38 protein-coding genes and 1 tRNA gene are annotated in these 45,124 nt (G+C 73.1%); 26 read left to right on the top strand and 13 right to left on the bottom strand.

The features are described 5' to 3' along the window. Complete coding sequence (locus tag RB150_03350) at positions 1–483, bottom strand: helix-turn-helix transcriptional regulator (GenBank protein MDQ7819577.1); 483 nt, start codon at positions 481–483, stop codon at positions 1–3. A 410-nt stretch (positions 484–893) separates the two neighbouring features. Between RB150_03350 and RB150_03345 the strand changes: the two genes are divergently transcribed. Beyond that, positions 894–1,688, top strand: coding sequence for an undecaprenyl-diphosphate phosphatase (locus RB150_03345; protein MDQ7819576.1), 795 nt, complete (start codon positions 894–896; stop codon positions 1,686–1,688). 1 nt (position 1,689) lies between these two features. After that, a complete protein-coding gene (locus RB150_03340) occupies positions 1,690–3,996 on the top strand; it encodes a DNA translocase FtsK (GenBank protein MDQ7819575.1) in 2,307 nt (768 codons plus the stop codon). Between the two features lie 16 nt (positions 3,997–4,012). Here the strand turns inward: RB150_03340 and RB150_03335 are convergent, their stop codons facing one another. The 4 genes from RB150_03335 to RB150_03320 form a co-directional block, all read right to left on the bottom strand. Continuing rightward, positions 4,013–4,990 carry an ABC transporter permease gene (locus RB150_03335; GenBank protein ID MDQ7819574.1) on the bottom strand — a complete coding sequence of 326 codons (978 nt, stop codon included), beginning with the start codon at positions 4,988–4,990 and terminating at the stop codon, positions 4,013–4,015. Beyond that, positions 4,987–6,027: an ABC transporter permease gene (locus tag RB150_03330; protein ID MDQ7819573.1), complete on the bottom strand. Its 1,041-nt coding sequence runs from the start codon at positions 6,025–6,027 to the stop codon at positions 4,987–4,989. Before RB150_03330 ends, RB150_03335 begins: the two co-directional genes overlap by 4 nt. Then, entirely contained in the window at positions 5,993–7,558 is a 1,566-nt protein-coding gene (locus RB150_03325; GenBank protein ID MDQ7819572.1) for an ABC transporter ATP-binding protein, read from the bottom strand. The genes RB150_03330 and RB150_03325 overlap by 35 nt, the downstream gene beginning before the upstream one ends. 106 nt (positions 7,559–7,664) lie before the next feature. Further along, entirely contained in the window at positions 7,665–8,999 is a 1,335-nt protein-coding gene (locus RB150_03320) for a BMP family ABC transporter substrate-binding protein (protein ID MDQ7819571.1), read from the bottom strand. A gap of 194 nt (positions 9,000–9,193) precedes the next feature. On the opposite strand from RB150_03320, the gene RB150_03315 reads away from it, so the two are divergent. The 19 genes from RB150_03315 (at position 9,194) to RB150_03225 (ending at position 30,423) form a co-directional block, all read left to right on the top strand. After that, positions 9,194–10,084 carry a PfkB family carbohydrate kinase gene (locus tag RB150_03315; protein MDQ7819570.1) on the top strand — a complete coding sequence of 297 codons (891 nt, stop codon included), beginning with the start codon at positions 9,194–9,196 and terminating at the stop codon, positions 10,082–10,084. Further along, a complete protein-coding gene (locus RB150_03310; protein MDQ7819569.1) occupies positions 10,059–10,973 on the top strand; it encodes a pseudouridine-5'-phosphate glycosidase in 915 nt (304 codons plus the stop codon). The genes RB150_03315 and RB150_03310 overlap by 26 nt, the downstream gene beginning before the upstream one ends. Before the next feature lie 26 nt (positions 10,974–10,999). Further along, complete coding sequence (locus RB150_03305) at positions 11,000–11,812, top strand: DUF4115 domain-containing protein (protein ID MDQ7819568.1); 813 nt, start codon at positions 11,000–11,002, stop codon at positions 11,810–11,812. A 66-nt stretch (positions 11,813–11,878) separates the two neighbouring features. After that, positions 11,879–13,117, top strand: coding sequence for a competence/damage-inducible protein A (locus RB150_03300; GenBank protein ID MDQ7819567.1), 1,239 nt, complete (start codon positions 11,879–11,881; stop codon positions 13,115–13,117). After that, on the top strand, positions 13,114–13,695 hold the full coding sequence (gene thpR / locus RB150_03295) for an RNA 2',3'-cyclic phosphodiesterase (GenBank protein ID MDQ7819566.1): 582 nt from the start codon (positions 13,114–13,116) through the stop codon (positions 13,693–13,695). Before RB150_03300 ends, thpR begins: the two co-directional genes overlap by 4 nt. 139 nt (positions 13,696–13,834) lie before the next feature. Beyond that, positions 13,835–14,887, top strand: a complete 1,053-nt coding sequence (recA, locus tag RB150_03290) for a recombinase RecA (GenBank protein ID MDQ7819565.1) — start codon at positions 13,835–13,837, stop codon at positions 14,885–14,887. 63 nt (positions 14,888–14,950) lie between these two features. Then, positions 14,951–15,550 (top strand): regulatory protein RecX, encoded by a 600-nt coding sequence (locus RB150_03285; protein MDQ7819564.1) that lies wholly within the window; start codon positions 14,951–14,953, stop codon positions 15,548–15,550. After that, on the top strand, positions 15,547–18,576 hold the full coding sequence (locus RB150_03280) for an ATP-dependent DNA helicase (protein ID MDQ7819563.1): 3,030 nt from the start codon (positions 15,547–15,549) through the stop codon (positions 18,574–18,576). The genes RB150_03285 and RB150_03280 overlap by 4 nt, the downstream gene beginning before the upstream one ends. Then, positions 18,573–19,691 carry a DNA repair exonuclease gene (locus tag RB150_03275; GenBank protein MDQ7819562.1) on the top strand — a complete coding sequence of 373 codons (1,119 nt, stop codon included), beginning with the start codon at positions 18,573–18,575 and terminating at the stop codon, positions 19,689–19,691. The genes RB150_03280 and RB150_03275 overlap by 4 nt, the downstream gene beginning before the upstream one ends. Then, positions 19,688–21,895: an AAA family ATPase gene (locus RB150_03270; GenBank protein MDQ7819561.1), complete on the top strand. Its 2,208-nt coding sequence runs from the start codon at positions 19,688–19,690 to the stop codon at positions 21,893–21,895. Before RB150_03275 ends, RB150_03270 begins: the two co-directional genes overlap by 4 nt. A 164-nt stretch (positions 21,896–22,059) precedes the next feature. After that, positions 22,060–23,583: a ribonuclease Y gene (gene rny / locus RB150_03265; GenBank protein MDQ7819560.1), complete on the top strand. Its 1,524-nt coding sequence runs from the start codon at positions 22,060–22,062 to the stop codon at positions 23,581–23,583. Between the two features lie 82 nt (positions 23,584–23,665). Continuing rightward, on the top strand, positions 23,666–24,460 hold the full coding sequence (locus RB150_03260) for a TIGR00282 family metallophosphoesterase (protein MDQ7819559.1): 795 nt from the start codon (positions 23,666–23,668) through the stop codon (positions 24,458–24,460). After that, the gene (locus RB150_03255) at positions 24,450–25,313 is read left to right on the top strand and encodes a PHP domain-containing protein (protein ID MDQ7819558.1); all 864 of its coding nucleotides are present in this window, start codon (positions 24,450–24,452) and stop codon (positions 25,311–25,313) included. Before RB150_03260 ends, RB150_03255 begins: the two co-directional genes overlap by 11 nt. Before the next feature lie 19 nt (positions 25,314–25,332). Next, a complete protein-coding gene (locus tag RB150_03250) occupies positions 25,333–25,545 on the top strand; it encodes a hypothetical protein (GenBank protein ID MDQ7819557.1) in 213 nt (70 codons plus the stop codon). Between the two features lie 53 nt (positions 25,546–25,598). Continuing rightward, positions 25,599–26,999: an L-seryl-tRNA(Sec) selenium transferase gene (gene selA, locus RB150_03245; GenBank protein MDQ7819556.1), complete on the top strand. Its 1,401-nt coding sequence runs from the start codon at positions 25,599–25,601 to the stop codon at positions 26,997–26,999. Positions 27,000–27,007: 8 nt separating this feature from the next. Further along, the gene (gene selB, locus RB150_03240; GenBank protein ID MDQ7819555.1) at positions 27,008–28,930 is read left to right on the top strand and encodes a selenocysteine-specific translation elongation factor; all 1,923 of its coding nucleotides are present in this window, start codon (positions 27,008–27,010) and stop codon (positions 28,928–28,930) included. 73 nt (positions 28,931–29,003) lie between these two features. Next, the gene (sfsA, locus tag RB150_03235; protein MDQ7819554.1) at positions 29,004–29,687 is read left to right on the top strand and encodes a DNA/RNA nuclease SfsA; all 684 of its coding nucleotides are present in this window, start codon (positions 29,004–29,006) and stop codon (positions 29,685–29,687) included. Positions 29,688–29,722: 35 nt separating this feature from the next. Next, positions 29,723–29,816, top strand: a tRNA-Sec gene (locus RB150_03230). 67 nt (positions 29,817–29,883) lie between these two features. After that, positions 29,884–30,423, top strand: a complete 540-nt coding sequence (locus tag RB150_03225; protein MDQ7819553.1) for an inorganic diphosphatase — start codon at positions 29,884–29,886, stop codon at positions 30,421–30,423. Positions 30,424–30,461: 38 nt separating this feature from the next. Here RB150_03225 and RB150_03220 read toward each other — a convergent pair whose 3' ends face one another. From RB150_03220 to RB150_03210, 3 genes are all read right to left on the bottom strand, one after another. Then, positions 30,462–30,884, bottom strand: coding sequence for a hypothetical protein (locus RB150_03220; protein MDQ7819552.1), 423 nt, complete (start codon positions 30,882–30,884; stop codon positions 30,462–30,464). A gap of 158 nt (positions 30,885–31,042) precedes the next feature. Continuing rightward, entirely contained in the window at positions 31,043–31,201 is a 159-nt protein-coding gene (locus RB150_03215) for a hypothetical protein (GenBank protein MDQ7819551.1), read from the bottom strand. 201 nt (positions 31,202–31,402) lie between these two features. Next, positions 31,403–32,479, bottom strand: a complete 1,077-nt coding sequence (locus RB150_03210; protein ID MDQ7819550.1) for a GGDEF domain-containing protein — start codon at positions 32,477–32,479, stop codon at positions 31,403–31,405. Between the two features lie 196 nt (positions 32,480–32,675). Between RB150_03210 and mutS the strand changes: the two genes are divergently transcribed. From mutS to hflX, 5 genes are read left to right on the top strand one after another with little or no spacing between them, the layout of a single operon-like run. Continuing rightward, positions 32,676–35,357: a DNA mismatch repair protein MutS gene (gene mutS / locus RB150_03205; GenBank protein MDQ7819549.1), complete on the top strand. Its 2,682-nt coding sequence runs from the start codon at positions 32,676–32,678 to the stop codon at positions 35,355–35,357. Further along, the gene (gene mutL, locus RB150_03200) at positions 35,354–37,084 is read left to right on the top strand and encodes a DNA mismatch repair endonuclease MutL (GenBank protein MDQ7819548.1); all 1,731 of its coding nucleotides are present in this window, start codon (positions 35,354–35,356) and stop codon (positions 37,082–37,084) included. The genes mutS and mutL overlap by 4 nt, the downstream gene beginning before the upstream one ends. 32 nt (positions 37,085–37,116) lie before the next feature. Further along, entirely contained in the window at positions 37,117–38,010 is an 894-nt protein-coding gene (miaA, locus tag RB150_03195; protein MDQ7819547.1) for a tRNA (adenosine(37)-N6)-dimethylallyltransferase MiaA, read from the top strand. A 46-nt stretch (positions 38,011–38,056) separates the two neighbouring features. Beyond that, positions 38,057–39,256: an LL-diaminopimelate aminotransferase gene (locus RB150_03190; GenBank protein MDQ7819546.1), complete on the top strand. Its 1,200-nt coding sequence runs from the start codon at positions 38,057–38,059 to the stop codon at positions 39,254–39,256. A 59-nt stretch (positions 39,257–39,315) separates the two neighbouring features. Beyond that, positions 39,316–40,542: a GTPase HflX gene (gene hflX, locus RB150_03185; protein MDQ7819545.1), complete on the top strand. Its 1,227-nt coding sequence runs from the start codon at positions 39,316–39,318 to the stop codon at positions 40,540–40,542. Positions 40,543–40,570: 28 nt separating this feature from the next. On the opposite strand, the gene lexA is transcribed toward hflX, so the two are convergent. The 5 genes from lexA to RB150_03160 all read right to left on the bottom strand — a co-directional run bounded on the left by lexA (position 40,571) and on the right by RB150_03160 (position 45,012). Beyond that, on the bottom strand, positions 40,571–41,185 hold the full coding sequence (lexA, locus tag RB150_03180; GenBank protein ID MDQ7819544.1) for a transcriptional repressor LexA: 615 nt from the start codon (positions 41,183–41,185) through the stop codon (positions 40,571–40,573). A gap of 164 nt (positions 41,186–41,349) precedes the next feature. Beyond that, entirely contained in the window at positions 41,350–43,026 is a 1,677-nt protein-coding gene (locus RB150_03175) for a glycerol-3-phosphate dehydrogenase/oxidase (protein ID MDQ7819543.1), read from the bottom strand. 104 nt (positions 43,027–43,130) lie between these two features. Next, positions 43,131–43,976, bottom strand: coding sequence for an HAD-IIA family hydrolase (locus RB150_03170; GenBank protein ID MDQ7819542.1), 846 nt, complete (start codon positions 43,974–43,976; stop codon positions 43,131–43,133). A 254-nt stretch (positions 43,977–44,230) separates the two neighbouring features. Further along, on the bottom strand, positions 44,231–44,446 hold the full coding sequence (locus tag RB150_03165; GenBank protein ID MDQ7819541.1) for a hypothetical protein: 216 nt from the start codon (positions 44,444–44,446) through the stop codon (positions 44,231–44,233). Between the two features lie 20 nt (positions 44,447–44,466). Next, a complete protein-coding gene (locus RB150_03160; GenBank protein ID MDQ7819540.1) occupies positions 44,467–45,012 on the bottom strand; it encodes a DinB family protein in 546 nt (181 codons plus the stop codon). Positions 45,013–45,124: the final 112 nt, after the last annotated feature.

Raw genomic sequence — 45,124 nt, 5'->3', positions numbered from 1 at the left:
TTAGCCCTTCTCCCGGGAGGACCGGAGGAGCAAGTGCCGCGCCAGAGCCAGCAGGGCCGCCCGGTCGGCGGGCGACAGCCGCCGTGCGATGACCAGCAGCTCGGCCACCACAAGCGCCTCCCGGTCCGGCGACCCGCTGTCCCGGCCACCGGAGCCTCCCGGCTCGAACAGCGGGAGCGGCCGCCCGCCGCGCAGGGGTAGCTGCACGGCGACCAGGCGGTCGTCGTCGGGCGGGGCGGAGATTTCCTCGACGTACTGCATGAGGGCGGCGCTTCCGACCCCCAGCGCCCGGGCCAGCCGGGCCAGGATGTCCGCCGACGGGCGCTTGAGGCCCCGCTCGACCTCGTGGAGATACGAGCGGGAGATGCGGGCCAGGCGTGCCAGCTCCTCCCGGGAGAGGCCGCGGGAAGTGCGCAGTGTCTCGATGGCCCGGCCGAAGTCCAGCCGGGAGCGGGAAGCGCGTCGCGGGGCGGTATCCGGCATCGGGGTAGGGACCAAATTCCACCAGTTCAGTTGGCCGCCCGATGGCCCGGTCCTGCCCCATCCGCAGGCTCCAGGGGCTTCTGCCTTCGCCGGCCTCGCCGTCCGACCCCGGCGTCCCCGCTCGTCCTCCGACCGCCGGACAGGCCGGCGCTGTCGCGCGAAAGCGAGCGTCGCTTGTGGCGCTTTCGCGCGACAGTACGACGGGCGGCATCGGGGGAGGAGCCCGACTGCTCACATTCGCGCGAACGTGAGCCCGCCAGTGTCGCGCGAAAGCGGGCTGGATGCCCCCCTTCCTCGGCGGAGATGACCCGTCGGGCAGGGGAGGAAGGCTGCGGTTCCGCACCGAACGTCCCCTCGAACACCAATTCGCCTGACGCCGTACCACTCGTCGGAGCGCGCACGTGCTGAACATGGTTGTCCTGGGCCTGGTCCAGGGCTTCACCGAGTTTCTCCCGGTCAGCAGCACCGCCCATCTGCTGTTTGCCGAAGCGCTGCTGGGAATCCGCCGGCCGGGCATCCTCCTGGAGGCGGTCCTGCACCTGGGTACCGCCGCCGCCGCGGCAATCCTGTTCTGGGGCGACGTCCGCCGCCTGGTGGCAGGGTGGGTATTGTCGGTGCAGCGGCGGTCGGACCCGGCCCTGGTAGCCTACGGGCGCGTGGCCTGGGTGATCATTCTGATCACCGCCATCACCGCCGCCCTCGGCCTCGCCTTCCGGGACCCGCTGGAGCGGATGTTCAGCTCGGTGCGCGGCACCGCCGTGCAGCTGATGGCCACGGGCCTCATCCTCCTGGTGGCGCGGGAGCGCAGCGGCCGCGCCTGGACTGACGCGACCGCCGCCGACGGGGTCGCCGTCGGGTTGGCCCAGGCCGCCTCCATCATCCCGGGCCTGTCGCGCTCGGGCACCACCATCGCCGCCGCCCTGTGGCGGGGGATGCGGCGTGATGACGCTGCCCGGCTGTCGTTCCTGGCGGCTATCCCGGCGGTGGCGGGGGCGGGTCTGGTGGGGCTGGCGGACCTTTCCCTGGGCGAGGCGATGGGCTATACTCCGGCGCAGTTGCTGGTCGGCTTTGCCGTCTCGCTGGCCAGCGGCGCGGCTGCCATCCGCTGGCTGCTGTGGGCGGTGCGCCGGGGCCAGCTGCGGTACTTCGGCATCTACTGCGTGGCCGCCGGCGCGGTGGTACTGGTCATCGGAGGAGGACGGTAGCGTGGCGCGCAGGAAACGGTCCCGCTCCCGCGCCCGGTCGGCGGGCGCGATCCTGCTGGTCGGGGGACTGGTGCTGGCGCTGTCCTTTGTGCCCGGGGCCACCGGGGTGGCCGAGGTCCTGGGACGAGTTCAGCGGCTGCTGCTGGGGCGCCTGGCCTGGCTGATTCCCGCCAGCCTGGCCGTAGGGGGGATCGCCCTCCTGGTCGCACCGGGCCGGTCCGGGACCGGCCTCCGGGCGGCCGGGGTGGCGCTGGTGGCGACCGCGGCGGCGGGGGCCATCCACGCACGCGTGCCGGCCGGGGCGGAACTGGCCGAAGGGCTGCGGGGTGGAGGGGCCGGCCTTGTGGGAGGGGCCCTCCTGTGGGGCCTGCGCCGCGCTCTGGGACATCTCGGCGCCTGGGTGGCCCTGTCCCTGCTGGCCGCATGGGGGGTCCTGTGGGCCGGTCGGTTCGACCTGGCCGTGGTCGTCGCAGGGGCGTGGGCCGCCCTGCGGTGGGCGGTCGGCGCGGCTCTGATGGGCCTGACGTCCGTCGTCCGAGGGGTGGTGGCAGCGACGGCGGCCCTGGGCGTGGCCGCGCGGGCGCTGGCGGCGGCCGTGGTTGACGGGGTGGTCGCCTCCGCCCGCCGGGTCGCGGACGCCGGACGTCGCGCGCGGGCGGTGGTGGCCGAGCGCGCGCGGGTCGTGGAATCGGCTCTGTCACATCCCGCGTCTCCGGCGCCCGCGTCCGCCACTCCCGCTCCAGCCCCGGAGGCTCCTCCCGTGGTCGGGCGGGCGACGGAGAACCTGGAGCCTCCGCCCGCACCGGCGCGGGCCCGGTCTGCCCGGAGGGGCCGCGGGTCCGGCCAGCCTCCGGCGCAGGCCCAGCAGGAGTCCCTGGACCTGCAGGTGCCCACCGGCGGCTACGCGCTGCCGCCGCTGTCGCTGCTGGCAGACCTGCCGGCGGCGTCTCGCGGCCGCAGCCGCTCCGACCCCGCCGAGACGGCGCGCCTGCTGGAGCAGACCCTGGCCAGCTTCGGGGTGGAGGTCAAGGTCGTGCGCTGGGAGCAGGGGCCGGTGGTGACCCGCTTTGAGGTCCAGCCGGCGCCGGGGGTGCGGGTGGGCAAGATCAGCAGCCTGGCTAACGACATCGCCCTCGCCCTGGCCAGCGGCAGCGTGCGCATCGAGGGTCCCATCCCGGGCCGGTCGGCGGTGGGCATCGAGGTCCCCAACCAGAAGACGGCCCTGGTGCACATCAAAGAGATCCTCGGCAGCGAGGAGTACCAGCGCGCCCAGGGTCCCCTGGTGGTGGCCCTGGGCAAGGACATCGCCGGCCATCCCATCGTCGCCGACCTGACCGAGATGCCCCACCTGCTGATTGCGGGCGCCACGGGGTCGGGCAAGTCGGTGATGCTCAACGCCATCATCGCCGGGCTGCTGTTCCGGTGCACGCCTTTGGACCTGCGGCTGCTGCTCATCGACCCCAAGCGGGTGGAGTTCGCCCACTATGCCAACATCCCGCACCTGCTGGCCCCGGTGGTGACCAACCCCCGGGCCGCCGCCGGCGCCCTGCGGGAGATGCTGCGGGAGATGGAAGAGCGCTTCGAGCGGTTTGCGGCCACCGGCACCCGCAACATCCAGACCTACAACCAGATCCCGGGCGGGGAACGGCTGCCCTACATCGTCATCGTGGTGGACGAGCTGGCCGACCTGATGATGGTGGCCCCCGCCGACTTCGAGGACGTCATCTGCCGGCTGGCCCAGATGACCCGGGCCACCGGCATCCACCTGGTGGTGGCCACCCAGCGGCCGTCGGTGGACGTGATCACGGGCCTCATCAAGGCCAACATCCCCTCCCGGATCGCTTTTGCCGTCAGCAGCCAGGTGGACAGCCGCACCATCCTGGACGCGCCGGGCGCCGAAAAACTGCTGGGCAAGGGGGACATGCTGTTTCTGCCCATCGGGGCGGCGCGGCCCACCCGCGCCCAGGGCGCGTTCATCGCCGACAGCGAGATCCAGGCGCTGGTCGCCTGGTGGAAGGCCCAGGGCCGCCCGGCGTTCGACCAGGACCTGCTGGCCGCCGAGCAGGCCACCGAGTCCGGCGACGGCGACGGGGACGCCCTGCTGGAGGAGGCCGCCCGCCTGGTGGTGCGGGCGGGGTACGGCTCGGTGTCGCTGCTGCAGCGCAAGATGAAGATCGGCTACGTGCGGGCGGCCCGCCTGGTGGACCAGCTGGAAGAACGCGGCATCGTCGGCCCCGCCCAGGGCAGCAACCCCCGGGAGGTCCTGGTGGGTCTGGACGAGCTGGAGCGGCTGCTCAAGAAGTCCTGACCGGCCCCGCCCACGCTCACTCGCGGGCGTAGGGCCGGCCCACGGTGCTGGGAAAGCGCCGGCGGCCGATCACCGCCGCCACCACCACCAGGGTGGTGAGATAGGGGATCATGCTCACGAAGTAAAAGGGGATCCGCTCCTTCACCCCCGGAGTGACAGCCACCGCCGAGGCGAAGCCGTCCGCCAGCCCGAACAGCAGCGCCGCCCCCAGGGCCAGCAGCGGCTCCAGCCCGGCAAAGACCACGCAGGCCAGGGCGATGAAGCCCCGCCCGGCCGAGATCTCCTTCACCAGCGCCCCGAACCAGCCCAGGGGCAGAAACGCCCCGCCCACCCCGGCCAGCGCGCCGCCCAGGGTGCTGGTCAGCACCCGCAGCCGGTCCACCCGCAGCCCCGCCACGTCCACCGCCTCCGGCCGCTCGCCCACCGCGGTGATCCGGAAGCCCAGGACCGTACGGTGCAGCAGATAGTGCGCGGCCACCGCCACCACCACGGCGGCCACGGTCACGGGGCTGATCTGGCCCAGGGGGGTCAGGATGCGGCGCACCATCAGCTCGTTGGGGAAGAGGTGGATGCCGGGAAACGCCCACAGGCTGATCAGCAGAAACGGCACAAAGCCCAGGGCGAAGATGTTCAACCCCATGCCCGCGATGATCTGGTCGGCGCGGCCGTACACGCTGACGGCCCCCAGGGCCCACCCCACCACCGCGCCGGTGACGCCGCCGCCGGCCAGGCCCATCACGCCGCTGTTGAAGACCTCGGCGGTCCACACCCCGGTGGTGGCGCTGATCATGAAGATGGCCTCCAGGCCGATGTTCACCACCCCGGCCTTTTCGTTCAGGCACTCGCCCACCGCCGCCAGCGCCAGGGGAGTCATGGCCAGCAGCCCCGCCTCCAGCAGCGACACCGGGGGCAGCCCCACCCGGTCCAGCAGCCCCCCGACCGCCGCCACCCCCGCCACGGCGGCCACGGCCAGCCCCAGCCGGCGGACGATCACCGCCGCCACCTCCGGCTCAGCAGCGCCCACAGTTCGGGGGCGGCCAGGGCGATCACGATCAGGCCGTTGATGGCCCGCACCAGTTCCGACAGGACGCCGGCCTCGTACTCCATCAGCCGGCCTCCGTGGGCCAGCGCGCCGAACAGCACCGCCGCCAGGATCGCCCCCAGGGGGTGATTGCGGCCCACCAGCGCCACCCCGATGCCGTCAAAGCCCAGGGTGGCCACGTTGCCCAGCGTCGCGTACAGCGACCACGCCGGCGGCCGCCCGATGATCTGGCTGGCGCCGGCCAGCCCGGCGGCCATCCCCCCGATGACGAAGCTGCCGACCACCACCCGCCCGGCGTGCACCCCCGCGTAGCGGGCGGCGTCGGGGTTTTCGCCGGCCAGGCGCAGCTCGTAGCCCTGACGGGTCCCCCACAGGTACAGGTACACCGCCACCGCCATCGCCACGGCCACGAAGATGACGGCAGTGAGGGTGCTGTCCTCGCTGAGGACCGGGTAGCGCGCCCCCGGCAGGGCCGGCACGGTCCGCTCGGCCCGGCCGGGTTCGCCCAGGAAGTTGATGGCCAGGTAGGTGGACAGGTGGAAGGCCACCCAGTTGGTCATGATGGTGGAGATGACCTCGTGGGCCCCCCGCCACACCTTCAGCACCCCCGGGATCAGGGCCCACAGGGCGCCGGCGGCCATCCCGGCGGCGGTGGCGCCGGCTGCGTGCAGCCCCGGGGGCAGGTGCAGCATCCCCGCCACGAAGGTGGCGCCGATCGCGCCCAGGTACATCTGGCCCTCGGCGCCGATGTTGAACAGACCCGCCCGCACGCCGACGGCGAACGTGAGGGCGGTCAGCATCAAGGGGGTGGCGAACGCCAGGGTTTCCAGGATGTCCGCGGTGCTGCCGAAGGCGCCGACCAGGAGCGCCCGGTAGGCGACCAGAGGGGAGTAGCCGAACGCCCGCATCAGGACCGCCCCGGCCAGCAGGCCGAGGGCGACGGTGGCGACGGCTTCACTCAGAGGGCGCGGCAGGCGCGGCCAGCTCATCGTGGCGGCGGGGCAGGACGCCCCCCATCATCAGACCGATCTCTTCGCGGGTGAACGCCTCCACCGGACCCTCGCCCAGGAAGCGCCCCTCGTACATGACGGCAATCCGGTCGGCCAGCTCCAGGACCTCGTCGAGGTCGGCCGAGACCAGCAGCACGCCTTTGCCCTCGTCCCGCATCCGCACCAGCACCTCGCGGATGGCCAGGGTGCTGGCGACGTCCAGCCCGCGGGTAGGGTGCATGGCCACGATCAGCCGGGGCTGCTTGCTGAGCTCCCGCCCCACCAGCAGCCGCTGCTGGTTGCCCCCGCTGAGGCTGCGCACCGGCGCGCGCAGGGACGGCGTCACCACCGCAAAGCGCTCGACCAGCTCCCGCACGTAGGACAGCACGGCGCGGCCGTTCAGCCGCCCGCCCGGGCCCTGAAACGCCGGCTCCCGCTGGCGGCTGAGGAGGGCGTTTTCGGTCACGTCGAAGTTCAGCGCCAGCCCGAAACGCGCCTTATCCTCGGGCACGTGGCCCAGACCCCGCCGGTACAGGGCCAGCGGCTGCAGCGCCGGCGCGGGCTCCCCTCCCAGCAGGATCTCCCCGGCGTGCGGGCGGCGCAGTCCCGTGAGAACCTGCACCAGCTCGCTCTGGCCGTTGCCCTCCACGCCGGCAATGCCGAAGATCTCCCCGCTGCGCACCACGAAGGAGAGGTCGCGCACCGCGACCGCGCCCTGGTCGTTGAGGACCACCAGGCCCCGTACCTCCAGCACCGGCTCCCCGGGCTGGCGCGGGCTGCGGCTCACCCGCGGGACGACCGCCCGGCCCACCATCAGCTCGGCCAGGCGCTCGGGGGTGGCCTGGGCGGTGGGCACCTCTCCGGCCACCCGTCCTAGGCGCAGCACCACCACCCGGTCGGAGATTTCCAGGGCTTCCCGGAGCTTGTGGGAGATGAAGACGATGGACCGGCCGGTCCGCCGCAGCCCCCGCAGGAAGCCGAACAGGTCGGCGACCTCCGCCGGGGTGAGGGCGGAGGTGGGCTCATCCAGGATCAGCACGCGGCTGCCCCGGTACAGGACCTTGAGGATCTCCACCCGCTGCTGGACCCCCACGGGCAGCGACTCGACCGGCACGTCCAGGGGCACGGTCAACCCCGTCTGCTCCATGAGGGCGGCCACCTGGGCCCGCGCGGCGTCGACGCGCAGGGGCGCCAGAGGGGCGGCTCCCTCCCGGCCGAGGATGATGTTCTCCAGCGCAGTGAAGGGGGGCACCAGGGTGAACGCCTGGTGGACCATGCCGATCCCCTCCCGCAGCGCGTCGGAGGGGTTGGCGAACTGCACCGGCCGCCCGTCCACCACGATCTGCCCGCGGGTGGGGCGCAGCAGGCCCGAGAGGATCTTCATCAGGGTGGTCTTGCCGGCCCCGTTCTCGCCGAGCAGGGCGACGATCTCCCCCGGCTCCAGGGTGAAGTCCACCCCCCGCAGAGCCACGGTCCCGTCGGGGTAGACCTTGTGGATGGCCCGCATCTCGATGCGGGGGGCCTGGTCCATCACCCCTCCGCGCCCCGCCCGCCCATCCCCACACACGGCGGGGCAGGCCGGTCCGGCAAACCGCCCGTCCGGCCTGCCCCGTGCGCCATCGGCCCGCGCGGATCGATCAGGGAGCGCCCACCGGGAGGCCCGCCGCCGGCCGGAAGAGGGGGGCGGACCCCAGCTCGTTGCGCCACTTCTCGATGTCGGGCTTGGTGACGACCAGCGGCACAGTCACCTCGCCATTGCGGACCTTGCGCTCCAGTTCGGCCACCGCGTTCCAGATCCACGCCGGCTGGGCGTCCCGCATGGCTTTGACCCGGGCCCGGATCTGGTCGGGCGGCGCCGGCAGGACCTTCTTGCCGGTCAGCTTCTCCGCCCGCACGCCCATCTGCACGAACTCGTCCAGATCATCGAGGGTGCTGATCGAGATCCCTTCGGTCAGCTCCCCGGCCACCTTGGTCCCGATGCCCAGGGTCAGCACGCCGTTGGTCTGCTTGACCAGATCCCGGAACCGCCCGTCCCGGACGAACTTGGTGGCGTAGTACACGCCCCGGTCCACGCGCTTCATCATGCTGGCGATGACGAAGCCGGGGTTGATCCAGTCCTGGTTGGCGTCCACGCCGATCCAGAACGGCGGCCCCATGCGCAGCCCCTGGGCCCGGGCGATCTCCTGCACGGCCTGGTTGATGCCCAGCCCCAGGGGGCCGGCAATGTTGTAGACCGCCACCGCGTCCTTGGCGTACATGGCCTTGGCGGCGGCGTAGCCCTTGGGGATGTCGCTGAAGGTGCCGGTGTAGGTCCACAGGACGAAGTCCTTGTGGTACTTGAAGACCTTGTCCGGCTTGCCCTTCTGCAGCCACAGGGCGGCCCACCGGGCGCCCCACTTGTAGCCGATCTCAAACTTCCACAGGACGGGGATCTCGATGCCGAAGACCCCGCCGATGTGCGGCTTGTTGTACTGGGCCGCCAGCAGCGCGCCCAGGGCTCCCACCAGCGCGCTGCCCTTGTGTTCCTCGTAGACGATGTCCATCAGGTTGGGCAGCGGGTACTGGGCGGGGAACTTCTCCTTGACGATGGACTGGGCGAACGTATCAATCCCCACGAAGTTCTTCTGGGGGAAGCGCCGGGCCACCTGGGCCAGAGCGTCGCTGAGCAGGAAGCCCACCCCCACGATCAGCTGAACCTGGGGGTCCCGGGCGGCGGTGGTGAGGTTGGGCACGTAATCGGCTTCCACCTTGCTGACCAGCTCCACCATCTGGACGCCAAAGTCCCGCTCGGCGTCCTCGCCTCCCTTGAAGGCCATATCGTTGAAGGAGAGGTCCCCGCGACCTCCCACGTCGGACACCACGGCGATCTTGAACGTCCGGGGCGCCGCCTGGGCCGCCCGGGGCGGCAGGGCCTGGGCGACCAGCGACGCACCCGCGAGCAGGAGGAGCAACAGCCACAGTCGTGACCTCATCGCGTCGTCCCTCCCGTGGGCAGTCCGGATTGGGGCAGCGGAGCTGCACCACCTCCCCACTACGGCGCGGGGATGCCCAATACCTGCGAGGGCGGATGGCGGGGAAGTCCGGACACCGCGCCGAATGACCCACGACGATGGATCCCCGCCCGTCCCGCCCGGATAGCAACCGGCGGAAGGGACATCCGCCGGCCGTGGTGGTCGTGGGCGGGTGCAACGCCGACGTGGTGGCGGCGGCCGACCCGTTGCCCGCAGGCGTGAGCACGCCGGGCCGCGTGCGCCTGGGAGCGGGAGGCGCCGCACGCAACGTGGCCGAGAACCTGGCGCGGCTGGGCGTGCCGGTCCGGCTGGTGGCGGGGGTGGGATCGGACCCGCTGTCCGACCAGGTGGTCGCGGCTACAGCCCGCGCCGGCGTGGACGTTTCCGGGGTGGTGGCCGTGGACGCCCGGCCCAACGCCTACGTGGCGGTGATGTCGGGCGGACGGGTACTGTACGCGGTGTCGCAGATGGTGGCGGCGGAAGCCCTCACTCCGGAGCACCTGCGTCCCCAGGCAGCCGCGGTGCGCACCGCCCGCGTTCTGGTCGCCGATGCCAACCTGTCGCCGCCGACGCTGGCGGCCGCCGTGGAACTGCCGCGGCGGGGGATGTTGTGCCTGCTGGCGGTCTCCCCCGCCAAGGCCGGGCGGCTGCTCCCGCACCTGTCCCGGGCGGATGCGCTGGTCTGCAGCGCCCGCGAGGCGGCGGTCCTGGCCGGGACCGAGGACGCCGCCCGGGCGGCGGCGGTCCTGCGGGAGCGCGGACCCCGCACCGTGGTGGTGACGGTGGGAGAAGACGGCGTGATGTGGGCCGGACAGGATGTCCACCGCGCGCCCGCGCCGCCCGTGACCGTCGCCGACCCCACCGGGGCGGGAGACGCGGTGGCCGCGGTCGTCGTCTACGCGCTGCTGTCTGGCCTGCCCGAGCGCGAGGCGGCGGCCCTGGCCGCTGCCGCCGGCGCGGTGACGGTGACCGTGGAAGGCAGCACCCATCCCGAACTCAACCTGGCCGCCCTGCGCGCCCATGCCGGACTGGCCGCCTCCCCTTGACGTCTCGGCCGATGTGGACCGGGCCCTGGCCGCCGGGCAGCCGGTGGTGGCCCTGGAGTCCGCGGTGATCTCCCACGGCCTGCCGGGCGACCTGGCGCTGCACTCCGCCGCCCGGATGCACCAGGCGGTACGGGACGGCGGCGCCGTCCCCGCGGTGATCGCGGTGGTGGACGGCCGGATCCGCGTGGGCGCCTCCGGGGAGGACCTCGCCCGGCTGCTGCGCCCCGGGGTGATGAAGGTCGCCGCCCGGGATCTGCCGGTGGCGGTGGCCCGGGAAGCCTGCGGTGGCACTACCGTCTCCGCCACCGTGATCGTGGCCGAGCGCGTGGGCATCCAGGTGGTAAGCACCGGCGGCATCGGCGGAGTGCACCTGGGTGCCGAGCGCACCGGGGACATCTCGGCTGACCTGGGGGCTCTGGCCGCGCACCCGGTGGTGGTGGTCTGCTCCGGGGCCAAGGCCATCTGCGACGTGGCCCGGACCCTGGAGTACCTGGACACCGCCGGTGTCACGGTGGTGGCCTACCGCACCGACCGGTTCCCCTACTTCTACGCTCCGGACAGCGGCCTGCCGGCGCCGGCCCGCATCGACTCGCCCGCGCAGGCCGCGGCCATCTGGCGGGCCCACCGCGCGCTGGGACGGCGCAGCGCCCTGGTGGTGGCCCAGCCCGTGCCCGCCCAGGACGCCCTGACATCCGAGGAGGTGGAGCAGGCGGTCGCGGCGGCCGTCCGGAAGGCGGAGGCCGCGGGCGTCCGCGGGGGCGACCTCACGCCCTTTCTCCTGGCGGCGCTGGCCGAGCTGACCGGCGGGAGGTCGCTGCGGGCGAACCTGGCGCTTCTGCGGGCCAACGCGGCGCTGGCCGCCGAGATCGCCACAGCCCTCGCCGGCTGACCGCCGATCGAGCGGCGGAGGAGAGGGTGGCGGGCCGGTGGAAGAGGGAGACCGTGCCCGAACCCGCCCCGTCCCCCCGCAAGCCGCTGGGGATCGGCGAGCGCCTGCGCGCCGCGCGCGAGGCGCGGGGCCTCTCGCTGGCCGCCGCCTCCGCCCAGACCCGCATCCGCGCCGGCTACCTGCAGGCTCTGGAAGAGGAGCAGTTCGACCGCCTGCCCGGCAGAGCGTACGCCCGCGGGTACCTGCGGGCCTACGCCCGCGCGCTGGGGCTGGATCCCGACGACCTGCTGGCGGAGACCGCGCAGGTGCTCGGCGGGCCGGCGCCTCCCCTGATCGGGCCGGTGCAGGCGGAAGTCCCCATCCGCCCGGCCACGCGGCCCTCGCGGCTGCGGCGGATCCTCCTGACGGCCTCTGTCATCGTGCTGACCGTCGTGGGCGTCCTCGCATACATCGGCTACCAGCAGCTGCGCCAGTTCCAGACCCCGGTCCCCGCGGCGGTGGGAGAGCCGCCCCGGCCCGCGCCGGAGCCTGCCCCCCGGCCACCGGCGCCCGCGCCGGCCGCACCCGAGCCCGCGCCGGTCATCCGCCCGCCGTCGTCCGGCGTGGAGGTGACGGTGCAGGCCGTGGGCCTGTCGTGGCTGCGGGTCCTGGCCGACGGCCGGGAAGTCTTCACCGGCTTCCTGCGCGCGGGCGATCGTCGCACCTGGACCGGCGAGCGCAGCCTCACGGTCCGGGTGGGCAACGCGCCGGCGGTGACGGTCCTGGTGGACGGCCGGCCCGTCCGGCCTCCCTCCGGCCGGCGGGTGTGGGAGCAGACGTTCACCGCGGAGGGCAGGTAGGTGGCGGCTCAGTCGCCGTACTCTCTGATCCCGGGTCTCTGATCCCGGATTCCGCAGGACCGACAGATGCGCGCAGAGATCATCTCCGTCGGCACCGAGCTGCTGCTGGGCCAGATCGTGGACACCAATGCCGCCTACCTGGGGCAGCGTCTGGCCGAAGTGGGCGTGGACGTGCACTGCCGCCAGACGGTGGGGGACAACCCTGCCCGGATCCGGGAGGCGCTGCGGCTGGCCCTGAGCCGGGCCGACCTCGTCGTGATGACGGGCGGCCTGGGGCCCACCGAAGACGACCTGACCGTCGAGGCCGTGGCCGCCGCCCTGGGGCGGGAGCTGGTCCGCGATCCCGAGGTGGCCGAACACATCCGCCGCTTCTTCGCCTCGCGCGGGCGCACCCCGCCCGAGACGGTGTACAAGCAGGCCCTGGTGCCCCGCGGCGCCCAGGTGATCCCCAACGCCCGCGGCACGGCGCCGGGCATTCACCTCCAGGACGACGGGCGCGACATCGTCATCATGCCGGGCGTCCCCTACGAGATGCAGGGCATGGTCGAGTCCTACCTGCTGCCCCTGCTGCGCCAGCGCACCGGCGGGATCGTCATCCGCTCCCGGGTACTGCGGGTCACCGGGGAAGGGGAGTCGGCGGTCGAGGCCCGCATCAAGGACCTGCTGTCCGCCACCCAGCCCACCATCGCGCCCTACGCCAAGCTCGGCGAGGTGCACCTGCGGCTGACCGCCAAGGGCCGCCCCGAGGATGTGGCCGCAGCCCTGGACCGTGGAGAGGCGCTGGTCCGCGAGCGCCTGGGCGACCTGGTCTACGGCACCGACGACCAGACGCTGGAAGCGGTCACCGCGTCGCTGCTGACCGCGCGGGGGGTCACGGTGGCCGTGGCGGAGTCCTGCACCGGCGGCCTGGTGAGCCAGAGGCTGACGTCGGTCCCCGGCAGCTCGGCCTATTTTCTGCTGGGCGTCGTGGCTTACAGCAACGACGCCAAGGTCCGCGACCTCGGAGTCGACCCCGGGATGCTCCGCCGGCATGGCGCGGTCAGCGCCGAGGTGGCGGAGGCCATGGCCTCCGCCGTGCGCGCGCGGGCGGGGGCCACCCTGGGCGTGGGACTGACGGGCATCGCCGGCCCCACCGGGGGCACCCCCGACAAGCCCGTGGGGCTGGTGTTCCTGTCCCTGGCCCACCCGGAGGGCGTGGACACGCGCCGGTTGCAGCTGGGAGCGGAAGCGGGTAGGGAGGGCATCCGCTTTCTCGCCTCCCAGGCCGCCCTCAACGCCCTGCGGCTCCATCTGCTGCGCCGATGACCCCCCGCCACCGCATCTTCATCGCCGTGGAGCTGGACCCCGCGCTGCATGACGCGGTGGTGGCCGCCCAGCGGGCCCTGGAGGACGCCGGCGCCCGGATCAGGTGGGTGAAGCCTGCCAGCCTGCACTTCACGCTGCGCTTTCTGGGCGAGATCACCCCCGCCCAGGTCGCGCTGGCCAAGATTGCCACCCGGGAGGCGGCCCGGGGAGTCGCGCCGTTTGCCATCACCCTGCGCCGCCTGGGAGCGTTTCCCAGCCTGCAGCGTCCGCAGGTGGTGTGGGTGGGAGTCGAGGACGGGGCCGAGCACCTGGACGCGCTGGCACGCCGGCTGGACGAGCGCCTGGCCCGGTACCACTTTCCCCCCGAGGACCGCCGCTTCCGGCCCCATCTGACCCTGGCGCGGGTGAGGGACGCCCGCCAGTGGGGGGACGTGGTCAGGGCCCTCACCCGCTACAGGGACGTCGAGATCGGGACCCAGACCGTCAGGACGATCTGCGTCATGGAGAGCACCCTGACCCCCCAGGGGCCTGTATACACACGGCTTGAGGAGGTCAGCCTGGAGACCCACGAGAACTAGTAGACGAGGTCGGCCCGGGGTGGCTATTGACAAGCGAACAAACGTTTGGTAGACTGCGCGCGAACTCGGGATCAGTAATCTCATGCGACCCGCGTCCCGGCCAGGGCCGGACCCAGAGGCGCGGGCGGGAGGCCGGCAGATGAACGAGAAGCAGCGGGCGCTGGATCTGGCCCTCACCCAGATCGAAAAGCAGTTCGGCAAGGGCTCCATCATGCGGCTGGGGGAGGCCACCAGCCGCCTGGCCGTGGACGTGATCCCCACCGGGGCCCTGGCCCTGGACGTCGCCCTGGGCGTCGGCGGCGTCCCCCGAGGACGGGTCGTGGAGGTCTACGGGCCGGAGTCCTCCGGCAAGACCACGCTGGGCTATCACATCATGGCCGAGGCGCAGCGGGAGGGCGGCGTGGCCGCCTTCATCGACGCCGAGCACGCCATGGATCCCAACTACGCCCGGGCCGTGGGGGTGGACGTGGACAGCCTGCTGATCTCCCAGCCGGACTCGGGCGAGCAGGCGCTGGAGATCGCCGAGATGCTGGTCCGCAGCGGGGCGGTGGACGTCATCGTGGTGGACTCGGTGGCCGCCCTGGTGCCCAAGGCCGAGCTGGAAGGCGACATGGGCGACGCCCACGTGGGCCTGCAGGCCCGCCTGATGTCCCAGGCCCTGCGCAAGCTGGTCGGCGCCATCAGCCGCTCCCGCACCACGGTGGTCTTCATCAACCAGATCCGCGAGAAGATCGGCGTCATGTTCGGCAACCCCGAGACCACCACCGGCGGGCGCGCCCTGAAGTTCTACGCGTCGGTGCGCATGGAGATCCGGCGGACCGAGAACATCAAGGTGGGCGAAGAGATCCGGGGGATGCGGGCCCGGATCAAGGTGGTCAAGAACAAGCTGGCCCCGCCGTTCCGCGAGGCCGAGGTGGACATCATCTACGGGCAGGGCATCTCCCGCGCCGCCAGCATCCTGGACGTCGCTACCGCCCACGGCATCGTCCAGCGCACCGGCACGTGGTTCGCCTTCGGCGAGATGAAGCTGGGCCAGGGGCGGGACAACGCCCGCGACTTCCTGGAGGCCAACCCGGAGGTGGCGCGCGAGATCGAGCGGAGGGTGCGGGCGCAGCTGGGGCTGCTCAAGCCCGCCCCCGCCGAGGTCCGGGACGCGCCGCCGGCCCGGGAGCCGGCTAAAGGCCGCACCTAACCCGTCCGGAGGGCACCCGTGAGGGTCAGGCAGGTCCGTCCGCTCCGGGGCCGCGGAGGGTCCGTGCGCGTGGACCTGGACACCGGGGCGACGTTCCGGCTGCGGGCCGACGATGTCGCCGCCCTGGACCTGCACCCCGGGGTGGAGATCGACGACGCGCTCCTGCGGGCGGTGCGGGAGCGGTCCCTCCACCTGGCCGCCTCCGAGGCCGCCCGGCGCCTGCTGGCGGTGCGCCCCCGCAGCGAACGGGAGCTGCGCGAGCGGCTGCTCCGGCGGGGGCTGCCCGACCCCACCGTCAGCGCCGTGATCGGGGAACTGCGCGCGCGGGGGCTGGTAGACGACCGGCGGTTTGCCGACGCCTGGGTCCGCGATCGGCTGGCCCTGCGCCCCTCGGGCCGCGTGCGCCTCCGGTACGAGCTCGCCACCCGGGGGGTGGCCCGGGACGTGGTGGAGGCGGTCCTGGCCCAGGCTCTGCCCGCCGGGGATGAGCTGACGCTGGCGCGCCACGTCGCCTCCGCGCGCCTGCGGCGGTACCGGGGATTGCCCGCAGAGGTGGCATCCCGGCGCCTGGCCGGCGTGCTGCTGCGCCGGGGATTCGCCACGAGCATCGTCGCCCGGGTGCTGCGGGACCTGTTCGGCCGTGCCCTCGAGCCGTCGCCATGACCGATCCCCGCCTGGCCGACCCGCCGTCGTCTGGCCAGCTGACGCTGGCCCTGGGGGAGGAACGGCCGGCGGAGGGACCGGTCGAGCGGATCCTGGCCGACCTCAACGACGAGCAGCGGCGGGCGGTCACCCACGAGACCGGCCCCCTGCTGATCGTGGCCGGGGCCGGCACCGGCAAGACCCAGGTCATCACCCGCCGCATCGCCTGGCTCATCGCCACTCGCCGGGCGCGGCCGTCGGAGATCCTGGCCCTCACCTTCACCGACAAGGCCGCCGCCGAGATGGAAGAGCGCGTGGACGTCCTGGTCCCCTACGGGTACACCGACGTGTGGATCAGCACCTTTCACGCCTTCGGGGACCGGGTCCTGCGGGAGCACGCCCTGGCTCTGGGCCTGCGTCCGGACTTCCGGGTGCTGACCCGCGCCGAGCAGGTGGTCTTCCTCCGCCAGCACCTGTTCGACCTGCCCCTGGACGTCTACCGCCCTCTGGGCGATCCCACCCGGCACCTGGAGGCCCTGCTGACACTGTTCTCCCGCGCCAAGGATGAGGACGTCAGCCCCGCCGAATACCGCGCCTTCGCCGAACGGGTGGCCGCATCGGCCGCGGCGGCTCCGCACGACCGGGAGCTGCAGGACCTGGCCCGCCAGCAGATGGAACTGGCCCTGGCCTACCAGCGCTACCAGGAGCTGCTGGCCCGGGAAGGGCTGGTGGACTTCGGTGATCTGATCACCCTGACCCTCCGGCTGTTCCGCGAACATCCCGCCGTTCTGCGGGCCTTCCGGGAGCGGTTCCGCTACATCCTGGTGGACGAATTCCAGGACACCAACTACGCCCAGTTCCAGCTGGTGCGCCTGCTGGCCGACGGCGGCCCCCAGAACATCACGGTGGTGGGCGACGACGACCAGTCCATCTACAAGTTCCGGGGTGCCGCCATCAGCAACATCCTCACCTTCCTGGACACCTACCCCCACGCCACCCAGGTGGTCCTCACCACCAACTACCGCTCCACCCAGCCGATCCTGGACGCCGCCTACCGGCTCATCCAGCACAATAACCCCGACCGCCTGGAGGTCCGCCACCGGCTGGACAAGCGCCTGCGGGCGGTCCGCCCCGGGGGGACGCCTCCCCGCCACGTGCACCTGGATACCCTCAGCAGCGAGGCCGACTGGGTGGCCCGCCAGATCGCCAGCCAGGTGGAGGCGGGAACCTGGCGGTACCGGGACGTCGCCATCCTGGTGCGCAGCAACGCCGACGCCGACCCGTTCTTGCGGGCGCTGAACATGCGGGGCATCCCGTACCGGTTCACCGGCAGCCGGGGGTTGTATGCCCGGGAGGAGATCCGCCTGGCGCTGGCCTTCCTGCGGGTCCTGGCCCGCCCGCAGGACAACCTCAGCCTGTTCTACCTGGGCGTGTCCCCCCTGTACCTGGTGGACGCCACCGACATGGCCCGGGCACTCAGCTACGCCGACCGCAAGAACCGGACCCTGGAGCACGTCTTCCGCCACCTGGACGCCGCCCCCGAGCTGGCCGAGGAACTCTCCCTGGAAAGCCGCGCCGCCATCGCCAAGCTGCTTGAGGACCTGGACGCGATGCGCCGGATGATGGTCGACCACCCCACCGGACGCGTCCTGTATGAATACCTGGTCAACCGCACCGGCTACATCCGGCGGCTGGCCGCCAGCGGCCTGCCCGACGACGAGGTCCGGGTAGCCAACCTGGCGCGCTTTTTCGACCTGGTGGCCCGCTACGGGGAGATCGCCGCCTACGACCGGGTGCCGGAGTTCGTCCAGCACATGGATGACCTCATCGAGGCCGGCGACGATCCCGCCGTGGCCGAGGCCGACCTGGACCAGGACGCGGTCAACGTCCTGACGGTGCACAAGGCCAAGGGGCTGGAGTTCCCGGTGGTGTTCCTGGTCAGCTGCGTGGCCGACCGCTTCCCCACCCGCCACCGGGGCGAGCCCATCCCGCTGCCCGACGCGCTGGTCAAGGATATCCTGCCTTCCGGCGACGCCCACCTGCAGGAGGAGCGGCGGCTGTTCTACGTCGGGATGACCCGCGCCCAGCGGGAACTGTTCCTGACCAGCGCCCGGGACTACGGCGGGGCGCGGCCCCGCAAGGTCAGCCGGTTCGTCCTGGAGGCTCTGGACCTGCCCCGGCCGGAGGGGGCGGCAATGACGGCCTCCCCCGCAGAGGCCATCCACCGCCACGCTCCGCCGGCGGCGGGCCAGCAGTCCCTGGAAGGAGTCCTTCCGCCCGACCAGCCGCTGCTGCTGTCCTACCGGCAGGTGGATGACTACGAACTGTGCCCCCTGAAGTACAAGTACACCCACATCCTGCGGGTGCCGCTGCTCCGCGATCACCGGGTGGTCTACGGCTCAGCCATCCACGAGGCGATCCGCGAGTATCACCGGCGCCGGGCGCGCCGCCAGCCGGTGACCCTGGAGGACGTGCTGGCCCACTTCGAGCGGGCGTGGGTCAGCGAGGGCTTCATCAGCCGCGAGCACGAGGATCAGCGCCTGGCCGAAGGGAAAGAGGTACTGACCCGCTTTGTGGAGTTCCAGGAGGCCTCCGGCCACGTCCCCACGTTCGTGGAAGCGCCGTTCTCTTTCCAGGTGGGGTTGACCCGCGTCAAGGGGCGATGGGACCGGGTGGACCTGCGCGGGGACGAGGTGGTGTTGATTGACTTCAAAACCTCGGACGTGCGCGCCCAGAAGGACGCCGACCGCCGGGCCCGGGAGAGCCTGCAGCTGGCCATCTACGCCCTGGCCTACCGGGAGGTCTACGGGATCCTGCCGACCCGCCTGGAACTGCACTTCCTCGGTCCCCGGGGTGTCCTGGTGGGGACGACCGTCCCCGACCAGGATCTGATGGCCCGCACCGCCGAGGTCATCGAGCGGGTGGCCGCCGGCATCCGCGCAGGCCGCTTCGGGGCCACGCCCGACTACTACCAGGCATGCCGGTACTGCGCGTTTGCCTCCATCTGCCCGTACACCGCCTCGGGCGATCCGGAGCTGGACGAATGATCCGCCTGCTGCATCTCGCCGACGTGCACCTGGGACGGGCGTTCGCCGCCCTGGGAACCCAGGGGGCGTCGCAGCGGCGGGCCCTGGCGCAGGCCCTCGAGCGCGCGGTCGATCTGGCCCTGGCCGACCAGGTGCACCTGGTGCTGGTCGCCGGCGACCTGTTCGACAGTCCACGCCCCGCGCCCGCCACCGTGGACGAGGTGGTCCGGCAGTTCCGGCGGCTGATCGAACGGGGCATCGGGGTGGCGGTCGCGGGCGGCAACCACGACGTCGGCGCCGACGGCCGCATCGGCGCCGCCGACCGCCTGGGCGCGCTGGGGCCGCGCGTGATGGTCTTCGGGCGGGAGGTGCAGACCCATGTCCTGCCCGAGCTGGACGTGACCGTGGTGGGCCGGTCCGCCGATCCCGGCCGGTCCGACAGCCCCCTCAGGGGCTGGCCGCGTCAGCGGACGACCCGGGTCGCCGTCGGGGTCACCCACGGGTCTGTCTTCCGGCCCGGACAGGTGGAAACCCCCGGCGTCATCCACCCCCTGGAGATCCGCGAGCTGGGTCTGGACTACCTGGCGCTGGGGGACTGGCACTCCGCCCAGGAAGTGGTGGGCCCGCCCACGGCGGCATGGTACTCCGGGGCCCCCGAGCTGCTGGCGGTCGACCAGGAAGGGCCCGGCTGCGTCCTGCGGGTGGACATCGCGGCTCCCGGGCAGGCCGCGGTCCGGCCGGTGCCGGTGGGCCGCCGGCGGTACCGGCGGGTGGTCATCGACCTGTCGGACGCCGACGACGCCGCCGTGCGCGCCCGGCTGGACGCCGCCGCCGACGCCGATACCGTGTGCGACGTGGTCCTCACCGGCCTGGTGCCGGTGCACCGGGTGGTGGACCCCGCCGCCTGGGAGCGCGAGTACGCCGACCGGTTCTTCCGGCTGCGGGTGCGGTGGCGCGCCCAGATCCAGCTCGCCGACGAGGAGCTGGACGCCCTGCCTGCCGACAGCGTCCTGGGGCGGTTCGTGCGGGTGATGCGGGACCGCCTCGCCGCCGCCGACGACGCGCAGCGGCCCATCCTCGAGGAAGCGCTGCAGGTGGGGGTGGCCCTGCTGCAGGGCCGGGAGGTACTGGCGTGATCCTCCGCCGCCTGCGCGCCCGACGTTTTCTGGGGCTGCCCGAGGAGCCTTTTGAGTTTGCCCGCGGCGTCACCGTGGTGGTGGGCCCCAACGAGGCGGGCAAGTCCTCCCTGCGGGCGGCGATCCACACGGCCCTGTTCGGCAATCCCGCCACCACCTCGGCCCAGGAGCGTGACCGGTACCGCGCCTGGGGAGCGGGCGACCCCCCGGTCCTGGAACTGGACCTGGAGATCGACGGCCGCCACTACACCCTGATCAAGGACTTCGCCCAGCGTCGCACCCTCTTGCGGGACGACGCCGGGCGGACCTGGGAGCAGCACAAGAGCGTGCAGGAGCGGCTGGTGGCCCAGCTGGGCCTGGCCTCCGACAAGGTGTTCGACGCCACCGCCCACGTGGCCCAGGCCGAGCTGGAGCGGATCCACATCACCAGCATCGCCCGGGAACTGGGGCGGATCGTCGGCGGGGGAGGCGAAGACGTGGCCACCGCCATCCGCCGCCTGGAACAGCACCTGCGGGCCTTGGAGCGGGGCGTCCGCGCCCCCGCCCGGGAGCCGGGAGAGCTCCGTCGCTGGGAGATCCGGGTGGACGATCTGCAGGACCGGGTGGCGCGGCTGCGCGACAGCGCCGCGGCGGCGGCGCGGCTGCAGGCGGACCTGCAGGAGCTCCGCAGACGGCTGACCGCGGTGGCGGAGGACCTGGCCCGCAAGCGCGCGCTGCTCGAGATCAACCGCCAGATCGTGGCGTGGCAGCAGCAGCTGGAGGGCCTGCGCCGCGAGGAGGCCATGCTGGAAGAGCAGGTGCGGGCCATCGAGGACACGCTGACCCGCCTCGCCGCCGTGGATGGTGAACTGGAAGCCGCCACCGCTGGCGGCTTGCCCGCGCCCGACGTCGTCGCGGCCGCCCGCAAACTCTCCGAGCGCGCCGCCATTCTGGAGATGGAGGCGGGCATGCTGCGGCGGGAGATCGAGCGCGCGGCCGACGATGAGCCGGCCCGGGAAGCGCGCCTCTGGCGCATCGCGCTGGGCGCCGGGGCGGTCCTGGCCGCCGCCGGCGCCGCGGCGGCGGTGGCGGGTCTGGCCCGCCCGCTGGCCGCGGCGGCCGCCGCCGGCGTGGGAGTCGCGGCCCTGCTGCTGGGATCCTGGAAGCTGGCGCGGTCCGCGCGCGAACGCCAGCGGGCGGAGATCCGCCGGCAGGAGCGGGAACGGCGCCTGCTGGACCTGGACCGCGCCCTGCGGGACGCCCGGGCCGAGCTGGCGGCGCGTCTGCAGCAGGTGGGGTGCGCCACCGTCCAGGAAGCGGAACAGCGGGCCCAGCGCTACCGCGACCTGGTCACGACCCGCGCCCAGCTGGTCCAGTTCCTGCAGGAGCTGCGGGCCGGGCGGACCGACGAGGAGATCACTGCCCGATGGGCCACGGTGCGCCGGGACGCCTTCGCCCTGCAGGAGCAGCTGCGCTCCCCCGACGTCGTGTCCCGGCGGCTGACCCCCCTGGAACTGACGTCCCTGGAGCAGGAGGTGCGCCGGCTGGAACAGGCCGCGGCGGAGATGCAGGACGCCGAACGCCGCCTGCTGGTCGAGCTGGAACGCCATGCGGTGGAATCCGACGCCCTGGCCGCGGCGGAAGAGGAGCTGGCCGAGGCCCGGGACTGCCTGGAGCGTCTGCGCCACCGCCACGCGGTATACACCGCGGCGCTGGAGGGCCTGATGGATGCGCGCCGCCAGGCCCAGGTCCCCCTGCGGGAGGTCATGGAGCGCCAGGCCGGAGAGTACCTGCGCGTGCTGTCCGGAGGGCGCTACGACCGCCTGGCCGTGGACCAGGACACGCTGACCCTGTCCGTGTGGTCCCCCGACGCCGGCGGGTGGGTGGAGGCCCGGGAGCCCGCCCTCAGCCGGGGGACGGTGGACCTGGTCTACCTGGCCGCCCGACTGGCCCTGGTGGACGTGCTGGCGGGGGGACGGCGGCCGCCACTGCTGTTTGATGATCCCTTCATCACGTTCGACGAAGAGCGCCGGGCGCTGGCGGCGCGGCTGCTGCGCACCCTGGCCGCCTCCTACCAGGTCGTCCTGTTCACCTGTACGCGGCACTTCGACGCGGTGGCCGACCGCCTGCTGGTCCTGCCTCCTCGGTCGGGGGCGGCTGCCCCCGCGGCCGAGCCGGCCCCGGCGGCGGTGGGTCCCCTGTGGGAGCAGCCTCTGGACGGGTAGCGGCGCCCCTCGGGCGAGGCAAGCCCGCGAATTGACACCCTTTTTTGCGCGGGGCTACAATAACCTGTACGGCAGTGCGCTAGACATCGCCCAACGAGGTGAGAGGCGCGCGCGACGTACATCGACAATCCCAGAGGAGGTGACCCGCCATCGCATCGTCCCCCGTGCTGTACATCGCTCTGGCGGGGTTCGTGGGGTTCCTCCTGGGATATCTGCTGCGCAGGTACGTCGCCGAGGCGCGGATTCGATCGGCCGAAGAGGCCGCCCGTCGGATCATCGAGCAGGCCAGCAAAGAGGCCGAGGCGAAGAAGCGGGAGGTTATCGTTGAGGCCAAGGACGAGGCGTTCCGCATCAAGCGCGAGGCGGAGCGCGAGATCCGCGAGCAGCGGGCCGAGCTTCAGCGTCTTGAGCGACGGCTGGAACAGCGCGAAGAATCCCTGGAGCGGAAGTCGGAGGCCCTCGAACAGCAGCAGAAGGCACTTGCCGCCCGAGAGCAGGAGATCGCCCGGGCCCGCGAGGAAGCGGCGGCGCTGCTGGCCCGCCACCAGCAGGAGCTGGAGCGCCTGTCGGGCCTGACGGCCGACCAGGCGCGGGAGCAGTTGCTGCGCCAGGTGGAGGAGCAGGCGCGCTCCGACGCCCTCAAGATCATCAAGAAGATCGAGACCGAAGCCCGGGAGGAGGCGGACCGGCGCGCCCGGGAGATCATCGCCCTGGCCATCCAGCGGTGCGCCGCCGACCACACGGCAGAGGTGACCGTGTCGGTGGTGCCGCTGCCCAACGATGACCTCAAGGGGCGCATCATCGGCCGGGAGGGGCGGAACATCCGCACCCTGGAAGGGCTGACGGGCGTCGACTTCATCATCGACGACACCCCCGAGGCGGTGACCCTCTCGTCCTTCGACCCGATCCGCCGCGAGATCGCCAAGATCGCCCTGGAGAAGCTCATCGCCGACGGCCGGATCCACCCCGCCCGTATCGAGGAGGTGGTGGAGAAGTCCCAGCGGGAGCTGGACCAGCGGATCCGGGAGGAGGGGGAGCGGGCCGCCTTTGAGGCGGGAGTGCACGGCCTGCACCCGGAGGAGATCAAACTGCTGGGCCGCCTGCGGTTCCGATACTCCTACGGCCAGAACCTGCTCCAGCACTCCGTGGAGGTGGCGCTGCTGGCCGGGCTGATGGCCGACCTGCTGGGCGCCAACGCCCAGCTGGCCCGACGCGCCGGGCTGCTGCACGACATCGGCAAGGCCCTCACCCACGAGGTGGAGGGGACCCACAGCGCCATCGGCGTGGACATCTGCCGGCGCTACCACGAGCCCCCGGAGGTCCTCAACGCCATCAGCTACCACCACGGCGACGAGGAAGCCCGCTGCCTGGAGGCCATCCTGGTGGCCGCCGCCGACGCCATCTCGGCCAGCCGGCCCGGGGCCCGCAAGGAAACCGCCGAGATGTACGTCAAGCGTCTGGAGAGCCTGGAGCGCATCGCTGCCTCCTTCCCGGGGGTGGACAAGGCCTATGCCATCCAGGCCGGCCGCGAGGTGCGGGTGATCGTGCGCCCCAACGAGGTGGACGACCTGGGCGCCCAGGCGCTGGCGCGGGACGTGGCCCGGAAAATCGAGGAGGAGATGGAGTATCCGGGCCAGATCAAGGTGACCGTGCTGCGGGAAACGCGCGTGGTGGAGTACGCGCGCTGATGGGGTCCGGCGCCGGGATCGGGGATCGGGGATGGGGGGTCAGGCGCACGCGCCTGATCCCCCGTCCCTGACGTCTCGCGCGATGCGCATCCTCTTCGTGGGAGACGTCCACGGCCGCCCGGGGCGGCGGATTCTGGCGGCCCGGCTGCCCGCGCTGCGCCGCCAGCACGGCGCGGACCTGGTCATCGCCAACGGCGAGAATGCCGCGGGCGGCAGCGGGATCAACGCCGCGGTGGCCGACGAGCTGTTCGCCGCCGGCGTGGACGTCATCACCGGCGGCAATCACACCTGGCAGATCCGGGAGGCCTACGAGCTGCTGGACAGCGACCCCCGCATCCTGCGCCCCGCCAACTACCCTCCGGGAGTGCCCGGGCGGGGAAGCGCGCTGGTCGGGACGCGCGCGGGGCGGGCGGTGGGGGTGGTCAACCTGATGGGCCGGGTGTTCATGGGCGAGCTGGACGACCCCTTCCGCGTCGCCCGGGCCGAGGTGGACCGCCTGCGGGAGCGCACCCCCGTCATCGTGGTGGACTTCCACGCCGAGGCCACCAGCGAAAAACAGGCCCTGGCCTGGTACCTGGACGGGCAGGTCAGCGCCGTCCTGGGGACCCACACCCACGTCCAGACCGCCGACGAGAGGATCCTGCCGGGAGGCACGGCCTACATCACCGACGTGGGCATGACCGGACCTCGGGATGGCATCATCGGCATGGACCGGTCGCGGATCCTGGAACGATTCCTCACCCAGCTGCCGGTGCGCTTCGAGGTGGCCGGAGGCCCCGCCCAGCTCAACGCGGTGGCGGTGGAGGTGGACGAGGCCACGGGGCGGGCGCGGCAGATCCTCCGGGTGGCCGAGGTGGAGTCCGGCGATGCGGATTGACCTGCACACCCACACCACCGCCTCCGACGGACTGCTCCCTCCCGCCGACCTGGTGGCCCTGGCCCGGCAGCACGGGGTCGAGGTGCTGGCGGTGGCCGACCACGACACCACCGATGGCGTGGATCCCGCCCGCGCGGCCGGTGCCCGTCTGGGGGTGGAGGTCATTCCGGCGGTGGAGATCAACACCGACACCGACGCCGGCGACGTCCACGTCCTGGGGTACTTTGTGCACCACCACGAGGCGTGGTTCCAGGAGTTCCTCCGCCGCCTCCGCGACGGCCGGGAGCGGCGGGCGGAGCGCATGGTGGAGAAGCTCCACGCCCTGGGCATCCCGCTGGACTTCGCCCGGGTGCGGGCGCTCGCCGGCGGGGCCGTCGGCCGCCCCCATGTGGCGCGGGCGCTGGTGGAAGCCGGCGTGGTGGCCACCACCGAGGAGGCGTTCCAGAAGTACATCGGCCGGTCCGGTCCGGCCTACGTGGAGCGGGTGTCGGTCAGCCCCCAGGAGGCGGTCCGGGTCGTCCGCCGGGCCGGCGGCATCCCCGTCCTCGCCCACCCGGGCTGGGGCGTGGGCGACGACCTCATCCGGACCCTGGCGCGGGAGGGGCTGGAAGGGCTGGAGGTGTACTACCCCGACCACACACCCGCGATGGTGGAGCACTACCTCGCCCTGGCGGCGGAGCTGGGGCTGCTGGTCACCGGAGGGACGGACTTTCACGGAGGGGATCTGGCCACCCGCACCCCGCCCGGCAGCCAGTACGTGCCCCGGGAGGCGGTGGAGAGGCTGCGGGAGCGCGCCCGGGGTCGGCTGCCGGCTGGCCCGCCGCCGGCGGAAGCGGAGGAAGCCGGCCCCTGAGGTCGGAGGAGGAAGATCCGTGAAGTGTGCCCACTGCGGTACGGACAACCCGCCCGGCAAGATCGTCTGCCGGAACTGCGGCAGGCGCCTGCGGTCCGCCGGCCCCGCCGGACCCAGCCCGCTCACCGACGAGGAGCTGATGGCCCGGGTGCGGTCCGACGTGCGCCGCCTGGTGATCGTCACCGCCGTCGTCCTGGCGGTCGGGGCAGCCCTGGGCGCGCTGATCCGGTAGGTGGGTCCGTCAGGGAGCGGGCAGCCCGGCAGGGCTCTCGGGGGCGAACCGTGATGCCGGACCTGCGCCAGATCCCCTCGGTCGAACGCCTGGTCCAGGAGGTGGAGCGGACAGCCGGCGGGAGGCTTCCGCGGGCGGTGGTGGTATCCTGCGCCCGGGACGTGGTCGAAGACATCCGCGCCCGCGCCCGGCGGGGGGAACCGGTGGACATGAGCCTGCCCGCGCTGGCCGCCGAGGTGCAGGCGCAGGCGGCGCGGCGGACGGCCCTCACCCTGAGGCGGGCCGTGAACGCCACGGGGGTGATCCTCCACACGAACCTGGGCCGGGCGCCCCTGCCGGAGGCCGCGCGGGCCGCCGTCCTGGAGGTCCTGTCCGGCTACAGCACCCTGGAGGTCGACCCCGACAGCGGCGGCCGGGGCAGCCGGCATTACCACGTGGAGCCCCTGCTGCGCGACCTGACCGGCGCCGAGGCCGCCCTGGCCGTCAACAACAACGCGGCGGCGGTCCTGCTGGCCCTGACCGCGCTGGCTGCCGGCCGGCACGTCATCGTCTCCCGGGGCGAGCTGGTGGAAATCGGCGGATCGTTCCGCATGCCCGACGTGATGGCCCAGAGCGGCGCCGTCCTGGTGGAGGTGGGAACCACCAACCGGACCTACCTGCGGGACTACGAGCGGGCGCTGACACCCCAGACGGCGCTGTTGCTGAAGGTCCACCGCAGCAACTTCGCCCTGACGGGGTTCGTGCACGACGTGCCCGCCTCCGACCTGGTGGCGCTGGGCCGGCGGGTGGGGGTACCGGTGATGTACGACCTGGGCAGCGGCTGCCTGGTACAACTGCGGGAGCGCGGCCTGCCCGCCGAGCCCACCGTCCAGGAGGCGGTGGCTGCGGGGTGCGATGTGGTCACCTTCAGCGGCGACAAGCTGCTGGGCGGGCCCCAGGCCGGGGTGATCGTGGGGCGCGCCCGCTGGCTGGAGGCGATCCGTTCCCACCCCCTGGCCCGGGCCGTGCGGATGGACAAACTGGACTACGCCGCGCTGGCCGCCACCCTCGCGCTCTACCGCGATCCCGCCACCGTCTGGGAGCAGGTGCCGGTGCTGCGGATGCTGGCGCAGTCCCCGGAGGCGCTGCGCGCGCGGGCGGAGCGGCTGCGGAAGGCGGCGGCGGCGGTCCTGCCCCCCGGATGGCGGGCCGACGTCCGGGCCTCCACCTCCGCCGTGGGCGGGGGTGCGCTGCCCGGTGCGGATCTGCCGTCGTACGCTCTGGTGGTGCGCGGCCCCCTGCCGGCGGACACCCTGGACCGGGTCCTGCGGGACCACGAGCCGCCGGTGTACGGCCGCATCGAAGCCGACGCCGTGCTGCTGGACGTGCGGACGCTGCTGCCCGACGAGGACGACGTGGTGCTGGACGCCCTGGCGGCCGCCGCCCGCGCTGCCCGCACCGCGTCCGGAGGGTGATCCCGGCCATGCGCCGGCTGTACGTGGCCGGCACGGCCGGCCACATCGACCACGGCAAGAGCGCCCTCGTCCGGGCGCTCACCGGTACCGACCCCGACCGCCTGGAAGAGGAGAAGCGGCGGGGGATGACCATCGACCTGGGGTTCGCCCACCTGGACCTGCCCAGCGGGCGCCGTGTGGGCATCGTGGACGTCCCCGGCCACGAGCGGCTGATCCGGACCATGGTGGCCGGAGCCACCGGCATCGACGTGGTCCTGCTGGTGGTCGCCGCAGACGAAGGCGTGATGCCCCAGACCCGGGAGCACCTGGACATCCTGCGCTTCCTGCCGGTGCGCCGCGGCGTGGTGGTGCTGACCAAGGTGGACCTGGTCTCCGACCCGGCCTGGCTGCAGCTGGTCGCCGACGATGTCCGGGCCCTGGTCCGCGGGACGTTCCTGGAGGGCGCGCCGGTGGTCAGCGTCTCCTCCCGCACCGGGCAGGGCATTGCCGACCTGATCCGCACCCTGGATGTCCTGCTGGATGAGGTGCCCGAGCGGCCTGCCGATGCGCCGGCGCGGCTGCCCATCGACCGGGCGTTCGTCATGCCGGGGTTCGGGACCGTGGTGACGGGCACCCTGTGGAGCGGCCGCATCGTCCCCGGAGACGTCCTGGAGCTGCTGCCCGCCGGCCTGCCGGTGCGGGTGCGGGGCGTGCAGTCCCACGGGGTGCCCGTGCCCGCCGGGGTGGCGGGGTCGCGGGTAGCCGTCAACCTGTCGGGGGTCGAGGCCGACCAGGTCGAGCGCGGCCACGTCCTGGCGTCTGTCGGCGTGTTCCGTCCCACCACGCTGGTGGACGCCCGGGTGCGCCTGCTGCCCGCAGCGTCTCCCCTGCCTCATATGGCCCGCATCCGGATGTACGTGGGCGCCGACGAGGCCATCGGCCGCCTGCGGCTGCTGGACCGGCCGCACCTGGAGCCCGGACAGGAGGCAGTCGCCCAGATCCAGCTGGAGTCCCCGGTGGTGGTGGCCGACGGCGACCCCTTCGTGCTGCGGCGATACTCCCCTCTGGCCACCCTGGGAGGCGGGGAGATTCTGGGAGCCCACCCGCCTCGCCGGCGGCGGGGAGCGGCCAGCGTGGCGGCCATCGAACAGGCGGCATCTGCGGGACTGGACGGGAAGGTGGAAGCCGCCGTGGCGGCGAGCGGGCCGGCCGGGACGACCCCGGAGGACCTCGCCCGGGCCCTGACGGCGTCCCGGTCGCAGGTGGAGGAGGCTACGGCGTCCCTGCAGGCCGCCGGGAGCCTGCTGATGATCCGGGGGCGGCTGTTCCACCGGGAGGCCGTGCGCTCGACATCCGACAGGATCCTGCAGGCGCTGGAGGCCTTCCACCGCGCGCACCCCTGGCGCGCCGGTATGCCCAAAGACGAGTTGAAGACCGTGGCCTTCCCCTCCGGGGACGACCGCCTCTATGCGCACGTTCTGGCGGACCTGGCGACGTCGGAACAGGTCCAGGAGATCGGGGGACTGGTCCGGCGCGCAGAGTTCAGGCCGGCCGTGTCGGCGGAGGAGGCAGCCGTGCGCGGCCGCATCGAGGCGGCGCTGCTCCGGGAGCGGTTTGCGCCGCCCGGCAGGGACGAGCTGGCCCGGGAGGTCGGCGGCGGCTCTGTGTTCGAGCGGATGCTCCAGGCCCTGCGGGATGAGGGCGTCGTGGTGGAGGTGGCTCCGGGGATGCACTTTCACCGCCAGGCCCTGGAGGAGATCCGGGCCATCGTGGCCGACGAGGTGTCGAAGTCGGGCAGCGTGACCGTGGCCTCCCTGCGGGACCGCCTGCAGACCAGCCGGAAGTACGCGCTGGCCGTCCTGGAGTACTTCGACACCATCCGCGTCACCCGGCGGCTGGGAGACGCCCGGGTCCTGCTGGACCGCGCGCCGGCGTCGGGCGGCCGCCCCTGACGGACCGTCCGTGAGGGGCTCCGCGGGACGCCGTGCGAGGGTCGTCGTCCCGTTCCCGCGGCCGCTGGTCCGGGTGCGCGTGGTCAGCCGGGCCAACCGTTTTGCCGTCTGGGCCCGCGCCGGCGGGCGGCGTCTGTACCTGCACCTGCCCAACCCGGGTCGGATGACCGAGCTGCTCCGGCCCGGGGCGGCCGGGCTGGCGCACCTGCGCGGAGGCGGGGAGAAGCGCACGCGGGGCGTGCTGCTGCTGGTCCGCCACCGCGGCCGATGGGTGGGGATGGACGCGCGGCTGCCCAACGCCCTCTGTGCGGCGGCGCTGCGGGCCGGTCTCCTCCCGAACCTTCGCCATTACCACCGGTGGCGGGCCGAGGTGCGGAGAGGGGACAGCCGGTTTGACTTCGTGGGCGAGGGCCCGCGCGGCCATGTGGTGGTGGAGGCCAAATCCTGCAACCTGGTGTCCGGCGGGGTCGCGCTGTTTCCCGATGCCCCCACCGCGCGCGGGGCGCGCCACCTGCTGGACCTGGCCCGGATGGCCCGGCGGGGGGCGCGGGCGGTCGTGGTGTGGTTCGTCCAGAGGGACGACGCCTCGGTCCTGCGCCCTTATGAGGAGGCCGACCCGCAGTTCGCGCGGGCGGCGCGGGCGGCGGCCCGGGCCGGCGTGCGGTTCTACGCGTTCACCTGCCGGATGTCTCCGGCCGGTGCGACCGTCCTCCGCCGCATCCCGGTGCGGCTGGGCCGGGTGCGGGCGGCGCGTTGACCGGGGAGGGGGGAGGGGATACCATGGGATGACGCGGAGGGCAACGGGGTCTGGTGGCCCTTCCGGTCTTCAAAACCGGCGGGAGGCCGGTCGGCCTCCGGTGGGTTCGATTCCCACGGCCCTCCGCCACGGCGCCATCCTGATTTCTCAGGCCGCACGGCGGCGGGCGCGTTCCGGCCGCGCGAGGTGATGTCCCGTGATCGTGGATGCCTTCGTGGAGATCCCCAAAGGCAGCCGGAACAAGTACGAGTACGATCCCCTGCGGAACCGCATCCGTCTGGACCGGGTCCTGTACTCGCCGCTCCACTACCCGGCCGACTACGGCTTCATCGTGGACACCCTGGCCGAGGACGGCGACCACCTGGACGTGCTCATCGCCACCTACGAGCCCACCTTCCCCGGTTGCCTGGTGCCCGTCAGGCCGGTGGGCGTCCTGGACATGGTGGACGAGAAGGGGCGGGACCAGAAGATCCTGGCCGTCCCGGCGGGGGATCCGCGGTTCGCCGAGGTGGTCGAGCTGGCCCAGCTGCCCCCTCACTTCCTGGCCGAGATCGAGCACTTCTTCACGGTGTACAAGACGCTGGAGCGCAAGCCGACGGAGGTCCTGGGCTGGTCGGGGCGCCCGGATGCCGAGCGGACGATCCACGACGCCCAGAACAGGTTCCGGTCCCGGGCCGCCCCGGTCCCGACAGCGCGCGCGCGGACCCGCGCCCGGAGCCGGCGGAGGCCGCGATAGCCCCGGCCGGCTCCACGCGCCCGCTGCGGCGGGGCCTCCTAGTTCAGGGCGGCCGCGGTGGCGTCGGGAGGAGCGATCTTCTCGATCTGCCTGTTGAGGGCCTGCAGGACCGCCCGGGCCACGGCCCACCGGGGATCCGTGCCGGCCGGGGCCGATCCGGCCAGCAGCAGCTCGCGGCCGCCGGCTCCCAGGGTCAGGGTGACCACCACGAGCGGGGAGGGAGAGGGCAGCAGCTGGACCGAGTCCAGGGCGATCCGCATCTCCGCCCCGGCGAATCCCGCATACATGCGCACGGCGTTCACCGTGGCCTGGGCGACCACCCGGGCCCAGGCGCCGTCCTCGGCCGGGCCGGTGGCCAGGCCGACGTGGGAGACTCCCGAGTTCCGGAGCTGCACCCGCGCGCGGGTCCGGGTGGGGGTAGCCTCGTACGACACGTCCTCAAGCCTCAGCCGACGACCCACGGCATCCTCCCGGAGCAGGCTACTCGTTACCAGGTAGAGCAATTTTCATGCCACATCGCAACCCGAGGCGGCTCCCCGGCGGCCCCGGACACAGGCCGGCCGGGGCCGGATCCTTCTCCGGCCCCGGCCGGGGCGGTGCGGGAGGGGAGGGGATCCCGCTACCGGATCAGGGAAAGCAGCGTGGCGTTGGCCGTGAGCAACCGCAGGCCCACCAGGAAGGCGGCGAAGCTCACCACCCACCCCACCAGAACCACCTGCAACCGGCGGTCCAGGTCGTTGAACCGCGACTGGATCACATCGAACTCCTCGTAGCGCATCGCTCCACGATCCTCCCGTTATCCGTGCCCCGCAGGGTCGAGACCACCTCCGGCGCCACCCCGACAGAAGAGCAACCCCCGTGCCGCGCCGGTGAAGTCTTCCCGCGCTCGCCCGGGGGGTGGGAGATCCGGGACGGAACAGGGGAAGATAGCGGACAGATTGAGGGAAGTCGCGAGGTTCGGCCGGCGGTGGGGTGACCCTCAACCCGACAGGGCGGCGCGGACCTGGTTGCGACCCAGGCGCTTGGCGGCGTAGAGGGCACCGTCGGCCACCTGCATCAGCTGGTCGTACTCGTAGCCGTCCTCGGGACAGGAGGCGATCCCCACGCTCACCGTGAGGCGGCCCTGGGGCTGGACCCGGCCGCCCCGGAAGGGGTACTGCTCCACCACCGCGCGCAGCCTCTCCAGGACCTCCACGGCGTCAGCTTTGGCAGTGTTGACCATGATCAGCGCGAACTCCTCACCGCCGTACCGCGCCAGCACGTCGCTGGTCCGCAGGTGGGCCCGCAGCAGCGCTGCCAGCTCGCGCAGCAGGGCGTCGCCGACCAGGTGGCCCAGACTGTCGTTGTAGGCCTTGAAGAAGTCCAGGTCGATCATGGCCACCGAACAGCATCCGCCGTACCGCCGGATGCGCGCCAGCTCGGCGCGCAGGATCTCCTCGAAGTGACGGCGGTTGTACAGGCCCGTCAGAGGATCGGTGATGGCCAGTTCCGCCAGGCGGGCCCGCAGGGCCTTGCGCTCCTCCCGCTGGCGCCGCAGGCGCTCGAACACCACCCCCGAGTAGGCATTGATCAGCAGGAACACGGCCACCGTCGCGGCCTCTCCGGTCACCGCCACGGGGTGGCCCTGGCGGGCCAGCAGCCCCACCATGCCCAGGTAGCCCGCCGCCATGAGCGCCGACAGGCCGAACACCCCCGCGAAGCCCACCAACCCCGCCAGGAAGACGGGCGCGGCCAGCCAGGCCATCAGGAGCGCCGCCCGCATGGACGGGACCGTGTAGACGTAGAGGATGAGCAGCCCGGTGGCCGCGACCATCGGCCCGTACACGAAGTGCCTGTCCCGCCGCAGAACGCAGGCCCACCGCCGGCGCACCGCCACCCCCAGGATCCCCTGCACGACCACGGTGACCACCAGGGCCAGGACGCACTGGCCGGGTGCCGGCGGGCGCGGGCTCAGGTGGCCCAGGGTGCAGGCAATGGCCAGCGCCAGCAGCAGCCCGGCGGTGGCCGTGAGCAGGCCGTGGGTCATGCGGCGTTGCCTGTCGGATTCGCTGATCATCGGTCCGTCATCCCGCACACACCCTTCGCGCGCGAGGACGTCTGGATCCAGGTAGCAAGTTATATTCCTCGCTCGGCCGGTGGTTCAGGCCTTTCGGCCGGACATCTCCCGCGGATATCGGTTTGACGCCGCTTGTCTTTCTCGTCTCACCGCCGCCCGCAGGTGGGCGGTCGGACGGCCGTCGAAGGAGGATGGCGTGCAGCGGGATCTGACCCCCATGATGCGCCAGTACCAGCAGCTGCGGGCCCGCTATCCCGGCATGCTGCTGATGTTCCGGCTGGGCGACTTCTACGAGCTGTTCTTCGACGATGCGGTGGTGGCCGCCCGGGACCTGGAGATCACCCTCACCTCCCGGGAGGTGGGCAAGGGCCGGCGGGTTCCCATGTGCGGGATCCCCCACCACGCCCTGGACAGCTATCTGGCCCGGCTGGTGGAGCGGGGTCACCGCATCGCCATCTGCGAGCAGCTGGAAGACCCGCGCCGGGCTCGCGGCCTGGTGCGCCGCGACGTGGTACGGGTCGTCACGCCCGGGACGCTGGTGGAACCCGCGCTCCTGCCCGGCCCCGCCAACAACTTCCTGGTGGCCCTGCGCCCGGGCGCCGACGGCTGGGGGCTGGCGGCGGCCGACCTGTCCACCGGGGAGTTCCAGGTGACCGAGCTGACCGGGGACGACGCGGCGGGGCGGGTGGCCGACGAACTCGCCCGCCTGGCCGCCCGGGAGGTCCTGGTGCCCGACGACCACCCCGACGCCGTCCGGAGCCTGCTGCCGGAGGGCAGCCACCTCACGCCCCTGGAGGCGTGGGCGTTCGAACCACACACTGCCCGGCAGAGACTGCTCGCGCACTTCCAGGTGGCGACCCTGGACGGATTCGGATGCGAGCACCTGCCCCTCGCGGTGGCGGCGGCCGGGGCGCTGCTGTGGTACCTGCAGCAGACCCAGCGGGGATCCCTCAGCCACCTGTGGCGCCTCGTGACCTATAGCGCCGACGGTGGCCCGGTGGTGGACGAGGCCACGCGCCGGAACCTCGAACTGGTCCGCAACCTGCGGGACGGGGGGCGGACGGGCACGCTGCTGGAGGTCCTGGACCAGACCCTCACGCCCATGGGTGCTCGCCGGCTGCGCCAGTGGCTGCTGCAACCGCTCCGGGATCGCGCGGCCATCCTCCGCCGCCAGGAGGCGGTGGCGTACCTGGCGGAGCGGACCCGGGTGCGCGAGGACGTGCGATCCGCGCTGCGGGGGCTGGCCGACCTGCACCGGCTGGTCAGCCGGGTCGGCCACGGGTCGGCGACCCCCCGGGACCTGGTGGCCCTGGCGGGATCTCTGCGCCGCCTTCCGGCGCTGGCCGCGGCCCTGGCCGGCGAGCTGCCCGCGCAGCTACTGGACCTGCGCGGCCAGGTGGACGCCCACGCCGACGTGGTGGCGCTCGTCGGCGCGGCCCTGGTGGACAGCCCGCCCGCCTCCGCCCAGGACGGCGGCATCATCCGGGACGGCTACAGCCCCGAGCTGGACGAACTGCGGCGCCTGAGCCGGGAGGGCAAGACCTGGATCGCCACCCTGGAGGCCGCCGAGCGGCAGCGGACCGGGATCAAATCTCTGCGGGTCGGCTACAACAAGGTCTTCGGGTACTACCTGGAGGTGACCCGGCCCAACCTGCACCTGGTGCCTCCCGACTACGTCCGCAAGCAGACCCTGGTCGGGGCGGAGCGCTTCGTCACCCAGGAGATGAAGGAGAAGGAAGCCGCCATCCTGGGGGCCGAGGAGCGGATCGCCGAGCTGGAGGCCTCGCTGTTCGCCCAGGTGCGGGACCGGGTGGCCGCGCAGGCAGGCCCTCTGCTGCGCACGGCCGACGCGGTGGCCGATCTGGACGCCCTGGCGGCGCTGGCCGAGGCGGCGGTGGTGGGAGGTTATGCCCGCCCGGAGATCACCGACGAGCCCGTGCTGGAGATCCGCGCCGGCCGCCACCCGGTGGTGGAGCGGGCGCAGCCCGAGGAGCGCTTCGTCCCCAACGACCTGACGATGTCGGCCCACGACCGGGCCATCCTCATCGTCACCGGGCCCAACATGGCCGGCAAGTCCACCTACCTGCGCCAGACCGCCCTCATCGTGCTCCTGGCCCAGATCGGGTCGTTCGTCCCCGCCGCGGCCGCGCGGATCGGCCTGGTGGACCGGATCTTCACCCGGGTGGGGGCCACCGACGACCTCGCCACGGGGCGCAGCACATTTCTCGTGGAGATGCAGGAGGTCGCCCACATCCTGCACCACGCCTCCCCCCGCAGCCTGATCATCCTGGACGAGGTGGGGCGGGGGACCTCCACCTACGACGGGATGAGCCTGGCGTGGGCGGTGGTGGAGTACCTGCACGACCACGTCGGCGCCCGCACCCTGTTCGCCACCCACTACCACGAGCTGACCGAGCTGGCCGACCTGCTGCCCCGGGTCCACAACGTGACCATGCTGGTCCGGGACGAGGGCCAGCGGATCGTCTTCCTGCGCCGGGTGGCCGACGGCCGCGCCGACCGCAGTTACGGCATCCACGTGGCGCAGCTGGCCGGCCTCCCCCCGGCGGTCATCGCCCAGGCGCGGCGCATCCTGGAGCGCCTGGAAGCCACCGCCCGCCCGGCCCCGGCCGGCGAGTCATTCCTGCCGCCCGTCCCCTCCCGCGCCGTCGGGGCCTGGCAGCTGTCCCTGCCCCTGGCGGTCCCGTCGGAGGTGGAGGAGGCCCTGCTGGCGCTGCCCCTGGAGTCGATGACGCCGATGGAGGCGATGGCCGCCCTGCACGACCTGCGGGAGCGGCTGCGCCGCCAGTACGCCGCCCGCGCGCCGGAAGGGGGCAAGGTGGTCCGGATGCGCCGGAAGGCACCGGATTCTCCGCAGTGACACCCGTGGAGCCGGCGTCCGGGCCGCCGTCCGCCGTGGACCGCATCCGGATCCTCGACCCGTCCGTGGCCGACCGCATCGCCGCCGGCGAGGTGGTGGAGCGTCCGGCGTCGGTGGTGAAGGAACTGGTGGAGAACAGCCTGGACGCCGGCGCCACGCGGGTGGTGATCGAGGTCGAAGCGGCAGGGCTGAACCTCATCCGGGTCGCCGACGACGGCGGCGGCATGCACCCCGACGATGTCCCGCTGGCGGTCCGCCGGTTTGCGACCAGCAAGATCTCCTCCGCCGACGACCTGGCCGCCATCCGGTCGTTCGGGTTTCGGGGGGAGGCTCTGCCCAGCATCGCCGCCGTCTCGCTGCTGGAGATCGTGAGCGCGCCCCCGGGAGGGACCCTGGGCCGGCGGCTGCGGGTGCGGGGAGGGGAGATCGAGGCCGACGAACCGGCGAGCGCGCCGGCCGGGACCGTGGTCACCGTCCGCCACCTGTTCTACAACACCCCGGCGCGGCGCAAGTTCCTCCGCTCTCCCGCCCGGGAGTTCGCGCTCATCGTGGAGGCGGTGGACCGCCTGGCCCTCGCGTGCCCCCAGGTGGGCTTCCGCCTGATCCACGCCGGCGCCGAGGTCCGCCGCTTCCCCCCGGCCAGCCCGGCCGACCGCCTGGCGGCCGTGGTGGGCGCCCAGGAGGCCGGGGGCATGGTGGCGGTGGCGGAGGAGGGAGGCGGGCTGCGGGTGTGGGGATGGGCCGGCAGGCCCGAGATGGCGCAGGGGACGCGGCGTCTGCAGTACCTGTACGTCAACCGGCGCCCCGTCCACAGCCGGGCGCTGACCGCCGCGGTGGAGGAGGCCTACCGCCAGCTGGTCCCCGCCGGCCGCCACCCGCCGTTCGTCCTGTTCGTGGACGTGCCCCCCGAGCGGGTGGACGTGAACGTCCACCCCCGCAAGGCAGAGGTGCGCTTTGCCGACGAGCGCGCGGTGTGCGCCGCCGCCTTCCGGGCGGTGCAGGGGGCACTGCGGACGCAGATCCTCATCCCGGCGGTGGGCTCGCGGGGATGGGACGTTCCCGGCGCCGTGGCCGAGCCCGGGGATCTCCCGATCGCGGCCGGGACGGCCGCCGTCACCCCGGCGGTGGAGATTCCCGCCGCCGGGCGCCTGCCGGCGCTGCGCCTGGTGGGACAGCTGCACCGCACCTACCTGCTGGCGGAAGGCCCCGAGGGCTTGGTGATCGTCGACCAGCACGCCGCCCACGAGCGCGTCCTCTACGAGCGCCTGCTGGACCGGCGCCGTGCCGGGATGGCCACCGGCCAGGGGATCGTCCCCCCGGCGGTGGTGGAACTGCGCCCCGAGCAGGCGGCCCTGCTCAGAGCCTGTGCCGACGCCCTGGCCGGGATGGGATGGGTCCTGGACGAGTTCGGGGAAGCGACGGTCCTGGTCCGGGCCGTCCCCGCGATCGCCGCCCGTCTGGCCCCCGGACGCCTGCTGGCCGATCTCCTCGCCGAGGTGGGAGCGGGGGACCGCCTGCGGGCGGGGGAGGACATCCTGGAACGGCTGACCATCGCCACCGCCTGCCGGTCGGCGGTGCGGGCGGGAGATGCCCTGTCCGTCGAGGAGATGGCGTCCCTGCTGGCGGACCTGGCCCGCACCCGCGATCCATTCACCTGCTTCCACGGCCGGCCCACCCTCATCATGGTTCCCCGCGCCCGGCTGGAGTCGTGGTTCCTGCGCCGCTAGACACCTCTGCGGGAGGAAGCGTCCCACCCCTGGTGGTGCTCTGCGGCCCCACGGCGGTGGGCAAGACCGCCGCGGCCGTGGAACTGGCCTTGCGCATCGGCGGGGAGATCGTCTGCGCCGACTCCCGGACGCTGTACCGGGGAATGGACATCGGCACCGCCAAGCCCACCCCCGAGCAGCGCCGGCGGGTCCCGCACCACCTGCTGGATGTGGCGGACCCCGACCAGACCGTGACCCTGGCCACCTACCGGACGCTGGCCGCCGCCGCCCTGGAGGCGATCCGCAGCCGGGGGCGCGTGCCGCTGCTGGTGGGCGGTACGGGACTGTACATCCGGGCCGTGGTGGATGGCTTCACCATCCCCCCGGTGCCTCCGGACCCGGACCTGCGGGCGCGCCTGGAGGACGACGAGCGCAGGCAGCCGGGCATCCTGCACGCGCGCCTGCGGGAGGTGGACCCCGTGGCCGCCGCGCGCATCCACCCCCGCAACGTGCGCCGGCTGGTCCGGGCCCTGGAGGTCTACGCCCACACCGGCCGGCCGATCTCCGAGCTCCAGCGGGCCGATCCGGTGGGGGCGGCGGTCCAGATCGGCCTGACCATGGACCGCGCAGCCCTGTACCGCCGCATCGAGGCCCGGGTGCGCGAGCAGCTGGAGCGCGGCCTGGTGGACGAGGTGCGCGTCCTGCTGGAGCGGGGCTACGACCCCCGCCTGCCGGCCATGCAGGGGCTGGGCTACAAGGAGATCGCCGCCTACCTGCGCGGGGAGTGCACCCTGGCCGAGGCGGTGGCGCGCCTGGTGCGCAATACCCGCCGCTATGCTCGCCGGCAATGGATCTGGTTCCGCCGCGACCCCCGCATCCGCTGGCTGGACGTGGACGAGCTGACCCCGGCGCAGGTGGCCGAGGCCGTGGCCGCCATGCTACAGTGAAGCCGGAGCGGGCTGCTGCCCGGACGACGTGACCCGGGAGGGGAGAATGCAGGTCGCACGACGACTGGAGCAGATCGGCGCCTACCTGTTCGCGGACCTGGACCGCCGTCAGGAGGAGCTGGCCCGGCGGGGGGTGGACGTCATCAACCTCGGGGTCGGAGATCCTGACCTGCCGACCCCGTCTCACATCGTGGACGCCCTGATGGAGGGCGCCAGCGATCCCCGCAACCACCGGTATCCGCCCTACGGGGGGACGGCCGAGTTCCGCGCGGCGGTGGCGCGCTGGTACGCCCGGCGGTTCGGCGTCGCCCTGGATCCCCAGCGGGAGGTGCTGGCGCTGATCGGGTCCAAGGAGGGCATCGCCCACCTTCCGTGGGCGATCCTCGATCCCGGCGACGTGGCCCTGGTGCCCGACCCCGGCTATCCGGTGTACCGGGCTGCCACCATCCTGGCCGACGGCGTGCCCTACCCGCTCCCCCTGCGGCCCGAACGGGGCTTTCTGCCCGACCTGGACCGCGTGCCGGCGGATGTGCTGGCCCGGGCGCGGCTGATGTTCCTGAACTACCCCAACAACCCCACGGGGGCGGTGGCGACCCGGGAGTTCTTCGAGGAGGCGGTGGCGTTTGCCCGGCGACACGCCCTGCTGCTGGCGCACGACAACTCCTACTCGGAGATCGCCTACGATGGCTACCGCCCGCCCAGCATCCTGGAAGTCCCCGGGGCGAAGGAGGTGGCGGTCGAGTTCCACTCGCTGTCCAAGACCTACTGCATGACCGGCTGGCGGGTGGGATTTGTCGTGGGCCACGCGCAGGCCGTGGAGGCTCTGGCCCGGCTGAAGACCAATGTGGACTCGGGTGTCTTCCGGGCCGTCCTGCACGCCGCCGTGGCCGCCCTGGACGGTCCCGAGGACGCCCTGCGGGAGCGGCTGCGGGTGTACCAGGGCCGGCGCGACCGCCTGCGGGCGACCCTGCGCCGGCTGGGCTGGCGCGCCCCGGACCTGCGGGCGACGTTTTACGCGTGGCTGCCCACCCCCGACGGCCGGCCCTCGGCGGAGTTCGCCGCCACGGTCTTGGACCGGACCGGCGTCGTGGTCACGCCCGGGGTAGGGTACGGGCAGCAGGGGGAAGGCTACGTGCGCCTGTCGCTGACGGTGCCCGACGACCGCCTGGACGAGGCCCTGCGGCGGCTGGCGGAGGCCTTCGGGCCTGGAGGGAGGGAGACCGTATCGTCAGCGGACGCCCGCTAGCCGGTGTCACCGTTCCCGCCCGCCTGCCGCGCCCCGGGCAGCCCGAGCGGGCCATCCTGGTGGCTCTGACCCGGCCTCGGTCCGGCGAGGCGGGCGACCTGGAGGAGCTTCGTCGCCTGGCCACCTCGGCCGGAGCGGTGGTGGTGGGCACCGTGGTGCAGAAGCGCTCCGCCCCCGATCCCGCCACCTTCCTCGGCGCCGGCAAGGTGGAGGAACTGGCGCGGGCCATCTACGAGCTGGATGCCGACCTGGTGATCGTTGACGACGAGCTCACCCCCGCCCAGCAACGCAACCTGGAGCGTCGGCTGCAGACCAAGGTCGTGGATCGGACGGCGCTGGTCCTGGACATCTTCGCCCGCCGGGCCCGGACCCGGGAAGGCCGCCTGCAGGTGGAACTCGCCCAGATGATCTACCTCCTGCCGCGGCTGACGGGGCGGGGTGTGTGGCTGTCCCGGCTGGGGGGAGGCATCGGCACCCGGGGCCCCGGGGAAACCAAGCTGGAGGTGGACCGCCGCCGGATCCGCCGGCGCGTCACCGACCTGCGCCGGGAGATCGCCGAGATCAGCCGCCACCGCGCTCTGCAGCGCCGGGCACGCCGCCAGGCCCAGTTTCCGGTGGTGGCCCTGGTGGGCTACACCAACGCCGGCAAGTCCACCCTGCTGAACGCGCTGACCGACGCCGGCGTGTTCACCGAGGACAAGCTGTTTGCCACCCTGGACCCGACCGTCCGCCGGGTGACCCTGCCCAACGGCCGCCCGGTGCTGCTGGTGGACACCGTCGGCTTCATCTCCCGGCTGCCCCACCAGCTGGTGGCCGCCTTCCGGGCCACGCTCGAGGAGGTGACCGAGGCGGACCTCCTGGTGCACGTGGTGGATGGCAGCCACCCCGACTGGCGCTGCCAGGTGGCGGCCGTCCGGGCGGTCCTGGCCGACCTGGGCGCCGCCAGCAAGCCGACGGTGCACGCGATCAACAAGGTGGACCGTCTGCCACCAGCCCGGGCGCGGGAGATTGCCGCCGAGGTCGGGGAGGGAGTGCCGATTTCGGCCCTGCACCGGGTGGGCCTGCTCAACCTCCTGCGGGTGATCGCCCGGAAGCTGCCCGAGCCCCTCGAGCGGGTCCGGCTGGTGGTGCCGTACGAGCGGGCGGGGACCCTGGCGGCGCTGTTCAGCCAGGGGCGGATCCTCCACCAGGAGTACGGGGCGTCGGGCATCGCGGTGGAGGCCGAACTGCCCCGGGTGCAGGCCCAGCAGCTGCGCGCCCGGCTGAACGGCCCGCAGCCCCCGTAGGTCCCCGCGGGCGTGCCGACCGCCCGGGTCAGGCCAGGCGGCGGATCAGGGCGACGGCCACGCCCTCGATGACCACATCGCGGGTGTAGATGGGCTCCAGGGCGGGATTCTCCGGCTGCAGGCGGATGCGGTCGGCCTCGCGGTAGAAGCGCTTGACGGTGGCCTCGTCCTCCAGGCGGGCAACCACGATGTCGCCGTTGCGCGCGGTGGACTGCCGCCGCACCAGCAGCAGGTCCCCGTCGTAGATCCCGGCGCCGATCATGCTGTCCCCGCGCACGTGCAGGAGAAACCCTTCGGCGCCGCCCAGCAGATCCGCGGGCAGAGGCAGGTAGTCTTCGATGTTCTGCTGGGCCAGGATCGGCTCGCCGGCGGTCACGCGCCCGACCACCGGCACGGGGACGACCTTCTTGGCCGGTACTTCACGTTCATCCCGCAGGATCTCCAGGGCCCGGGGCTTGCTGGGATCCCGGCGGATGTAGCCTTTCTTTTCCAGGGCCGACAGGTGGCTGTGCACCGTCGAGCTGCTGGTCAGCCCCAGCGCCTGTCCGATCTCGCGGACCGACGGGGGGTAACCGTGTGCGTCGGTGTAGCGCTGGACGAAGGCGAGGATTTCCCGCTGGCGACGCGTCAGGCCTTTGCTCATCGTGCACACCCGCCCGGGGGTGGGCGGTCCGGTCCCGGCACCCTCCGGCGAGGGTGATTCTAGCACAGGAGCAGTCCATTGGCAAACACCTGTTCGGCACCGGCGAGGGCGTGACCCCGGGACCGGGAAGTTCCGATAATGTCTGTTATGTTAACTAGTCACTTTCATCGCCCCGGGGGCGGCGAAGCCTGCGCGGCAGCGCCGCCCGGCCTGGACGGCCGCCAGGCTTCCTCCCTCGCCCTCCTGGCCCGGTACTCCTCCAGCTGTCGGGCCACCTCGCCCGGGCTCCACCCCAGTTCCCGGGCCATGAGGTTCGCGACGGAGGGCGCGGCGCGGTCCGCAGCCTCCGTATCCAGCACGGCGAGCCGCGTCCGCAGGTACAGACAGTCCACCAGGCTCAGGGCGTACTCGCTGCGGCACGCGTAAACCACCTCGGCCGCGATGTGCGGCAGCCCGGACGCCAGCCGGGATCCCAGGCGGGGATCCTCCCGGGCCAGCCGCAGGATCGCCGCGACGAGCCCGCCGTAGGCGAACAGCAGGTGCTGGCGCTGGTCGTCTTCCAGACCGCTGCGATCCAGTTCGGCCGCCGCCTCCGGCATTTCGGCTCCCACCAGGGGGATGGTGTGCGTCCGACACGGCCGCCACCTCCCCTCCAGTCGGACCAGCGCGTCCACCGCGTCCTGCGCCATCTGCCGATAAGTGGTCAGCTTCCCGCCGGCGACCGTCACCAGCCCCACGGGCGAGACCACCACCAGGTGGTCGCGGGAAAGGGTTGCGGTGGACCCGTCCGGCCGGCCCACCAGCGGGCGGATCCCCGCGTACGCCGCGGTCGCGCGCTGGACCCCCACGGGCGCCCGCAGGTATCGGCTGGCGTGTTCGAGCAGGTACGCGACCTCGTCGGGGGTCACCTGCGGGCTGTCGAGGTCTGCCTCGTACGGCGTATCGGTGGTGCCCAGCACAAACCGTCCTCCCCACGGCACCAGGAAGGCCAGCCGCCCGTCGTCCGTCTCGGGGATCACCAGGGCCGCCCGGGCTCGCACCGCGTCGGGGGCCAGGACCAGGTGGACACCCTTGCTGTGGCGGATGCGGAAGGGCACATGTCCGTCCAAAGCCGCCACCCGCTCCGCCCAGATCCCCGTGGCATTGACCACCCACCGGGCGGGCACCTCCAGTGTGCGACCCGTCAGGCGGTCCACCACCCCCGCCGCGCGGATGCGGCCCCCCGCGCGCTCGAACCCCACCACTTCCGCATAGTTCACAGTCCACGCGCCCAGGGCGCGGGCTGTGGCCAGCACCGCGTGCGTCAGGCGCACGTCGTCGGTACGTCCGTCCCAGTACAGGAACGCGGCCCGCAGCCCCGCGGTCCGCAGATCCGGCACCAGCTCCGCCACCTCGGCTGCGGCGAGGACGCGGTGGCGCAGGCGCGGGTCGCGGCTGAACAGGTCGTATGCAGCCAGCGCCACCCGGACGCCGAGCGGCGCGCACCCCTCCAGCCAGCCCGGAAGGCGCATCCCCAGGGGCCTGCGGCTCCCCCGGTACAGCGGGACCACGAACCCCACGGGCCGGACGAGGTGCGGGGCCAGCCGGAACAGCAGGCGCCGCTCCCGCAACGCCTCTCGCACGAGCCCCACGTGCCCTTGGGGCAGGTAACGGATGCCGCCGTGCACGAGCCGCGTGGATCGGCTGCTGGTCCCGGAGGCGAAATCCCGCCGCTCCACGAGGCCCACCCGGTAGCCGCGGCTGGCTGCGTCCAGGGCCACTCCGGCCCCGGTAATCCCTCCGCCCACCACCAGCACGTCCACGCCCCGCCCCAGCGCGTCCAGGGCCTCCTGTCGCGACACCGACCGCTCCTCAGTCCTCCCGTCAGGTGAAGACACGTTCAACAGTCCCCCGGAAGGGGCGGTGCAGCCCCGGCCCGGTCTCCCTCCCCGCCGCCTGAGACCGCTCAGCCGACCGGAGGGCTCCCCCGGTCGTCCCCCTGCCTCCCGGGCGCGACACCGTCGGGGACCACCTCCGCCAGAGTGGCCAGGACGAAGTCCGGCGGCTCTGGACAACGCTCCACCATCTCCGGGGTGGTGGCACCGGTCAGCACCACCGCGGTGGCGCACCCCATCTTCTTGCCCAGGACCACGTCCGTCTCCAGCCGGTCACCCACCACCAGCGTGTCCTCCACCGGGGTGCCCAGGCGTTCCAGGAGGACCCGGGCCATGATGGGCGAGGGCTTGCCCGCCACCTCCTCCACGCGCCGGCCGGTGGCGGCCTCCAGAGCCGCCACCACCGCTCCTGCGTCGGGCAGGCCTCCATCGGGCGTGGGGCAGTACGGGTCGAGGTTGGTGGCCACAAAGCGGGCGCCCCGGCGCAGGGCGGCAAACCCCGCCCGGAGTTTGCGATAATCGAAGGTCCGGTCGAAACACGCGACCACGTAGTCCACATCCTCGGGCCGCTCCACCAGCCGCAGGCCCGCGGCTGCGAGCTCGCTTTTCACCGACTCCTCGCCGATGACAAAGAGGCGCGCCCCGGGCGCGGTGGACGCCAGGTATCGGGCCAGGACAGCGGAGGAGTTGATCACATCCTCGGGCGGTGTAGGGATGCCCAGGCGCGTGAGCTTGGCCGCATGGTCCTCCCGGGTGTACAGAGGATTGTTGGACAGAAACACCACCCGGGCCCCGCTCCGCCGCAGCGTGTCCACTGCGCGGTCCGCGCCGGGCAGCAGGGTGTCTCCCAGGTACACCGTCGCGTCCAGGTCTACGGCGTACCCCCGGTAGACACGCTGGGGGCGCCGGCGGATCATCTGTCCCCTTCCCCCGACGGACCCCGAATCACCACGGGGAGGCGACGCCTCCCGGAAGAAATCCCGCAAAACCAAAAACCCACCCGGCCCTCGCAGGCCCGAGCGGGTTCTCTCTGGTCTCTCCCGCCCCCGTCGGGGTGCTCACCACTACGGTGCTCACCACTACTATGAGCGGCGCCGCCACGAGCCGTCAAGGTCTCCCGCTGTCGACCTCTCGCCCGGAGCGCCGGCAGAGGACGCCACCGAGCCGTCCCTCAGGCGGTGGGAGAGACCTCCAGCACCTCCACCTGATCTGCGGGGTACATCCGCTCGGCCCTGGGCGAATCCAATGCCACGGTGACCACGCCGTAGAGCGGCAGGACCCGCACCACCGTGCCCTGGGGATGGCCGGGCTCGGCCAGAACACGCACCCGGGCGCCTGGCATCAATGGCCGGCTGGCCACATCGGCACCGCTGCGGCGTCCGCGCATCAGAGACCTCCGGGCGGCCGTCAGCCCTCCGAGGACGGCAGGCGCTCGAACATCAGGATCGAGTAGTCCAGGTTCTGGGCGGATACGCCGCACTGGCGCAGCATGGCCATCACCTGCGCCCGGTGGTGCACCTCGTGGAACAGCAGCTGGGCGGCGATCCCTCCGGTGGTGGTGCGGATGCGGACCCCGTCCAGGCCCGCGTACTCCACCGGCGCGGTCCAGTCGGTGATGGCCGCCAGGGTCTGCCGGGTCTGCGCCGCCAGCTCCGCCCACGCCGCCGCCAGGGGCTGCACCCCGGTCCGGGCGAACCGGGCGAACGGCCGCTCCTCAGGCGGGGGCACCACCTCCCCGCGCAGGCGGCGCCCGTAGGTCCACTCGGCGGAGGCCGTGTGCACCAGGGTCGCCCGGATGGAACGGTGGCCGAACGGGAACTCCCGGGCGTATTGCTCGTCGGTGAGCCCGCCCACCCACTGCAGCAGTCGGGCCCTCGCCGCTTCCAGGTAGGCATACAGGTGCGCCGGGTGAAATCCGGCGCGGTCGGTCAGGCCAGCAGTTCCCACGCGCATCCACCCTCCCGTACCCAGCGATCATCCGCCGCCCGCCGCCGTCGCACCCGCGCGCCTGGCGCCGTCCGCGTGGGGCGAGCGCCCGCGGGCGCGGATCGCGGGGCGACCCACC

Source organism: Armatimonadota bacterium (assembly GCA_031081675.1).
Lineage (GTDB): Bacteria > Sysuimicrobiota > Sysuimicrobiia > Sysuimicrobiales > Kaftiobacteriaceae > Calidihabitans > Calidihabitans tengchongensis.
This window is presented reverse-complemented; position numbering and strand designations above follow the sequence as displayed.

Coding starts and splice junctions, on each gene's coding strand:
- recA (MDQ7819565.1), top strand. CDS start 13,835: ATGAACGAGAAGCAGCGGGCGCTGGATCTGGCCCTCACCCAGATCGAA.
- RB150_03325 (MDQ7819572.1), bottom strand. CDS start 7,558: ATGGACCAGGCCCCCCGCATCGAGATGCGGGCCATCCACAAGGTCTAC.
- RB150_03210 (MDQ7819550.1), bottom strand. CDS start 32,479: ATGATCAGCGAATCCGACAGGCAACGCCGCATGACCCACGGCCTGCTC.
- RB150_03170 (MDQ7819542.1), bottom strand. CDS start 43,976: ATGATCCGCCGGCGCCCCCAGCGTGTCTACCGGGGGTACGCCGTAGAC.
- RB150_03280 (MDQ7819563.1), top strand. CDS start 15,547: ATGACCGATCCCCGCCTGGCCGACCCGCCGTCGTCTGGCCAGCTGACG.
- thpR (MDQ7819566.1), top strand. CDS start 13,114: ATGACCCCCCGCCACCGCATCTTCATCGCCGTGGAGCTGGACCCCGCG.
- lexA (MDQ7819544.1), bottom strand. CDS start 41,185: ATGAGCAAAGGCCTGACGCGTCGCCAGCGGGAAATCCTCGCCTTCGTC.
- RB150_03190 (MDQ7819546.1), top strand. CDS start 38,057: ATGCAGGTCGCACGACGACTGGAGCAGATCGGCGCCTACCTGTTCGCG.
- RB150_03310 (MDQ7819569.1), top strand. CDS start 10,059: ATGCCGGACTGGCCGCCTCCCCTTGACGTCTCGGCCGATGTGGACCGG.
- RB150_03165 (MDQ7819541.1), bottom strand. CDS start 44,446: ATGCGCGGACGCCGCAGCGGTGCCGATGTGGCCAGCCGGCCATTGATG.
- RB150_03260 (MDQ7819559.1), top strand. CDS start 23,666: ATGCGCATCCTCTTCGTGGGAGACGTCCACGGCCGCCCGGGGCGGCGG.
- selB (MDQ7819555.1), top strand. CDS start 27,008: ATGCGCCGGCTGTACGTGGCCGGCACGGCCGGCCACATCGACCACGGC.
- selA (MDQ7819556.1), top strand. CDS start 25,599: ATGCCGGACCTGCGCCAGATCCCCTCGGTCGAACGCCTGGTCCAGGAG.
- RB150_03300 (MDQ7819567.1), top strand. CDS start 11,879: ATGCGCGCAGAGATCATCTCCGTCGGCACCGAGCTGCTGCTGGGCCAG.
- RB150_03345 (MDQ7819576.1), top strand. CDS start 894: ATGGTTGTCCTGGGCCTGGTCCAGGGCTTCACCGAGTTTCTCCCGGTC.
- RB150_03330 (MDQ7819573.1), bottom strand. CDS start 6,027: ATGAGCTGGCCGCGCCTGCCGCGCCCTCTGAGTGAAGCCGTCGCCACC.
- RB150_03160 (MDQ7819540.1), bottom strand. CDS start 45,012: ATGCGCGTGGGAACTGCTGGCCTGACCGACCGCGCCGGATTTCACCCG.
- RB150_03320 (MDQ7819571.1), bottom strand. CDS start 8,999: ATGAGGTCACGACTGTGGCTGTTGCTCCTCCTGCTCGCGGGTGCGTCG.
- RB150_03215 (MDQ7819551.1), bottom strand. CDS start 31,201: ATGCGCTACGAGGAGTTCGATGTGATCCAGTCGCGGTTCAACGACCTG.
- RB150_03350 (MDQ7819577.1), bottom strand. CDS start 483: ATGCCGGATACCGCCCCGCGACGCGCTTCCCGCTCCCGGCTGGACTTC.
- RB150_03255 (MDQ7819558.1), top strand. CDS start 24,450: ATGCGGATTGACCTGCACACCCACACCACCGCCTCCGACGGACTGCTC.
- RB150_03275 (MDQ7819562.1), top strand. CDS start 18,573: ATGATCCGCCTGCTGCATCTCGCCGACGTGCACCTGGGACGGGCGTTC.